Genomic DNA, 53,735 nt, shown 5'->3' on the forward strand with positions numbered 1-53,735 from the left:
GGCCGCAGGATCGGGGGCTCGGGGCGCGTGATCGGCGGCTCGGGCCGCAGGATCGGCGGGTCCGCCCGCATGATCGGAGGTTCAGCCCGCATGATCGGTGCCTCGACGCGTGGCATCGGCGGCTCGGGGCGGGCGATCGGTTCAGGTACCAGGCTGGCGAACGGATCGGCCGGACGGCGCTCCGGCATTGGCGGCGGCGCGCGACGCGGCTCCTCGGCCGCACCCGGGCGCAACGGTCGTGTCGGGATCGGCGGCAGTTCCGGCTCCGGCAGCTCGGCGGCGGTATCGGCCTCCCATTGGCCGGGCTCCGGCGCCGTCAGGCGCGGCTCGACACCGGCGCGGGTCGGCAACTGATCCCGCGACGGGGTGGCGCGGACGATGTTGGGCTCGATCACGATGTCGCTCGGCCCGCCGATCATCAGCAGATGTTCGACATTGTCGCGCCGGACCAGAACCAGACGGCGGCGGCCATCGACGGCGGCAGCGTCGATCACGGCGAGCCCCGGCATCCGGCCGCGGCTGGCATTGGTGCCGAGCCGATTGCCGGCAAAGCGGCGTACCAGCCAGGCGGCGGCGCCAATCAGCGCCAGAACGGCCAGAAATGCGAGAAAAAACATCAATGGCTGCGATGACATGCTGTATCCCCGGCAAACAACGCTGGCGCCCTGGCGCTTTCCGGAAGCGCCCATTCCGGAATGCGAACGCGACCAGTTCCGGTGACGCGCGGCGGCCCGCCTCGTCCCTTCTTAATAATCCCCGGCAAGAACTGCCATCCGTTTCTTCTTATAATCCACCAATCATGCCGCCCAAACCGCGTTTGGTGCCGTTTTCGCCGCAGTTACCACTGCGTCCGGCATGCAGCTCGGACCTCTTAACCAGTCGTTAACCATAGGGGCGGCAAATTCTGCCTACCCGGCGGAATCGCGTGGCGGCAAGACCGGGGCGGAGGCGGCTATGCCGATCAACGATCTCCCCGAGCTCAACGCGTTGCGCACCAAGATGCAGTGGCATCAGGAGCGCCAGAAGGTGCTTGCCGAAAATATCTCCAATTCCGACACGCCGAACTTCCGGCCGCGGGATCTGGTGGAGCCCAAATTCACCCCGGAAGGTCAGGCCGCCGGCGGTCCGGGCGGATCGCTGCCGCTGATGCGCACCAGCGCGTCGCATCTGACCCCGCCCGGCGGCTCGCCGAGCTTCTCCACCGATAACAAGGGCGGCTTCCAGACCCGTCCGGCCGGCAACGCCGTGAACCTCGAGGACGAGATGCTGAAGGTCTCGTCCAACCAGATGGACTACGCCGCCGTGACCTCGCTCTACAGCCGCAGTCTCGGCCTGCTCAAGACCGCAATCGGCAAGCGCTGAGAAGCGCCGGGAGGCTAAACCATGGCAGACGACGGCAACGACTTCGCCCGCTCGATGGGTATCGCCACTTCCGGCCTGCGCGCGCAGGCGGGCCGGATGCGGGTGATCTCGGAAAACGTCGCCAACGCCGACTCCACGGCGCAGAACGCGGGCGGCGACCCGTATCGCCGCAAGGTGCCGACCTTCACGTCGGCGCTCGACCGCACGCTCGACGCCCGCGTCGTGGCGCTCGGCCGCGTCAAGCCGGACACCTCGGCGTTCCGCGTCAAATACGAGCCGACCAATCCGGCCGCCGACGCCAACGGCAACGTCAAGTATCCGAACGTCAATCCGGTGATCGAAATGACCGACATGCGCGATGCGCAGCGGTCCTACGAGGCCAACCTCAACGTCATCAGCGCCACCCGCCGGATGATCCAGCGCACGCTCGACATTCTCAAAGCCTGATCCGCTTCCCCAGCATCGCACCAGGACACTGACCCATGGCCTCCCCGATTTCAGCAGCGAATGCCTATGCGAGCCTCGCCCGCCTGGCCAAGCCGGCCGGCGCAGACAAGGGGGGCGAAGACGCTCCGTCGTTCGGCAACCTGGTCAAGCAGGCGATGGGCAGCGTGCTCGACGCCGGCCGCAAGTCCGACGCGCAGTCGATGGCGATGGCGTCGGGCAAATCCAACGTGATGGATGTGGTGACCGCGGTCGCCGAAACCGACGTCGCGGTGTCGACGCTGGTGTCGGTCCGCGACCGGGTGATCCAGTCCTACGAAGAAATCATGCGGATGCCGATCTGACGGCGGCACCTTACCAATAGGCATCGTCATTGCGAGCGAAGCGAAGCAATCCAGGGCCGAGCGCACCGCGCTCCTGGATCGCTTCGTCGCTCCGCTCCTCGCGATGACGATGGCGAGACCGAACACCACCACTGCCACAATCGTCGACACAAGGATTCTCTCATGACCGGCCCCGAAACCCTCGACGTCGCCCGCGACGCGATCTGGACCATCGTCGTGGTGTCGGCGCCGCTGATGGTGGTCGGCCTGGTGGTCGGCGTAGCGGTGTCGCTGGTTCAGGCGCTGACCCAGATCCAGGAACAGACGCTGGTGTTCGTGCCGAAAATCCTGGCGATGTTCGTCACCTTGGTGCTGGCGCTGCCCTTCATGGCCGACGCGCTGCACTCGCAGATGATACGGATCTCATCGCGAATCATCGGCGGTTGACGCATGATCGGAGCCCGCGCCGCTTCGCTGGTCGCATCCGTCGCCGCCGCATCGCGCGGCTGTGGCGCACGACCTTCTGACGCGCGCTCCGAATCAGACAGTCGCGATGCGCATCGACCTGACCTTCCTGCCGGCGCTCGCCGCCACCTTCATGCTGGTGTTCGCACGCATCGGCTCGATGGTGATGCTGATGCCGGCGTTCGGCGAGAGCAACATCCCGACGCGGGTGAAGCTGTCGATCGCGCTCATGCTGACGCTGATCATGCTGCCGCTGCATCGCTCGGCCTATCAGATCGACATGTCGTCGTTGACGCCGCTGTTGGTGCTGATGCTGCAGGAGATCGCGGTCGGCATCGTGCTCGGCGCCACCGCGCGGGTGACGCTGTCGGCGCTGCAGGTCGCGGGCGCAGTGATCGCCCAGCAGCTCGGGCTCGGCTTCGTTTCGGCGGTCGATCCGACCCAGGGCCAGCAGGGCGTGGTGGTCGGCAACTTTCTGACGATGCTCGGTGTCACGCTGCTGTTCGCCACCGACATGCACTATCTGGTGATCCAGGCGCTGAGCGACAGCTACAAGGTGTTCGCGCCGGGCGAATTAATGCACACCGGCGACGTCGCAGCGCTGGCCACCAAGGCGTTCGCAGCTGCGTTCAAGCTCGGCCTGCAATTGTCGGCGCCGTTCCTGGTGTTCGGCCTGGTGTTCAACATCGGGCTCGGCGTGCTGGCGAGGCTGATGCCGCAGATGCAGGTGTATTTCGTCGGCGTTCCGCTTTCGATCGTGATCGGCTTCATCGTACTCGCGGTGGTGCTGACCACGATGATGAGCGCTTTCCTCGGCTATTTCGGCGGCGTGATGCACGATCTGATGCCACGCTGACGCTCGGCGTCGTTCGGAGCTGAACGATGTCCGAGGACAGTGACGAGAAAACAGAAGAGCCGACACAAAAACGTCTCGACGATGCACTCAAGCGCGGCGACGTCGTCAAGAGCCAGGAGGTCAACACCTGGTTCCTGATCGCCGGCGCCACGCTGGTGCTGTCCTCGTTCCACGAGTCGATCGGCGCCGGCATTCTCGCGCCGATGCGCAATCTGATCGAAAAATCCTGGATGCTGCGCGTCGACGGCGACGGGCTGATCGCGCTCGCCAAGAGCCTGTCCTACGCGACGCTGGCGGCGATCGGCATTCCGCTGTTGATGCTGGTGATCGTCGCGATCGCCAGCAACATGATCCAGCACCGGCTGGTGTTTTCCGCCGAGGCGCTGACGCCGAAATTCAGCAAGCTGTCGCCGCTCGAAGGCGCCAAGCGGCTGTTCGGCAAACAGGCGATGGCCAACTTCCTCAAGGGCCTGTTCAAGGTCGTGGCGCTCGGCATCGTGATGGTGGCGGTGCTGTATCCCGAGCACGACCGGCTCGACGCGCTGCTGAAGATGGACGTCTCCGCGCTGCTCGGCGTCACCGTGGCGCTGACGCTGAAGTTGCTCGGCGCGGTGGTGGCGATGCTCGCCTTCGTGGCCGTCGGCGATTACTTCTTCCAGTATCGGCAGTGGCACGAAAAGCAGAAGATGTCGCTGCAGGAGATCAAGGAAGAATTCAAACAGTCGGAAGGCGATCCGCACATCAAGGGCCGGTTGCGGCAGCTCCGCTATCAGCGGATGAAGAAGCGGATGATGGCCGAGGTGCCGAACGCGTCGGTGGTCATCACCAACCCGACCCACTTCTCGGTGGCGCTGAAATACGAGCGCGGCATGTCGGCGCCGATCTGCGTCGCCAAGGGTGTCGACGCGGTGGCGTTCAGGATCCGGGAAGTCGCGAAGGAACACGACGTGCCGATCGTCGAGAACGTGCCGCTGGCGCGCGCGTTGTACGCCACGGTGGAGATCGACGATGAGATCCCGGTCGAACACTACCAGGCGGTCGCCGAGGTGATCGGTTACGTCATGAACCTGAAGCGGGCGTGGTCCGGCCGCAGCAATTGAGCGGGGCGATGCATCAGCAGCGAGGAGCGGGGCGGGCGGCGCGCCGCCCTGGCGCGGGAAGCCGGAGCGGATTGTCCTTGATGGCCTGCGGACGGGCCGGAGGATGGTCTTGCGTTTCCGGCCGCGATTCAGGCAGTTGGAGCCGCGCCGCCGCGTGCCCGGCGGGCAAGGGACCGGTTCGGTGACCATGACCATCAACGATCAACAAGCTTCGCCCGAGCCGCGTCCGGCCTCGCCGGAGCCGGCCCGCCGCGGCGGCAGTATCGCGCTTGTGCTGCTGCTGGCCGGCGCCATCGTCGCCGCCGCCGTAGCGTTCATGACGCTCGGCCGAGCCGGCGCCCAGCCTTACATTCTCGGCCTGCTGGCGCTGCTGGCGATGGTCGGTCTGTTCATGCTGTTCGCGTTCGCGGCCGGTATCATCGGCTTCGCCGACCGCTCCGCCGACGATCCGATCCTGCGGGCGATTCCCGAAAACGCTTTCGATGGCATCGCGGTTACCGACGCCGGCGGCCACGTCGTTTATGCCAATTCGACCTATCTGGCACTGACGGGTGCGGCGACGATGCAGGACGTCCGCCCGGTGGAGCGGGTGTTCATCGGTAATCCCGATGTTTCCGAGGCAGTGTTCCGGCTGCTCAAGGCGGCGCGCGAGGGACGCCGGCTGCAGGAAGAAGTGCGGGTTGCCGGTGCCGACGGCACCGAGGGCCGCTGGATGCGTCTGCGGGTTCGCCCGCTCGGCACCAGCAAGCGCGAGGCGCGGCAGACGGTGTGGTCGATCGCCGACATCACCCGCGACCGCGAGCGCCAGGAGGACGTGTTCCAGACCCTGCAGCACGCAATCGAATATCTCGACCATGCGCCTTGCGGGTTCTTCTCGGTCAATCCGGCCGGCAACCTCGTCTATGTCAACGCCACGCTGGCGAACTGGCTCGATCATGACCTCGCCGAGATCGGCTCCGGTGGCCTGAAGCTGTCGGACGTGGTTTCGGGCGACGGCGCCGCGCTGCTGACCTCGATCGTGCCCGAGCCGGGCGAGGTGAAAACCGAAGTCTTCGACATCGACCTGAAGAAGCGCGGCGGCCAGACCGTGCCGGTGCGGCTCTATCACAAGCTTGCCTTCGGCGCCGACGGCACTCCGGGCCCGTCGCGCACGCTGGTGATCAGCCGCGCCCGCGATGATCGGCTCGATCCGCAGCGCGCCGCCGAAATCCGGTTCATGCGGTTCTTCGACCAGACCCCGATGGCGATCGCCACCGTCGACAAGACTGGTGCGGTGGTGCGGGCGAATGCGCGGCTTGCCAAGCTGGCGCAGAGCCTCGACCCGGCCGGCGCTTCGGCGTCCAAGTCGATCCTGGCGGCGGCGTCGGCGCGCGACCGTGCGGTGCTGGCAGGCGCGATCGAGCAGGCCGCCAAGGGGCAGGCCGATATCGCGCCGGTCGAAGTGATGCTTGCCAGCGCCAAGGAGCGCTGGGGCCAGTTCTTCGTGACCGCGGTCAGCGATGAGACCGATAACGAAGCGGCCATCGTCCACATGCTCGAAACCACCGAGCGCCGCGCGCTGGAAAACCAGGTCAACCAGGCGCAGAAGATGGACACTATCGGCCAGCTCGCCGGTGGCATCGCGCACGACTTCAACAACGTGCTGTCGGCCATCATGATGGCCAACGACTTCCTGCTGAACGCGCATAAGCCGACCGACCCGTCGTTCCAGGACATCATGCAGATCAAGCAGAACGCCACCCGCGCCGCGACGCTGGTGCGGCAGCTGCTGGCGTTCTCGCGCAAACAAACGCTGCGTCCGCAGGTGCTCGATCTCGGCGAGGCGCTGACCGACATCGACCGGCTGTTGAAGCGGCTGATCGGCGAGAAGATCTCGCTGGAAATGCAGCACGGCCGCGATCTGTGGCGGACCAAGGCCGACGTCTCGCAATTCGAGCAGGTGATCGTCAATCTCGCCGTCAACGCCCGCGACGCGATGCCCGACGGCGGCAAACTGACGATCCGCACCGCCAACGTCTCCGCCTCCGCCGCCTCGCAGCTCGGCCACAACGGCATGCCGGCTGCCGACTATGTCTGCGTCGAAGTCTCCGACACCGGCACCGGCATTCCGCCGGAAATTCTCGACAAGATCTTCGAGCCGTTCTTCTCGACCAAGGAAGTCGGCAAGGGCACCGGCCTCGGACTGTCGACGGTGTACGGCATCATCAAGCAGACCGGCGGCTTTGTGTACGTCGATTCGGAGATCGGCAAGGGCACCACCTTCCGCATCTATCTGCCGCGCCACGAGCAGGTCGCCGAGCCGCAGGTTGAGACGTCCGCGGCAAGCGGCACGGTACCCGAGCCGGCACCGGCGGCGCCCAAGCCGCGCGCCGACCTGACCGGGCAGGGCACCATCCTCTTGGTCGAAGATGAGGAAGGCCTGCGCTCGCTCAACGCCCGCGGCCTGCGCTCGCGCGGCTATGAGGTGATCGAAGCTTCCAACGGCGTCGAAGCGCTGGAAGAATTCGATGCCCATGGCGGCGAAGTCGATCTCGTCGTGTCCGACGTGGTGATGCCGGAGATGGACGGCCCGACGCTGCTGAAGGCGATGCGCGCTCGCAATCCGGAGCTGAAGATCATCTTCGTGTCGGGCTATGCCGAGGATGCGTTCGAGAAGAGCCTGCCGGAGAACGAGCAGTTCGCCTTCCTGGCCAAACCCTTCGCACTCAGCGCGCTGGTCGCAAAGGTGAAGGAGACGATGGCGCCGAACTGAGGCTTGCGGCGGACAGCGCTCGCTTCCGATGCGCGCCTTGCTCCTAGTCTCGTCGTGGCCAGGCTTGTCCCGGCCACGCGCGTTTTTGTCGTTGATATCGCCGCGTGTCGCGGATGCCCGGGACGAGGCGGCATGACGAGACTAATGGTGGTGCCAGTTCGCATTGCCGATCAGTTGCAATGCGACGGCGCATTTCTTAACGCCTCGTTAGCTTCATCGTACTCCCCGCGACCGAGGGCCGCAGGTGTGCGACGACGCGCCCGCTTCCTTTTTGGAGGCTGGTGCCCATTTTTAACGGAGCTTCCCCCTGCCGGGGATTGAGGGAGTAACATGAATTTCTTGCACCGCACCCGCGGCTTTATGACCGCTCTTGCTGTGGCGATGTCGCTCGCGATGCCGCTGTCGTTGACGCTGACGTCGGCGGCCGACGCGCGCATCGGCGGCGGCTCGAGCTCCGGTTCGCGCGGCTCGCGCAGCTTCTCGGCACCGCCCAGCACCAACACGGCGCCGGGTGCCGCTCAACCGTTCAACCGCACCTATAGCCAGCCGGGCAGCCCCGGCATGAGCGGCCCGGCGGCGGGCGCCGCCGCCAACAAGGGCGGCTTCTTCAACCGCCCGGGTATGGGCATGCTCGGCGGCCTTGCCGCTGGCTTCCTCGGCGCCGGCCTGCTCGGCATGCTGTTCGGCGGCGGCTTCCTGTCGGGTCTCGGCAGCTTCGCCTCGATCATCGGGCTGGTGCTGCAGGTGGCGCTGGTCGTGATCCTGGCGCGTCTGGCCTGGGGCTGGTGGCAGCGTCGCAACAACCCGCAGGCGGCCTATGCGCCCGGTCCGGTGGCCGGCCAGGGCCCGCGGCCCGATGGCGCCTATGCGATGAACCAATCGGCCAACCCGGCGGCGCAGCCGGCCTCGCGCGGCGGCTTCGGCTTCGGTGGCGGCGCCAGCGCCAGCAACGACCGGCCGCTGGAGATCAAGCCGGACGACTATGAGGCGTTCGAGCGTCTGCTCGGCGACATCCAGGCGGCGTGGTCGAATGAAGACATCGACCGGCTGCGCCAGCTCGCCACTCCGGAAATGGCGTCGTACTTCGCCAAGGACCTGGAGGAGAACAAGGCCAACAACGACATCAACAAGGTGTCGGATGTGAAGCTGCTACAGGGCGATCTCGCCGAAGCCTGGCGCGAGGGCGAAACCGACTACGCCACCGTGGCGATGCGGTTCTCGCTGGTCGACAAGACCCTGGAGCGCGGCACCAATCGTCTGGTCGCCGGCAGCGACACGCCGATCGAGGTCACCGAGATCTGGACCTTTACCCGGCGCCCCGGCGCGAGCTGGGAATTGGCCGCGATCCAGCAGACCAACTGACGCTCTGCTCCCGAGCGATCCAGCATCGAAGCGCCGCGGACCTTCCGCGGCGCTTTTTTGTTAGGCTCCGGAGCGGGGCGGCGCGGGCAGAGCCGCGGCGATCAGCACAGGAGCCGAACCGATGGCTTACGAACTGTACTACTGGCCGACCATTCAGGGCCGCGGCGAATTCGTGCGGCTGGCGCTGGAAGAGGCGGGCGCGGATTATGTCGATGCCGCGCGCCGCAACAAGGCCGGCATGTCCACGATGATGAAGCTGATGCAGGCGGAGCAGGGCACGCCGCCGTTTGCGCCGCCGTTTCTCAAAGCCGGCAAGCTGCTCATCGGCCAGACCGCCAACATCCTGCTGTATCTCGGCAGCCGTCATGGCCTTGCACCCGCGAGCGAAGCCGGCCGGCTGTGGGTGCATCAGCTGCAGCTCACGATCGCGGACCTGGTGCAGGAGGTGCACGACACGCACCATCCGATCGGCACGATGCTGTACTACGAAGACCAGCGGAAGCCGGCGAAGAAACGCACCGCCGAGTTCTGGGACAATCGCGCGCCGAAATTCCTCGGCTATTTCGAACGCCTGGTTGCCGGCGGCGGCGGCACCTATCTCACCGGGCGCAAGCTGACCTATGCCGACCTGTCGCTGTTTCAGATCGTCGAGGGCCTGCGCTACGCCTTTCCAAGGCACATGAAGACATTCGAGCGCGACATTCCGAAGCTGGTCGCACTGCACGACCGGATCGCCGAACGCCCGAACATCGCCGCCTACCTCGCCAGCGACCGCCGCATTCCGTTCAACAAAGAAGGCATCTTCCGGCACTACAAGGAGCTGGATAAGTAACAGCCGGACTTTTGGATAAACGACTCTCCCCAAGTCGTTCCGGGGCGCGCCGACAGGCGCGAACCCGGAATCTGACCCGAGCACAACAACTTCGAGATTCTGGATTCGCTCGCGGACGCGAGCGCCCCGGAATGACGGCGGAAGGCGTGGCCGCCGACTACCGATGCCGCCCGTCGATCGGCGTCATTTTCAGCTGCGACAGTTCGATGCCGTCGATGCAGGCCACGTTCAGCGCCACCACTTCGGTGCCATCGGGCTTGGCGCCACGGGCGAACACCTCGACGCCGCATTCGCCGCAGAGCTGGTGGCTGATGGCGCGCTTGTTGAACAGGTATTCCTTCAGGCTGTCCTGGCCGGCGCGCAGCTGAAAGCTCTTCGGCGGCAGAAAGGTGAAGTGCAGCCCCTTCTTGGTGCAGATCGAGCAATTGCACGCCGTCACCATCGCAAGGTCGGTGGTGCATTCGAACCGCACCAGGCCGCAATGGCAGCCGCCGGTCAGGACTTTGACGTCGCTCATCAGGAGGCACTCCGCTGGTCGTGCCGGCGGAGTCTAGCAGACGAAGGGTTGTGCCCGATAGCTGGCGCAGGGGGGGGGCGAACACCGTCCCTCAAAACGCCAAAGCCCCGCGCAAGGCGGGGCCGGTCGTCGCATCGGAACTTGCGTCGCTTAAGCGAGCTGGTCGACGCGGGTGCCCTGTCCGGGCGGCAGCGCCGCTTTCGGCGGCTGGATGCTGGTCGTGTCCTTGTCGTCCTTCGGCGGCGGAGGCGGCGGTGGAGGGCTCGCCTGCGTCGTCGGTTGGGAGACAGGAGTCGACGACACGTTCGAAATGCTGCTCATCAGTCTTTCCTCGTGTTGGCCAACGTCCCCCGATCAGATGGTGCGCCGGCGGCGGCTTGCCACCGACCGCGCCCGGGTAGGCATCGGATCAACCGTGATCATCGCGCTGCCCGGTGAACTTTGCGCGCACCCCTGCGCCGGCATTTGCTTCAAATGCCGGGCTTTGGATTGCGGGACATCACGAGGGGGATGGACGCCGCCGGAGCGGCCGCGCAGCTATTCGCTGCTGTCGCGGGTGATCGAGATCGACGCGTCAGTCTTGGTCCGGATGCAGCGCATGTCGAGCCGGCGGAAGCGGGTCTTGATGTCGTTGCCGCGCAGGATGCCGACCCGGCCGAAGCAGCGATTGACGCCGCGCAGCGTGTCCGGCTTCGGGATCGTGAACACGATCGCGGCGGCGCTGGCGATCAGGTCCTGAAATTCCGGCGACGGTTTTCGCGCCGGCGCCTGACCGTAAACCTCGTTCTTCACCGTGCGGCTCGGACACCCCAGCCGCAGCGCCTTCGCGGCCGGATGCGACAGGTAGATCATGTTGGCCGCGGTCTTGCCGATGCTGATCCCATCGATCTGCGCCTTGAGCTGCTTGGCAAGATCGTCGCAGCGATCCGCCCGAGCGGGGGAGGCGGCGAATGTCGAGGCGGTGATGGCGACGCCAACGAGCCAAGCGGCACGGCTTGGTATCCGGAACGAATGGTCGGCAGCGGCGATCATCAACCCCTCCGTGATCAGTTCGGGCGAAGTTCATAGCGGAGGGCGCGGGAAACGCAAATATCCCAAACAAACCTGTCTCAATCGGAAGTGGCGCAACCCAGGGCAAAGTAGTAGGCTTGTCCTATGACCGAACTCCTTCAACAGGCACTGCAGCAGGTCGCGAGGCTCTCGGAGTCCGAGCAGGATGCCGCCGCGGTCGCGCTGCTGGATTACGTCCAGCAGATGCACGATCTGCGCTTGACCGAAGCGCAGGTGGAGGAAGTTCGGCGTCGCCGGGCCGACCAGCAACGCAAGCTGGTATCTCACGAGGACGCTAAGCAGCGGATCGCTCGATTGGGCTCGCAGCCCCGGCCATGAGGCTTGTTTTCGACGATCGTGCGCTCGACGATCTCGAACAGATTTTTGATTGGATAGCCATCGACAGTCCGACCAACGCCGAGCGCGTGGTCGGCCGCCTTTTCAGCAGCGCCGAACTGCTGCTCTCATTTCCGCTGATGGGGCGGCTGGGGCAGGTTACGGGCACCTTCGAGTGGGTTGTCCCCCGGCTGCCCTACGTCCTTGTCTACGAAGTGGATGAGGACGAGCAACGGGTGATCGTCATCGCGGTCCTTCATGGCGCACGGGACCGCGAACTCTGAACCTCGCGCTCCGATCCGCCTGCCACCCTCCCGTTTTGAACCCTTCAAAATCCCGCCGAAACCGCCTAGACAGGGCCGCGAATTTACCCATTCGAGGCCTTGTCCATGAACGCTCCCACCCCCGTTCCGTCTGCCGCCACCCCGGTTCCGCCCTATAAGCACACCCCGCTGTTTCCGCTGGGGAAGGACGACACCGTCTATCGCAAGATCACGTCGGATGGCGTGCGGGTGGAGAAGGTGCTCGGGCGCGACATGCTGGTGGTGGAGCGCGAGGCACTGCGGGCGCTGTCGGAGGCGGCGTTTGGCGAGATCAACCATTATCTGCGGCCCGGCCACCTTAAGCAGCTCCGCAAGATCCTGGACGATCCGGAGGCGAGCCCGAACGACAAGTTCGTCGCGCTGGACTTCCTGAAGAACGCCAATATCGCCGCCGGCGGCGTGCTGCCGATGTGCCAGGACACCGGCACCGCGATCATCATGGGCAAGAAGGGCTCGAACGTCATCACCGGCGGCGACGATGAAGCCGCGTTGTCGGAAGGTGCGCGCGACGCTTACTTGCGCCGTAACCTGCGCTACTCGCAGGTCGCGCCGCTGTCGATGTTCGAGGAGAAGAACACCGCCAACAACATGCCGGCGCAGTGCGAGATCTACGCCGAGGGCGATGATGCCTACAAGTTCATGTTCATGGCCAAGGGCGGCGGCTCGGCCAACAAGAGCTTCCTGTTCCAGGCGACGCCGTCGCTGCTGACGCGCGACCGGCTGCTGGCGTTCCTGAAAGAGAAGATCATGACGCTCGGCACCGCGGCGTGCCCGCCTTATCACCTGGCGATCGTGATCGGCGGCACCTCGGTCGAGCCAACGATGAAGACGGTGAGGCGCGCCTCCGCGCGCTATCTCGATGCGCTGCCGACCCAAGGCTCCGAACTCGGCAACGCGTTCCGCGACGTCGAGATGGAGCAGGAAATTCACAAGATGACGCAGAGCCTCGGCGTCGGCGCGCAGTTCGGTGGCAAGTATTTTTGCCATGACGTCCGCGTCATCCGGCTGCCGCGCCACGGCGCTTCCTTGCCGATTGGCCTCGGCGTGTCGTGCTCGGCCGACCGGCAGATGCTCGGCAAGATCACCAAGGATGGCGTGTATCTGGAGGAACTGGAGCACAACCCGGCGCAGTATTTGCCGGAAGTGGAGCAGGCGCTCGGCGGCGAGGTGGTGAAGATCGACCTCAACCAGCCGATGAAGGACATCCTCGCCACGCTGAGCAAGCACCCGATCAAGACCCGGCTGTCGCTGACCGGCACCATGATCGTGGCGCGCGACGCTGCGCATGCCAAGCTGCGCGACCGGCTGGAGAAGGGCGAGCCGCTGCCCGATTACTTCAAGAACCATCCGGTGTACTACGCCGGCCCGGCCAAGACCCCGGACGGCTACGCCTCCGGCGCGTTCGGCCCGACCACCGCAGGGCGGATGGACTCGTTCGTCGATCAGTTCCAGGCGGCCGGCGGCTCGATGGTGATGGTCGCCAAGGGCAACCGCGCCCCGGCGGTGCGCGAGGCCTGCAAGAAGTACGGCGGCTTCTACCTCGGCTCGATCGGCGGCGCTGCGGCCAACCTCGCCGAGCACTGCATCAAGAAGGTCGAGGTGCTGGAATATCCCGAGCTCGGCATGGAGGCGATCTGGAAGATCGACGTCGTCGACTTCCCGGCCTTCATCATCGTCGACGACAAGGGCAACGACTTCTTCAAGGAACTGAACCTGGGCTGAGGCGAAGCTTCAGTCGCGAAACACCTCGCACCGTCATTCCGGGGCGCTCACGCAGTGAGCGAACCCGGAATCTCGAAGTTCAGGCCACCCCGAGCGGCTCAACGCAGAACACCTCGGGATTCCGGGTTCGCAGGCTTCGCCTGCGCCCCGGAATGACTGCCTTAGGGCCCGCGGGCTCGGGCTCCGGAATGACTGCCTGGGGCAGGGCTTCTGAGCCCTCCCGAAACAATCATAGCCGGGCTTCGACCCGGCCATCCATCTTCTTCAAGTGATGGATCACCGGGGCTCGGCGCTGCGCGCCGGCCCGGTGATGACATTGGTAACTGCGGCTGCGTCGGACGGCCGCGACGTCGAAGGCTTACGCCCGGGTTCCGGTGAACGGGAACGAGCCCATCGGGCCGATGCCCATTTCGCCGGAGATGCTGTCGCCGCTCACCTTGCCGGTGTAGCTCAGCGTCAGCGGCATCGGGTTGGTGATCGACAGCTTCCAGGCGACGTCGTCGCCGTTCACGGTGCCGTCGAAGATCTCGCCGGCATCGCCGTCGGCGGATTGCGAGCCGGTGAGCGTCGAGCCGTCGGCCTTCAGCGTCAGGTCGGCCTGCCGCTCGCCCATCGGCGTGCTCATGGTAAGTTTCCAGTTTCCGTCGACTGCCATGTGTTTCTCCCCTTGGTCCCGGTCCTCGTGAGTTCACCGGGCCGCCCCTCTTAGTATGGTGCGGGAGCGACAAACAAGCCCGAACGTGCCGCCCCGCTGCGGCCAGGGGCCGCGATAGTCCGTCATCGTGAATCGGGCGGTGTTCTGCTCTGCCGGCCGCGCATGCAGATACCTGTGGTGCAGTGCACGCGTCGTGCTATCCTATGTTAACTTCGGAGGACGTCTCGAGGTTTCCAACGCCTTCAAGGTGGAGACCCGACATGCGTTTGTCATACGTGAGTGCCGCGCTTGCCGTTGCGGCGCTGCTGACCGGACTGACCAGCCTCCCTGCCGCCGCGCAGGTTGAGGTGGTGTCCGAGACGACCGTCACCCGCCTGGATATCATCGCCGAGCCCAGTGTTCCCGGCAGGTTCGTGTTGAACGCAACCGTCCGCACCGGTTACGGCGCCGGCGTTCCTGACGGCCGGGTAGTGTTCTACGATCTGTCGACCAGCACCGTGCTGGGCTGGATCGATGCCGGCAAACCGAGCCTCATGGTCGACGGCCTCAAGCCGGGCCGGCATCTGCTGCGCGCCGATTACGCCGGCAGCGCCAGCCGGCTGCCGCTGATCGTACTGCCGAGCCAGTCGGCCGAGGTCGCGCTCGATGTGCTGGCTCAGCCGCGCCTGATGCTGTCGTCGTCCGATGCTGCTCCGGCACCCGGCGCGGTGGTGACGCTGACCGCCGCCGTGACCGGTCCGCACGGCCTGCCGACCGGCACGGTGAGCTTTCGCGACGGCGACCGGTTGATTGCCGCGCACGTGCCGCTCGATCGCACCGGGCTGGCGGCATTCACTACTTCGGCGCTGGACAATGGCGTCGGCGGCATCGTGGTCGTGTACGAAGGCGATCATCACTACGCGCGGGCCACTGCGCAGCTGGCACCGAACGAAGATCGCGCGCTGGCGCTCGCCGCCGCCCCGCGGATGTAGTCGCCGCTAAGATTCGGCCGTGATCGGCGTCGATGCGGCCGGTGCTGCAGTCGCGGCTGAGGCCCGCCGCCGGCTGCGGATCGCGAAGCGAAACACCAGATACTGCGCGGCGAACGCTGCGACTTTGAACGCCGGCGCGATCACCATCACGTAGAACGTCCACAGCTTGATATCGCCGGTCAGCGCCGCCGCGATTACCCCGGCGCCGAGCACCAGCATCAGCGCCGCCCAGGCGTAACCGGCGATCCGCACATAGTCCGGGATGGTGTCGCCGACGATCGGCGGCACGTAGCGCAGCATCCAGTCCCGGCGCAGCATCAGCAGCCCGACGGCGATGTGGCCGACGCTTGGCTTGATCAGCACGAAGCGCGGATCGTTGGTCAGCAGCGTGGCGCCGCCGAGCACCACCACCAGCGCGACGCTGGCATAGGCCATCACGTCGAGCCGCTGGCCCTTCACTTTGGCGTAGATGAACTGCCCGACCGCACCGAGCACGGCGACAATCGTCGCCAGCGCGACGTTGCCGGTCGAGAAATACAGCACCACGAAGACGATGGTGGAGAAGAAGTCGCTGCCGAGCTTGGCGAACACCGCCTTCATTGCACGTTTCTCCGCTGTCGCGCCGCCTGCGGAGAACCGCGGCGGAGCGACGTCGCCCCGCCCGATTGTGCGTGGCCCCTCGAGGGAAGTAAACCGCAGCCGCCCGCCGACAAGGGGCGCGTGCTGTTTTGGGGCCGGGGAAGCCTCAGTTCGGCCCAACCAGGGCGGTGGCGCGCCCCGGGCTGCCGAACGGCTTGGGCTTGTCCTTGCCGCAGGCAAAGCCGCGCGCCAGCTCGTCGGCCGCCTGCCGTGCCACCTCGTTGGCGTTGCGGTTGGCGGCGACGTCCACATAGGCGACGTGGCACACCGCGCCGGGCGGCAGCCGCGTCACCACCAGCATCTGCTTGGTGTTGGGCCGGCCGCCTTTGCCAAGATCGTCGTTGTCGGCGAGGTGCCAGCGCTGGATGATGGCGAACGGCTTGCCGGCGCCGTCGAGCCGCCATTCGACCGTATCGGTGGTGGAGTTGAACGGGCCGAACGAGGTTTTGGCCGCCGGCTGGGCGCTGGCATCCTTGTAATTGCGGCCGACGCTGACGCTCTGGCGCAGGTCCATCTCCGATACGACCACCACCAGCCCGTCCTGGCCAGGGCACAGCCACTCGCCGCTATCTTCCGGCGCGCCGCCCGGCCGCGCGACCCGGCACGCCTTGGGTGCAGTCGAACTATAGACGCTGCTGGCGCCGTCAGCCCGGGCCGGCGCCACGAACGCGGCCGAAATAGTGAGCGGGAGCAGCAGGGCGAGGGCAGGGAGCAGTCGCATTGGCAGGCCTTGCATCGCAGCGGAACCTTTGTCGGTCGGCGTCCGGCTGGGGAAGGTTCGAGCAATTTCCGCTCAGGTACTGCCCTTTGCGGCGGAATCGCTCTAGAACGGCGCCTTCGTGTGCCCGTCCTTTAGCCGTGTTCGAATCGAAGAACCATGCCGCTGTTGTCGAATGACCATTACCGCGTCGGCCGCTCCAAGACCGGGCTCGGCCTGTTCGCCGTCAAGCCGATCAAGAAGGGCGCCAAGATCATCCGGTATTTCGGGCCGCTGCTCGACGCGCACAACAAGAAGCACGACGGCATCGAAAACAAATACCTGTTCGAGCTGAACAAGCGCTGGACCATCGACGGCTCGGTGCGCAAGAACGTCGCGCGCTACATCAACCACGCCTGCAAGCCGAACGCTGAGTCCGACGTCAATCCGCGCAAGAAGCGCGTGATCATCCGCGCCATCAAGAACATCGAGCCGGGCGAAGAGATCAACTACGATTACGGCACCGATTACTTCAAAGCCTATCTGAAGCCGATCGGCTGCAAGTGCGTCTCCTGCGAGAAGAAGCGCAAGAAGAAGGCTGCCGAAGCCCGTGCCGAGAAAGCCAAGCTGAAGCTGAAGGCCGAGCGCAAGGCGCAAGCCGAAGCCGAGAAGGCCGCCCGCAAGGCCGCGAAGGCGGTCGGCAAGGCCAAGCCGGAAAAGCCGTCGAAGCCGGAGAAGGTCGCCAAGTCGAAGGCGCCGAAAGCGGTGAAGACAAAAGCGACGGCGACGACGAAGGGCGCCAGCAAGGTAGCGAAAACGAAGGTCGTGACGGCAAAGGCCGGCAAGACCAAAGCGGCGAAGCCGGCCAAGACCACGTCTCGCAAAACGACCACCGGCAAGTCCAAGGCAGCCTGATTGTAGTCGCAGCCTCTCCAATCGTCATTGCGAGCGAAGCGAAGCAATCCAGCTCCGTGCGCTGAGCTGCTGGATTGCTTCGTCGCTACGCTCCTCGCAATGACGGAGAAGCGGTGCTTATGCAGTGACCGCTGCGCCGCTCCGCTTCAACCCGATGAACTGCAGCTCGGCGAAGATCCCGACCGCCGTCGCCTGCATCAGCACGAAAGCAATGCCGAGGGCGTTCGGTGCGACTGCGCCGCTGAGCAGCAGTGCGACGCTCGCGAGCGTCCATAGTGCGTTCCCGCCGATCACGATCAGCACCAGCGCTCGTGGCAGCACGCTGCGGGTACCGAGCCAGCCGACCAGGGCGGCGTAACCGATCAGGAACAGTCCGGTCTCCAGCAGCAGCGGCTGCGGCAGGGCGAGAAGGCGCGAGAGCGTGCCGGCCGCCAAGCTCAGCAGCAACGCCATCGCGCCGCTGACGACAGCGTCGGCCTGCAGGGCGCGGCGGAGCAGCGTGGATGGATGGGTCATAGAGGATTGGATCATGGAACATCTCCTTGGGTTGCAGCGATGCCCCGAAGGATGCCGGGATGCGCGACCCAATTCGATTACCTGGCAGGTCAGAAACGCTTTACCTCGGAGGTCATGGATGCTGTGCGGTGTGCGTGCTAGCGTTCGCGCATGAACACCAACGTGTCTTCGATCAATGCCGCCGCCGGCGCGCAGCCGGTCCGGATCGGTGATTACTTGCGGCAGTGGCGGCAGCGCCGCCGGCTCAGTCAGCTCGATCTCGCGCTCGACGCGGAAATCTCCGCGCGGCATCTGTCGTTCGTCGAGACGGGACGCGCCGCGCCGTCGCGCGAGATGGTGCTGCGGCTCGCCGAGCGGCTCGACGTTCCGCTCCGTGAGCGCAACGTGCTGCTGGTCGCGGCGGGCTTCGCACCGGCGTTCCCGCAGCGCTCGCTGGATGATCCGGCGCTCGCTTCGGTGCGGGCTGCGGTCGATCAGGTGCTTGCCGCGCACGAGCCGAACCCGGCGCTGGCGGTCGATCGGCACTGGAACTTGGTGTCGGCCAACCGCATGGTCGCGCCGATGCTCGACGGCGTTGCGCCGCATCTGCTTGCGTCGCCGCTCAACGTGCTGCGGCTGTCGTTTCATCCCGAAGGTTTGGCGGCACGCACCGCCAATCTGGGCGAGTGGTGCGCGCATCTGCTGGAGCGACTACACCGGCAGTGCGAGACCAGCGCCGATCCGAAGCTGATCGCGCTGTACGACGAACTGAAGACCTATCCGGTGCCGGCGCGCGCCGCGCCGATCGCAGCGGATGCGGTCGCGGTGCCGTTTCGCCTGCAGCTCGGCGACGAGGTGCTGAGCTTCATCTCCACCACCATGGTGTTCGGCACGCCGATCGACGTCACCCTGTCGGAAATCGCGATCGAGACGTTCTTTCCGGCCGATGCGATCACGGGGACGCGATTGCGCGAGCTGGCTGCGCGGCTCTGATCCGCCTTGTCCGGCGTTGCCTGCGTCCCATCTGTGTGGGACTGTGCCGGCAACGACAACGAGGAGGCGCCGATGAGCACGCTGAAGCCGCTAACGATCGACGTGGTGTCCGATGTGGTCTGCCCCTGGTGCTACATCGGCAAGAAGCGGATCGAGCAGGCGATCGCGCTGGCGCCGGAGGTGCCGGTCGAGCTGATCTACCGGCCGTTCTTCCTCAATCCCTGGGTGCCGCGCGAGGGTATCAGCCGCGACGAGTATCTGACCAAGAAGTTCGGATCACCGGAGCGCTACAAGGAGATCGCCGGCCGCATCGCCGAGACCGCCGCGCAAGAGGGACTGGAATATCACCCCGAGCGCGTGCAGCGGCAGCCGAACACGATCGATTGCCATCGCCTGATTCACTGGGCGAGCGCCATTGGCCACGGGCCGGCGATGAAGCAGCGGCTGATGGAATTGTACTTCCGCGACGGTGGTGATCTCACCGATCCTGAGGTGCTGGTGCAGGCGGCGGCCGAATGCGGCCTCGATGCCGAAGACATCCGCGCCCGGCTCGCCACCGATCAGGACGTCGAGGAAGTCTCGGCGCAGGCGCAGGAAGCCGCCGACAAGGGAATTTCCGGCGTGCCGACTTATGTGTTCATGCACCAATACGCGGTGTCCGGCGCGCAGGAACCGGCGCTGATCGCCCGTGCCATCCGTAAGCTGTCGGCGGAGCTGAACGCGGAAGCCGCGGAGTAATCAGCGCTTCAACAGCCGCTTGGCAAAGTGCCGCAGCCGGTCGCGCGCCGACAGCGCGGCAACGATCGGCGCGAACAGCGGATCGCGTTTGCGCAGCGGCAACACCAGGTCGCCGACGGCGAACCGGCCGCGCCAGATCGGATCGATCATCGGATGCTGGGCGCTGGCGGTGGAGTCGGCAAAGCGGATGTCCGGATCGGCGCAGAGATGCCGGGTCAGCGCCAGTGTCAGCAGCACGCCGGGCGAACAGCGGGCGAAGCTCTCGTCGATGCCGAGCTTGAAGAAATAGGCGCGGTCGGCGTGGCGCAGCACGATGCCGGCTGCGATCGGCGTTGTGCCGGCAGACAGGGTGATCACCTCGCATTGGCCACGCGAGGCCAGCGCGATCGCGGCGCTGCGCAGCCGGGCCGCAAGCTCCGGCTGCCGCTTCAGCGAGCTGCCGCGGCGGCCTTTCCAGCCGCTGTCTTCCAGCGCCAGAAAAATGTCGAACGCCCGCGCTGCCTCGTCGGCAGTTTTGGCCACGGTAAAGCGTACCTCGCCGTGCTCGCCGAGACGACGCTCGAGACGGCGCAGGTTCTTCAGCTTCTTTGTATCGAGATCCTGGCGCAGCAGGGCTTCGCCATCGCGGCTGGCGTCGAGGCCGGCGCGGGTCCAGCCGTTGATCAGGCGCGGGCTGAGCCCTTCGGTGGCAAGCACGCGTGTGAACGCCGCCATCGCTTCGCCTTCGCGGGCGACGTCGCGTAGCACCAGGGCGCGGGCGCCGGCAGCGCGCGCCTGCGCCATCATCTTGGCGGCGGCGTCATCGGCTGCATCGCGGTCAAGCAGCGGCGTATCCAGCGAGCGGAACGGATCGGCTGATACCAGCGCCGGCAGCGGCAGACGGAACGCGCGCCAGCATGAGATCACCGGCAGGAGGCCGATCAGCCGGCCGGCGGAATCCTGCGCGGTCAGTGCGCGCGGGACCGCGTCGTCACCGTTAGCTGCAATCACCCATTCCGGCAGGTAGTAACCGTTCGGCTCGATCACCCGGGTCGCCAGATCGCACCAGGCTGCCTTGTCGATCGCGGCGACCTCGGGCAGCGCGCCGGGAGCGGCGGTCGTTGGCGCGACGGCGCGGCGATGCACGAACGGCGTGGTGGGGAACGTCTCGGCCAAAGCTCTCGGTCCTGAATTGTCGAAGCGCGCCCGAAGCAAGCCCCCGGCGCGACAGCTAGGAGACTAACCGCCGACTCCCAACATCACCTTGGTTCCACGAGGCAATTTGCCGACAATGTTAACCGCAGCTTTCCTCGCACGCGGCCTTTCGGCGTCGATTTGCCACGTCGCCTGAACCCGCTCTCGCCGGGCGGCGACCAAGAGCGGTCATTGGTCGGCAAGGAGACGCCATGCGACGCGCGATGCTGAGGGCCGCGGCGACCGCCGCCAGCCTGCTGTGCGGAGTGGCCGCTGCGGCCGCGGAAAGCCGGGTCGCGCTGGTGATCGGGCAATCGGCCTATCGGGCGGTGCCGGCGCTGCCCAATCCGGTGAACGACGCCAAGGCGATCGCCGCGCTGCTCGGCGAGGCCGGCTTCGAGGTCACCGAGGCGTCCGATCTTGGCCAGACCGAGCTTCGCGCCAAGGTCGGCGACTTCGCCGCCACGGTGGCGGCGAAAGGGCCGGAGACCGTCGCGCTGGTGTTCTATGCCGGTCACGGCATCCAGGTGGACGGCGAGAACTATCTGATCCCGGTCGACGTCGATCCGAAGCGCGAGGCCGACATTCCGCTGCAGGCGGTGCGGCTCGACGACTTGCTCAACACGCTGGGCTCGGTGCCGAGCAAGAGCCGGATCATCATGCTCGATGCCTGCCGCAACAATCCGTTTCCGAGCATCAATAAGACGACGGGGCAGGGGCTGGCGCTGGTCGATACCAAGTCCGGCGCGCCCGGCACGCTATTGTCGTACTCGACCTCGCCCGGCGCCGAGGCCGAGGACGGGGGCGGCGCCAACAGCCCTTACACCACTGCGCTGCTCAAAGCGGGGCGCGAGAGCGGGGTGAAGATCGAAGACACCCTCAAGCGGGTGCGGCTCGCGGTGCATCAGGCCACCGAAGGCCGCCAGACGCCGTGGGAGAGCTCGTCGCTGGTCGACGATTTCCAGTTCTTCGCCGCATCCGCCGCCGCGCCGACCGACACCGCTGCGCCGAAACCGCGCACGGTCGAGGAGTGGCGCGCCTTCTTGAAGGGCAAGCCGGTGGATCAGGCCAACACGTTGATCGTCTCCGACGGTTCGGCCGACGCCTATGAAGCTTTTGTCGGGCTCTACGCCGAGCCGCCGTTTGCGCCGGAGGCCAAGCGCTGGCTCGACCGCCATCGCCGGATGAAGGCCTGGAGCCGGGCGGTGCTCGTCAACACCGGATCGGCGTATTCGGCATTCCTGACCGAATATCCGGACAGCGACCTCACTGCGACCGCGCGCAAGCTCGCCGAGCGGCTGCGCAATCGCCCCGACAACGCGGTGGTGGTGCCGGCCGGGCTCGCGACGCCGGTGGTTGCCGCCGTGGCGCCGACCTGTCCGTGCGGGCCGAGCGCGCCGGTGCTGCAGCAGAAGGCTGAGCCCAAGAAGACCGATGTGAAGAAGACCAAGAGCCGGGCTGAGCGCGACGATCCGCCCAAGCGCGGCGGCAAGGCCTCACGGACGAGGGTCTATGTCGAGGACGATGACGACGTCGTGGTGCGGCGGCCGCCGATCTACGATCCGCCGCCGGGGCCGGTGTTTCAATTCGGCGGCGGTTTCCGCGGCGGCTACGGCGGTCCGTATCGCGGCGGCGGCCAGACCGGACCGAGCCGCGGCCGCTATTGAACGCGGCATCTGGACGGCTGTCCGAGCGGCACCCGTGAAGCCGCCGCCCGGCCCGCTCACAGCATCGCAAACGCGCTCGACACCATCGCCACCGGCTTGCCGTCGGAGGCACCGAGCAGCGTGACCCGCCCAAAGCTCATGGTGCGGCCGAGCCTGACCAGGCGGGCGTCGGCGATCACGTCGGTCGAGGCGACGGCTTTCAGGAAATGGGTGGTCTGATCGACCGTGGTCATCGGCCGGAAGCCGCGGTTGCCGGCGCAGACTGCAAACACCATCGCGGTGTCCGCCAGCGCCATCAGGGCCTGGCCGCAGACCACGCCACCGCTGCGGCACAGCCGCTCGGAGAATGCCATCCGCAAAGTCGCGCCGGGCTGCCAGTCGGCCGGGCCGCCGGACGGCGGATCGAGCTCGAGGGTTTCGATCGACAGGCCGAGCTCCAGCACCCACGGCGCGAACGCCTCCTGCAGCATCTGCCGCGCCTCCTGAAGGCCGAACTCCGCCACCTGCTGCTCTGCCATGCGTCTCTCCCTGAGTCGTTGATTATCCGCATGTTTCGCGGCGTTTCGCAGCATCCCATCCGATTCGGGACGGCTTGAAAACGACACGGTCGATCCCTTAAGTTCGGCGGCATCCGAAAGGGGACACGATGGTCAGACGAGTTGCGTTGGTGGTCGGCCTGGTGGTGACGGCGATCGTGCTGAACGGTTGCACCAAATGCGGTCCGATCTGGGAAGATTGGCAATCGCCGAAATCCTGCCGGTCGGATCATCTGTAGCGCTGCGGCCGGGCACGGCTCGCGCGAAAGGGAGTTTGCGATGAAGATTCTGCACGGCGTTGCCGTCCTGGCCCTGCTGACGGGGCCGGCTTTGGCCCAGGGTGAGGGCCCGCACGTCAATCTGGTGCCGGAGATCGAGCACAAGTCCCCGGAAGAGAAGGCCCAGGACGCGGTCCGGCAGAAGGCCTACCAGGAATCGCTGCGTAAGATTCCGGATGCGCAGGCGCCGAACGATCCGTGGGGTGGCGTCCGCGGCGCCGAGGCGACCCAGCCCAAGGCCAAGCGCAAGACTCACCAGAGCAATTAAGCTCGTCTAACGGCCACTGCTGCGGCGATAGGCAGGTGGTCAAAACGGCACAGATTTTTTCTGCGATTTGAGGATGATGCGCGGACGGAACCCCGGCGTACGCAACTCGTTGCGCGGCCGGATCCGACTCACTCATTCGTTTTCGTTCGCAGGATATCACGTGACGTCGCGCGAGGTGCCGTTCGATCCAAAGGTCTTTCTTCGCAGTGCAGGTACGGGACGCGCCGTTCTGCAATTTCGCGCCGGCCAGACCATTTTCACGCAGGACGAAGCCGCCGACTGCGTGATGTACATCCAGCAAGGCCGCATCAAGCTGTCGGTGATGTCGGAGCAGGGCAAGGGCGCGGTGGTCGCCATCCTGCAGCCCGGACAATTCTTCGGCGAAAGCGGTCTGCTCGATCATCGCCGCCGTGCGACCGCGATTGCGCTGGAAGACTGTACCCTCACCAGCATCACCAACGCGTCGATGATGGCGACGCTGCAGCGTGAGCCGGCGATGTGCGAGCTGTTCACCCGGCACCTGGTGGCGCGCAATTCACGCGTCGAAGACGACCTGATCGATCAGCTGTTCAACAACAGCGAGAAGCGCCTGGCGCGGTTGCTGCTGCTGCTTGCGGACCCGGCCGAGGCGTCGCGGCCGGTGCCGATCGAGATCAGCCAGGAGACGCTGGCGGAGATGATCGGGACGACCCGGTCGCGCGTCAGCTTCTTCATGAACAAGTTTCGCAAGGCCGGCTTCATCGACTACAACGGCCGGATCGAGGTGCATCCCACCTTGCGCAATGCGGTGCTGCCGGACCGGCCCCGCGCGGTCGAGCCCGCCCGAAAGCCCGAATAGCTATCGCCATTGATGGATGGAGTGCGGCGGACCTCGTCCGTCTGTGGCCGGCGGCGCTATCGCGGCGCCGGCTATTTCTTCTTGTCGCCGAGCAGGCTGCCGGTGCGGCGGTCGACGAAATGCATCTGCGCGCACGCCGGGCAATGCACCAGCTCGAACGTGGTCTGTGCCGAGCTTCCGGGGTCTTCCTGCAGCCAAGCCTGGACCTTCATCCCGGTCCGGGGACACTGATAGAGCACATGCGACATTGGAAGGCCGGTTCCGCCTTTAGTTCTAGGAGAACGACTTGCCGGGTGCGGCCGTCCATGCGCTTGATCTAGATCAATTAGCGTATGATTTTACCGTTAAATTGCGACTGAATCGCATGCAAGCTTAATCCGGTTAATACTGCCGGTAATCGATGCGGGCGTTCACAACCGAATCGTCAAGCCGCTGATCCTGAACGCAAAAGGCCGCCGGCGTCGGACGCCGGCGGCCTGTGCTGGTTTGCTCAACCCTCGCGCGATTACTTGCGGGCGCAGCTCACCTCGATGCGCACCGAGCTGGCGCCGCAGCGCGCGGTCATGATGCCGTTCTCGATGGTGATGTTGTCGCTGAACCGTGCCGAGCCGTTGCCGACGCACAGCGCCGAGACCAGCGCCTCGTCGGCACCGCAGGCGGTGGGACAGCCGTTGGCCGGGCAGCTGGTCGAGGTCAGGGTGCGGACGCTGGAGATCGAGGCGCCGTCCTTGCCGGCAGGGCCGGCCGGTCCCGCCGGGCCGGCAGGGCCTTGCGGACCGGCTTCGCCTTGCGGTCCGCGCGAACCTTCGCCGCAGCCCGCCAGGGCGATCGCCGCGCCCGTCAGCGCGATCAGCGTGCCGATCCGAAATCTGTCCATGGCCTGCCGGCGCATTCCTGTCTCCTTGTCGGTAAGAGCCGGTGCCGAAGCTGCACGCGGCGGTGACGAGCCTGATTGATGCAAGGTGGGGCGCTGTCCTGCGCACCCGCGGCGCGAAGCCTAGAGCATGTCGGGTTCCGAATGAAACGGAACCTGCGCGGCACTCGCAATGATCAGAGGAACGACGATAGGGAGGGGCGACGTGTCTGGCGCGGCGACGGGCCGAGCGCGGTCACCGACCCAGAAAAAACTGTACCCACAAAAAACAAGGAGCCCCGAACGAGGCCGTGTTCGGGGCTCCGGTCACGGTCGAAACTCCCCACCTCTAGAAAGCTCGGCAATGACGGCGGTAGGCTAGCGGCGGCTGCTCGGCATTGCCTATGCGTAAAATCAAATACCGTTGGCGTTACGAACCGCCATGCCCCTGATGGGCATGATGCTGGGTGAGCTGCGCGATCAATTGCTTCAGCACCCGGCGGCGGTCTTCGTCGGTCGTCTCCGACAGTAGTCGGCGATACAATTTCAGGTTTTCGTCGCGGAGAAATTTATCCAAGACGCTCTCCTGTTCGTTTGCTCCCATAGGACGCGGCGGCCATCGCAGCGCGCACGCCCGTCAGTCACGTCTCCTGTCGAAGCGGATGGCACCCTCAGGCTAGTACGAGCGAAAATGCCTGTCGATCCGAAATGCTGTCCGCCAGTTCCAGGGGGAGCGGTCGGCGCTGTCAGGAAAACCCTGATCTGCCGATACCGCTGCTGCGGCCGATTGCCCTCAGCCGAAGGAATGGATGGTGGAGCGGGGCGGCTGCGGTAAAGCTGGCGCGCGGTCATTGCACGGGACGATGGAAGATGAGTTTTTGGTACGTGGTCGACGCCGTCGCAGTCGGAATCATCCTGCCCTGGATCGTCGCGACCTATCGGCTGCTCGAAGCCTTCAAGCGCGGCACCGGCGCGGGCCTGACCAAATGGGCGATCTACGCCGCGGTCTGCGTGCCGGCGATGCTGCTGGTGATGTGGGGCATCCAGAACCTGCGCTGAGCCGGCCGGCGCAGCGTTCACAGCCGCTCAGTGCCGCCGCCATACACCGCCGCCGCGGCGCCGCCATTGCGGATCCGCCGCGCCTCGGTCATCGCCCGCTGCACTCCGAGATCGGCGGAGTCGCTGGAGAAGGTGATCAGCCGGTTGCAGTTCGGGCACTGGGTCTGAAACCCCTCCCGCATGTTCTTGATCTTCTCCCGGAACGGCTCGCGGCAGCGGCCGCACAGCACCCGCACTTTGTCCGGGATCTTCGGAGTGGCAAGAAGGCTATCCATCCTTTCAGTTGTGGCGAAGCCGGGTTGAGAAAGGATGAAGGCGCGGCGCGGGGACGGCGGTTCGTACGGCGGGACGCGAGCTGATTTGAGTAGGAAGCCCGACCAAGCTGCAAGCGCGAGCTAATCGCTTGCTGATGCTATTCGGCCCGCAGAAATGACGCCGCGACTTGCTGCTTAGCAGGCGGCTCGCCCGACCTGGTTAGTTTAGCGACTCTGTAGCTTGGCGTTCTGTTCGATGCCGTCGCGGAGGCCGGCTCGGCACTGCTATCGGCCCAGGGCGCCTTCCGACCGCACGTCGTCAGGACTGGCGGATGCATTCCAGCTTGAGCGGCCGCCGGAGTCCGAAATTGTGCTGCCGCCCCTCGTGAAAGCACCGGATTTCGACAAGAACATATTGCGAACGGAGAACAAATAGGGTACGTTGATTTTGTCGGCTGAGCCCGGCGCCTGTTTGTCCAGTTGGCGAATCCGTCCATAAGGAGCACGTTGATGGCTGCCCCCACCGCATTGCGTATCGTCGAAGGTTCTTCCATGGACAAATCCAAGGCGCTCTCCGCCGCGCTGTCCCAGATCGAACGTCAGTTCGGTAAGGGCTCGGTGATGAAGCTCGGCAAGAACGACCGCGCGATGGAAATCGAGACGATTTCCTCCGGGTCGCTCGGACTCGACATCGCGCTCGGCGTCGGCGGCCTGCCGAAGGGCCGGATCGTCGAAATCTACGGGCCGGAATCGTCGGGCAAGACCACGCTGGCGCTGCATTGCGTCGCCGAGGCCCAGAAGAAGGGCGGCATCTGCGCCTTCATCGACGCCGAACACGCGCTCGACCCGGTCTATGCCCGCAAGCTCGGCGTCAATGTCGACGACCTGTTGATCTCGCAGCCTGATCACGGCGAGCAGGCGCTGGAAATCGCCGACACGCTGGTGCGCTCCGGCGCGATCGACGTGCTGATCGTCGACTCGGTGGCGGCGCTGGTGCCGCGCGCCGAACTCGAAGGCGAAATGGGCGACGCGCTGCCCGGCCTGCAGGCCCGCCTGATGAGCCAGGCGCTGCGCAAGCTGACCGCGTCGATCAACAAGTCCAACACCATGGTGATCTTCATCAACCAGATCCGGATGAAGATCGGCGTGATGTACGGCTCGCCGGAAACCACCACCGGCGGCAACGCGCTGAAGTTCTACGCCTCGGTCCGCCTCGACATCCGCCGCATCGGTGCGATCAAGGAGCGCGACGAGGTGATCGGCAACCAGACCCGCGTCAAGGTGGTGAAGAACAAGCTGGCGCCGCCGTTCAAGCAGGTCGAATTCGACATCATGTACGGCGAGGGCGTCTCCAAGATGGGCGAGATCCTCGACCTCGGCGTCAAGGCCGGCATCGTCGAGAAGTCCGGCGCCTGGTTCTCGTATGACAGCCAGCGGCTCGGCCAGGGACGTGAGAACGCCAAGTCGTTCCTGCGCTCCAACCCGGACATGACCGCCAAGATCGAAGCGGCGATCCGTCAGAACTCCGGCCTGATCGCCGAACAGATCCTGGCCGGCTCGCCGGAGCGCGACGCCGACGGCGAAGAGCCGATCGAGGAGTGAGATGGCTCGCGGCCGGCTGATGCCTGTCGCATGATTTCAGGTCGGCGAGCGGTATGCCGGCCTGGAGCCGACGTTTTTTTAAGACGGCGAGTGTTGCGGTCCCCTGTTGCCGGGGATCCCGCGGCGCTCGCCGCATTCGTTCTGGGACGGCCTGATTGCTGCTCAGGAGTGAAGAGGCTGTGCCGAAGCGCTGTTCAAACAGACGTCATGCGCTGGCTTGACGGGCCCCCGCGGCCGTAGCCGCTCCGGCGTGGCGAAGGCCCGCGCATTCATCGCGCGCAGCGCGCTCAACCGAGGCAATTGCGAAGAGGATGGATCGCCGGGTCGCGCCCGGCGATGACGTTGTTCTTCGTGGCCGAGGCTGCCTGGGGCCGAGGCTGCCGGCCTCCCAATGCGGCGAGCCAGCGGCGGCAGCTACTCCGCAGCCCGCGCGTAGTCGGCCGCCAGCGCGTAGTCTTCGACCGGCGGGCAGGAGCAGATCAGGTTGCGGTCGCCGTAGACGTTGTCGACGCGGCCGACCGGGCTCCAATATTTGTCGGTGCGCGAGTTCGGCGCCGGGAAGCAGCCTTCGGTGCGCGGATAGGGCCGGGTCCATTCGGCGCTGGTGACATCGTGCGCGGTGTGCGGCGCGTGGCGCAGCGGCGACTGTTCGATCTTGTAGCGGCCGTCCTCAACCTGCGCGATCTCGCGGCGGATCGCGATCATGGCGTCGCAGAACCGGTCGATCTCAGCCTTCGATTCCGACTCGGTCGGCTCGATCATCAGCGTGCCCGGCACCGGGAAGCTCATGGTCGGGGCGTGGAAGCCGTAGTCGATCAACCGCTTGGCGATGTCGTCGACGGTGACGCCGGTGGTGGTCTTCAGCGCACGCGGATCGACGATGCACTCGTGCGCGACCCGGCCGCGCGCGTTCCGATACAACACCGGGAAATGCGGCTGCAGCTTTGCAGCGATGTAATTGGCGTTGAGGATCGCGATCTCGGTGGCCCGCTTCAGGCCGGCCGCCCCCATCATCAGGATGTAGATGTAGGAGATCGTCAGGATCGAGGCGGAGCCCCACGGCGCCGCCGACACCGTGCCGCCGCCATGCAGGCCGCCGTTGAGCGGCTCGCCTTCGGCCGGATGGCCAGGCAGGAACGGCGCCAGATGCGCGCGGACGCCGATCGGGCCCATGCCCGGACCGCCGCCGCCATGCGGGATGCAGAAGGTCTTGTGCAGATTGAGATGGCTGACGTCGGCGCCGTAATCGCCCGGGCGGGCGAGGCCGACCTGCGCGTTGAGATTGGCGCCGTCCAGATAGACCTGACCGCCATGGGCGTGGACGATGTCGCAGATGTCGCGGATATGCTCTTCGAACACGCCGTGGGTCGACGGATAGGTGATCATCACCGCGGCGAGGTTCGCCGAATGCGCCTCGGCCTTGGCGCGAAGGTCATCGACATCAACGTCGCCATGGGCGTCGCAGCCGACCACCACCACGTCCATGCCGGCCATCGCGGCGGAGGCCGGGTTGGTGCCGTGCGCCGACGACGGGATCAGGCAGACTTTGCGGTGCGGCTCGCCGCGCGACAGATGATAGCCGCGGATCGCCAGCAGGCCGGCATATTCGCCCTGCGCGCCGGAATTCGGCTGCAGCGACACCGCATCGTAGCCGGTGATCTCGGCGAGCCAGGTTTCCAGCCTGGCGAACAGCACGTGATAGCCGGCGGCCTGCGCCTTCGGCACGAACGGATGCAGGCTGCCGAATTCAGGCCAGGTCAGCGGCATCATTTCGGTGGTGGCGTTCAGCTTCATGGTGCAGGAGCCGAGCGGAATCATCGCGCGGTCGAGCGCGAGATCTCGGTCGGACAGCTTGCGCATGTAGCGCAGTAGTTCGGTTTCCGAACGATAGTCCTGGAACGCCGGCTGGGTCAGGTAATCGCTGGTCCGCTTCAGCGCCGCCGGCAATGCGGTGCCGAGCGCGTCGCCGGCGTCGCGTTCCACAGTGGCGTAGTCGAGCGATCCACCGAAGGCGCGCCACAACGCTTCCACGATCGCAGGCGTGGTGGTCTCGTCGAGCGAGATGCCGAGCGAAGACGCATTGATCCGCAGATTGATCTTCTCGGCTTCCGCGCGCGCCACGATGGCGTCACGGCGATCGCCGACTTCGATCGTCAGCGTGTCGAAGTAGGTGCCGTGGGTCGGCGTCAGGCCGAGCTGCTGCAGGCCGGCCGCCAGCACGGCTGTGCGCCGGTGGACGCGGCGCGCGATCGCGGCGAGGCCGTCGGGGCCGTGATACACCGCGTACATCGCATTGATCACCGCCAGCAGCACCTGCGCGGTGCAGATGTTCGAGGTCGCCTTTTCGCGGCGGATGTGCTGCTCGCGGGTCTGCAGCGCCAGCCGATAGGCCGGCTGGCCATGGCTATCGATCGACAGCCCGACGATGCGGCCGGGCAGGCTGCGCTTCAGGCTGTCGCGCACCGCCATGAACGCGGCGTGCGGTCCGCCATATCCCATCGGCACGCCGAAGCGCTGCGCCGAGCCGATTGCGATATCGGCGCCGAGTTCGCCCGGCGGGGTGATCAGCGTCAGCGCAAGCAGGTCGGCGGAGACCACGGCCAGCGCGCCCTTCTTGCGTAGCGCCGCGATCACCGCGCGCGGATCGCGCAAGGCGCCCGACGATCCGGGATATTGCAGCAGAGCGCCGAACACGTCGGCGCCTTCCAGCTCGGTCTCCGGATCGCCGACGATGATGCGCCAGCCGAGCGGCTCGGCGCGGGTGCGTAGCACCGCGATGGTCTGCGGATGGGTATCGGCATCGACGAAGAATGCCTTGGCGTTCTTGGCCGCGGCGCGCTCGGCCAGCGCCATCGCTTCCGCCGCCGCGGTGCCTTCGTCGAGCAGCGACGCGTTGGCGACGTCGAGCCCGGTGAGGTCGCAGATCATGGTCTGGAAGTTGAACAGCGCTTCCAACCGGCCCTGGCTGATCTCGGGCTGATACGGCGTATAGGCCGTGTACCAAGCCGGATTTTCCAGAATATTGCGCTGGATCACGGTCGGCAGGATCGTGCCGTAATAGCCTTGACCGATCAGCGAGGTGAAGACTTGGTTCTGCGCGGCGAGTTCGCTCATATGCGCCAGCGCTTCACTCTCGGTGAGCGGAGCGCCGAGCTTCAGCGGCTCGCGATGCCGGATCGCATAAGGCAGCGTCTCGGCGACGAGTTGCTCCAGGCTGCCGGCGCCGGCGGTCGCCAGCATCGCCGCGATGTCCTGCGGCGAGGGCCCGATATGCCGACGCACGAAGTCGTTGGCGGCGTCGATCGGTCGGCGATGCGGCATGCTCTGGTCCTCGTCAAATGCAACGGCCCCGAGGGCTGGTTGCTCGGAAATCTCAGGCGTCTAAATCTCAGCGTCGTCATTGCGAGGAGCGAAGCGACGAAGCAATCCAGAGACACAGTGCGTTGGAATTGGATTGCTTCGCTTCGCTCGCAATGACGAATTCAGGCGAACGGACGGTCCGTCAGGCCGTGTGGGCCTTGTAGGCCGCTTCGTCCATCAGGCCGTCGAGTTCACTCTTGTCGGCGATCTTCAGCTTGAAGAACCACGCGGCGCCGCCGGCGTCGGAATTCACCAGGCCGGGCTCGGTGCCGAGCGTCTCGTTGACTTCGAGTACTTCGCCGGTGATCGGCGCGTAGACGTCGGAGGCGGCCTTCACCGATTCGACCACGGCGGCGGCTTCAGCCTTCTTCACGGCGCGGCCGACTTTCGGCAGCTCGACAAACACCACGTCGCCGAGCTGTTCCTGGGCGTAGTCGGTGATGCCGATCGTGGCGACGTCGCCCTCGATCTTCAGCCATTCATGATCGGGGGTGTAGAGCGTGGTCATGACAAGTCCTCAGCGCTTGTAGGTATTCGGAACGAACGGCATGGCCGCGACGCGCAGCGGCAGACGCTGGCCGCGCACTTCGGCGAAAACGACGGTGTCGCGCACAGCCAGCGCGGCCGGCAGATAGCCCATTGCCACCGGCGCATTCAGGCTCGGCCCGAAGCCGCCGGAGGTGACCGTGCCGACCGCCTCGGTCGAATCGGCGCTGGCGAACATCGGTGCATTCTCGCGCACTGGGGCGCGGCCCTCGGGTCGCAATCCAACGCGTAGCCGCTCGGTGCTGCCATCGAGCTGGCTGAGAATCGCCGAGGCGCCGGGGAAGCCGCCAGAACGGACGCCCCCGCTGCGGCGGCTCTTCTGGATCGACCAGCTCAGCGCGGCTTCGACCGGCGTGGTGGTGGTGTCGATGTCGTGGCCGTAGAGGCAGAGGCCTGCTTCCAGCCGCAGGCTGTCGCGGGCGCCGAGCCCGATCGGCAGCACGTCGGGGTTGTCGAGCAGCGCGGTCGCAAGCCGTTCGGCGCCGTCCGCCGGCACCGAGATCTCGAAGCCGTCTTCGCCGGTGTAGCCGGAGCGCGAGACGATGCAGGCAAGGCCGTCGAGGCTGAGCTCGGCGACATCCATGAACTTCATCGTGGTGACGTCTGCACAGAATTTCGCCAGCGCGGCTTCGGCCTTCGGGCCCTGCAGCGCGATCAGCGCGCGATCGGTGAGGGCAGTGATGTCGCAGGCATCCGACAGATGCGCGCGCAGGTGCGCCTCATCCTCGGCCTTGCAGGCGGCGTTGACCACCAGAAACAGCCGGTCGCCGAGATTGGTGATCATCAGGTCGTCGAGAATCCCACCGGATTCATTGGTGAACTGCGCGTAGCGCTGGCGGCCGGGCGGCAGCGCTACGATGTCCTGCGGGATCAGCGCTTCGAGCGCGCGGGCGGCGTCTTCGAGCTTGCCGGACTTTGCCCGCAGCTCGATCTGGCCCATATGCGAAACGTCGAAAAGCCCTGCGGCACTGCGGGTGTGCAGATGTTCTTTCAGCACGCCAAGCGGGTATTGCACCGGCATGTCGTAGCCGGCGAAGGGCACCATCTTGCCGCCGCGGGCCAGGTGCAGCGCGTAGAGCGGCGTGCGTTTCAAGGATTGGGTGTCGTCACCCGCCAGCATATCCAGGCTCCCAAGGTTCCCGAGACCGATTTCTCGTCACCGTTCGAGCCCCATCTGTCGCTGTGCCTGAGAGCATTATCCCGTCGGCGGACCCGTCCCGGGATCGCCCGGCAGGGTCTCTTTCCAGATGTCAGTCGGCCGCGCGGTCCGTTTGCCTGAGAGTTTCCGGGGCGGTTGCTCCTTCGGCGCCGGCCCCCTTCACCGAAGGATTGGGCCGATCTCTCCCGACGCGACTTAGTCTTAGGTAGGTAGGACACAAACACGGCTTCAACAAGGCTGTCAACGCGGCTCGGCGAGCTATCAACGGGTCTTCGTAAACGCCCGTGGAAGTGGGTCTCCCGGCTGGCAAACAACTGGATCTATGCCCACTTTCTAGACAGCGCGCGCCCCCGCGTCTAAAAGGCATGACACCGGAAGAGGTGGGTTCGGCGGGCGTTTCGCGGGCATTCCGGGTGATTGGACGAACATGAGCGGCGTTAACGAAATTCGGTCTACGTTTCTGAACTACTTCGCCAAGAACGGCCACGAGATCGTGTCGTCGTCGCCGCTGGTGCCGCGCAACGACCCGACCTTGATGTTCACCAATGCCGGCATGGTGCAGTTCAAGAACGTGTTCACCGGGCTGGAGAAGCGCTCCTATCAGCGCGCCACCACCTCGCAGAAATGCGTGCGCGCCGGCGGCAAGCACAACGACCTCGACAACGTCGGCTACACCGCGCGGCATCTCACCTTCTTCGAAATGCTCGGCAATTTCTCGTTCGGCGATTACTTCAAGGAACGCGCGATCGAGCTCGCCTGGAATCTGATCACCCGCGACTTCGGCCTGAAGAAGGACAAGTTGCTGGTCACCGTCTATCACACCGACGACGAGGCGGCCGGCTACTGGAAGAAGATCGCCGGCTTCTCCGACGATCGCATCATCCGGATTCCGACCAGCGACAACTTCTGGGCGATGGGCGACACCGGTCCGTGCGGCCCGTGCTCGGAAATCTTCATCGACCGCGGCGAGCACATATTCGGCGGCCCGCCCGGCTCGCCGGACGAGGACGGCGACCGATTCCTGGAGTTCTGGAATCTGGTGTTCATGCAATACGACCAGGTGACGAAGGACGAGCGCGTGGCGTTGCCGCGTCCGTCGATCGACACCGGCATGGGCCTGGAGCGGATGGCCTCCATCCTCCAGGGCGTCGACAGCGTGTTCGACACCGATCTGTTCCGCAGCCTGATCGACGCCACCTCGTCGGCGCTCGGCCGCGGCCCGACCGAACAGGACGCCGCGTCGTTCCGCGTCATCGCCGATCACCTGCGTTCGTCGTCGTTCCTGATCGCCGACGGCGTACTGCCGTCGAACGAAGGCCGCGGCTACGTGCTGCGCCGGATCATGCGCCGCGCGATGCGCCACGCGCAGCTGCTCGGTGCCAGCGAGCCGCTGATGTGGCGGCTGGTGTGGGCGCTGGTGCGCGAGATGGGTCAGGCCTATCCGGAGCTGGTGCGCGCCGAGGCGATGATCGAAGAGACGATGCGGCTGGAGGAGACCCGCTTCCGCAAGACGCTCGATCGCGGCCTCGCGATCCTCGACGAAAAGAGCGCTGGCCTGAAGAAGGGCGACATGTTCGACGGCGAGACCGCGTTCACGCTGTACGACACCTATGGCTTCCCGCTCGACCTGACGCAGGACGCGCTGCGCAACCGCGGCATCAATGTCGATATCGCCTCGTTCACCGACGCGATGGATCGGCAGCGCGCCAAGGCCCGCGCCTCGTGGGCGGGCTCGGGCGAAGCTGCAACTGAAGCCGTGTGGTTCTCGCTGCGTGAGAAGCTCGGCGCCACTGAGTTCCTCGGTTACGACACCGAGACCGCCGAAGGTGTGGTCACTGCGCTGGTCAAGGACGGCGCTGAAGTCGACGCGCTGGAGGCCGGGGAGAGCGGTGCGATCATCGTCAACCAGACGCCATTCTACGCCGAGTCCGGCGGTCAGGTCGGTGACACCGGCGTACTCACCGCCGATGGCGTGCGCTTCATCGTCACCGACACGATGAAGAAGGCCGGGGATCTGTTCGTGCATCTCGGCACGGTCGAGCAGGGCAGCATCAAGCTCGGCGACGCGCTGGCGCTCGACGTCGATCATGCCAGGCGTTCGGCGATCCGCGCCAATCACTCGGCGACGCATCTGCTGCACGAGGCGCTGCGCCAGGTGCTCGGCGACCACATCGCGCAGAAGGGCTCGCTGGTCGCGCCCGACCGGCTGCGTTTCGACTTCGTGCATCAGAAGCCGATCACACAGGACGAGCTGCGCAAGGTCGAGGACATCGCCAACGACATCGTGCTGGAAAACGACGAGGTCGTGACCCGGCTGATGGCGGTCGACGACGCCCGCGAAGCCGGCGCCCGCGCGCTGTTCGGCGAGAAGTACGGCGACGAAGTCCGCGTCGTCTCGATGGGCAAAGCTGCGCGCGATCACGGCTCCAACGTGTTCGGCTGGTCGGTCGAACTGTGCGGCGGCACCCACGTGAAGCGCACCGGTGATATCGGCCTGGTGTCGATCACTGCCGAGAGCGCGGTCGCGGCCGGCGTCCGTCGCATCGAGGCGCTGACCGGGCGCGCGGCGCGGCACAACGCCAATGCGGCGATCGCCACCGCGAAGCTCGCTGCCTCCGAACTGCGGACCACGCTGGACGACATGCCGGCGCGTATCACCGCGCTGATGGACGAGCGCAAGAAGCTCGAGCGCGAGCTCTCCGAGGCGCGCAAGAAGCTGGCGATGGGCGGCAGCGCCGCCGGCGACGGTGCCGCCTCCGACGTCCGTGACATCGGCGGTATCAAGCTGATGGCGCGTGCGGTCGAAGGCATCGAGATCAAGGACCTCAAGGGCCTGGTCGACCAGGGCAAGAAGCAGATCGGCTCCGGCGTGATCGCGCTGGTGGCGACCAGCGAAGACGGCAAGGGCTCGATCGTGGTCGGCGTCACGCCCGACCTGGTGTCGCGGTTCTCGGCGGTCGATCTGGTCCGCAAGGCGTCCGAAGTGCTCGGCGGCAAGGGCGGCGGCGGCAAGCCCGACATGGCGCAGGCCGGCGGTCCCGACGGCTCCAAGGCCGGCGCCGCACTGGAAGCGATCGCGGCCGCCATCGGCGGCTGAGGTGGATCACGCATTGGCGTGGCAGGTCGAACAGGCCTGCCACAACGCGTGGCCGTCGTTGCGGTGCGCGCTGATCGGCGACTGGCTGCTGCGGTTCGGCGACGGCGTGTCGCGCCGGATCAATTCGGCCAATCCGCTGCATCCGGGCATCACCACGATCGCGCCGCAGCTCGAGGCGTTCGATCGGCTCTATCGCGCGCAAGCGCTGCCGCTGATCGTGCGGCTGGTCTCGCTGTTGCCGCCGCAGGTGGAGCGTGAGCTCGACACCCGAGGCTTCACGGCCGAAGGTGAAGCCTGCACGCTGTATCGCGATCTGGCGCGCGAGAACTTTCCCGCGGTGGCGCCGGATGTCACTATCACCCCGCGCGCCGATGCCGAGTGGCTGGCGGCCATCGCACGGCTGCAGGCGCAATCACCATCGCATGCCTCCGTCTATGCCCGCGTCGTCGATGCAATCGCGCTGCCGACCGGTTTCTTCGCGCTCCGCCACGACGGCCGCATCGTCGCGACCGCCTGCGGCGTGCTGCACGGCGGTCTGGTGGTGATCGAGTCGGTGGTGGTCGACGAGGCGCTGCGCGGGCAGGGCCTCGGCAAGCGCCTGATGACCGCGCTGCTCGCCTGGGCTGCCGCCCAAGGTGCCAACGGCGCCTGTCTGCAGGTCGTTACCGACAACATCGCCGGCCGCGCGCTCTATGCCGGCCTCGGCTTCGACCGTGAGCTCTACCGCTACCACTTCCGCCGCGCGCCGACGAAGTAACAGCTTCGTCCCGTCATTCCGGGTTCGCTCACTTCGCGAGCGCCCCGGAATGAGAAACGAACGTTTGCGGCGAAGACCGATCAGTCCGCCGGCACGCCGGCGCGGACCCGCTTCTTCCTGGTGTCGCGTTCGTCGTGGATCACGGCGATGACTTTGCCGACCGGCATGCCGAGCGCCTGCAGAACGGTGGAGGCGATCTCGAAGCTGGCTTCGAGGACTTCGCGGATCACCTCGGTAGCGCCGAGGGTGAACAACCGGGCGGCGTGATCGGCATCACGGGCGCGGACGATCACCGGCAGATCCGCGCGCTCGGCGCGAGCCGCGGCGACGACATGCTCGGCGGCCGCGGCGTCGTGCATCGTCACCACCACGGCGGGCGCATCGCCGAGTCCGCATTTGCGCAGGAAGGCGCGCTGGGTGGCGTCGCCATACACCACATTGGCCCCGGCCTTGCGGGCGCGGGCGACCGCCTCGGGATCGACATCGATGCCGATGAACGGCTTGCCCTGCTTGTTGAGGATGTCGCCGACGATGCGACCGACGCGGCCGTAGCCGACCAGGATGATGCGCGGCGTGTCGCCCGGCGTCGGGTCGGTGTGGCCGGCCGCCACCGCCACCGCCTTGCGGGCACGCGCGCTGGCCTTGCGGCTGAGCCGCGCCAGATACGGCGTCAGCATCATGGTGCCCGACGACACCAGCAGCATGAACTGCTCGACTTCGCGGGTGACGAGGCCGCTGGAGCTGGCCAGCCCGAGCACCAGGAAGGCGAATTCGCCGCCGCCGGCGAGCAGCAGGCTGGCCTCGGCGATCACCGGCCGCGACAGCCGGAACAGCCAGGTGAGGCCGGCGATCACCACCGCCTTCAGCGCCGTCATGCCGATCACCGAGGTGGCGACCATCGCCGGATAGCGCGCGACCTCCGCAAGATCGATCCGCATCCCGACCGAGATGAAGAACAGCCCGAGCAGCATGCCCTTGAACGGTTCGATATCGACTTCGACCTGGCGGCGGAATTCGGTCTCCGCGAGCACCAGACCCGCCAGGAAGGCGCCGAGCGCCATCGACAGTCCGGCGACGTGGGTGACCAGCGAAGTGCCGACCACCACGAACAGGATCGTCGCCATGAACAGTTCGCGGTTGTGGGTCGACGCCACCAGGCGGAACAGCCGGCGCAGCACCAGGCGGCCGAAGCCGATGATCAGTAGGATCGCGGCCGCCGCCTGGACCAGCGCCATGCCGAGACCGAGCCACACTGCGCCGGTGCTGACCGCGCCGCCGCTCGCCGCGTCACCGGCGGCTTTGCCGAACACCACGATCAGAAACAGGATCGGCACCACGGCGAGATCCTGCGCCAGCAGCACCGCGAAGATGCTGCGGCCGGCGACGGTGGCGAGCCGCTTCTGCTCGGCGAGAAGCTGCAGCACGATCGCGGTCGACGAAAGCGCCAGACAGGCGCCGATCACTAGGCTCGATTCCACGGTGTTGCCGAAGATCAGCGCGATGCCGCTGATCGCTGCGGTCGTCAGCACCACCTGCGACATGCCGAGGCCGAATACGAGCCGCCGCATCGTCCAGAGCCGGTCGAACGACAATTCGAGGCCGATGGTGAACAGCAGGAAGGCGACGCCGAGTTCGGCGAGCCGGTCGACCGCATCCTGCGAGGTGATGGTGACGTAACTGAGCCAGGGCAGGTCGGCGCCGATCCGGCCGAGGCTGTGTGGGCCGAGCACCAGCCCGGCGACCAGAAAGCCGAGCACCGGGCTGACGCGAAATCGCGTCATCACCGGGATCAATACGCCTGCGGTCCCGAGAAACACCAAGGCTTCCCGGTAAACTCCGACATCGTTTTCGACTGACATCGTTCCTTCAATCACGTGAGGTAGCGGAGGGCGACGACATCGATCAAATCGTCGCAGGGCTGCGGCAATAGATCGCGATTCTGCACCTCCGCCCAAGCCGGTTCCCTGGCGCCAGCGTGCACTGCGGCGATCGGTAGCCGCCGCTCGGGTGGACGGTCGCGGCGTCATGCCGCACAACGGAACGATGGAGCACAACACCCCACTGATTTCCACCATCGTGGCCGGCTTGGTGCTGGCATTTGCCTTCGGTGTCGCGGCCCAGCGGCTGAAAATCTCGCCGCTGGTCGGTTATCTGCTCGCCGGCGTTGTGATCGGCCCCTTCACCCCCGGCTATGTGGCCGATCAGAGCCTGGCCAACGAGCTCGCCGAAATCGGCGTGATCCTGCTGATGTTCGGCGTCGGCCTGCACTTCTCATTGAAGGATCTGCTCGAAGTCCGGGCGATCGCGATACCCGGCGCGGTGGTGCAGATCGGCGCCGCAACCGTGCTGGGCGCCGGGCTCGGCCATGCGCTGGGCTGGCCGTTCGGCGCCGGTCTGGTGTTCGGTCTGGCGCTGTCGGTCGCAAGTACCGTGGTGCTGCTCCGCGCGTTGCAGGAGCGCCGGCTGGTCGACAGCGAGCGCGGCCGGATCGCGGTCGGCTGGCTGATCGTCGAAGACATCGCGATGGTGCTGACGCTGGTGCTGCTGCCCGCGGTCGCCGGCCTGCTCAAGGGCGAGGCGACCACCGCCAATTGGCAGACGGTGCTGTGGCCGGTGGCGCTGACGCTCGGCAAGGTGTTCGCCTTCATGGTGTTCATGCTGGTGGTCGGCCGCCGCATCATTCCGTGGATGCTGCACTATGTGGCGCACACCGGCTCGCGCGAGCTGTTTCGTCTCGCGGTGCTGGCGATCTCGCTCGGCGTCGCGTTCGGCGCGGCGGTGCTGTTCGACGTGTCGCTGGCGCTGGGCGCATTCTTCGCCGGCATGATCCTGTCGGAGTCCGAACTCAGCCATCGCGCCGCCAACGAGACGCTGCCGCTGCGCGACGCGTTCGCGGTGCTGTTCTTCGTTTCGGTCGGCATGCTGGTCGATCCCGGCATCGTGGCGCGCGAGCCGCTGCCGCTCTTGGTCACCGTGCTGATCATCGTGTTCGGCAAATCGATCGCCGCGTTCTTCATCGTGCGGCTGTTCGGCCATCCCAACATGACGGCGCTGACGATCTCCGCCTCGCTGGCGCAGATCGGCGAGTTCTCGTTCATTCTCGCCGGGCTCGGCGTCGCGCTCGGGCTGATGCCGGAGCGTGGCCGCGATCTGGTGCTGGCCGGCGCGATCATTTCGATCATGCTCAATCCCGTGATGTTCGTGCTGCTCGACCGCTTCAGCGCCAAAGTCGCGGCGGCGGCGGAAGCCGCCAAGCAGGCCGCGAAGGACGCTGCGGCCGCTGCAATGCCAGCCCAGCCGCGTGGCCATATCGTGCTGGTCGGGCACGGCCGCGTCGGCTCCAATGTCAGCGCCGCGCTCCGCCGTTCCGGTGCTGACATGGTGGTGATCGAGAACGACGACGAGCGGGTGGCGCGGCTGCAGCGTGAAGGCTTCACGGCGATCAACGGCAATGCCGCCGCGCAGGAGATCCTCGACGAGGCCGAGATCGCGCAGGCGCACGGTCTCCTCGTGGCAATTCCCAATGCGTTCGAAGGCGGTCAGATCGTCGCCAAGGCGCGCGCGGTCAATCCCGGCCTGCTGATCATCGCCCGCGCGCATTCGGCCGAGGAGGTCATCCATCTGCGCAGCAACGGCGCCAATTTGGTGATCATGGGCGAAGACGAAATCGCCCGCGCCATGATCGCCCGCCTCGGCGTCGATGCCATCAGCAGCGATGCAGCCGTCAGCCCGATCACCAGCGCTGCGGCACCGGCTTCAGCCGGCGCAGCGGCCTGATTAGTTCACGCCGGCAGCGAGCGTGGTCCGAACAGGATCACGCTCATGCCGACGAGGCAGATCGCGGCGCCGATTACGTCCCAATGGTCGGGGCGATTACCTTCCATCGCCCAACCCCAGGCCAGCGCGCTGGCGATATAGATGCCGCCATAGGCCGCGTAGGCACGGCCAGCCAGCGGGCTGTCGGCCAGCGTCAGCAAGTAAGCGAACAGCGCCAGCGCGAGCATGCCGGGGATCAGCCACAGCGGCGACTTGTCGAGACGCAGCCAGGCCCAGAACGCGAAACACCCGGCGATCTCCATCAGCGCAGCGGCGCAGAAGGTCAGCAGTGACGTCATGAGCGTGGCCGTGGCTCTCTGTGAGTCTGCGAGAGATTGATGCGGTGAACTCTAAACCGATCGGGCTAGCAAATAAAAAGGCGCGGGAAGCGATCCCGCGCCTTTTCGTTGGTTCGGTCGGCGCGCTGATTAGGCGGCCTTAGCGTCCATCGCCTTGTGCAGGTTCTGCGCGACCTTGTCGAGGAAGCCCTCGGTCGACAGCCAGCGCTGATCGGCGCCGACCAGGAGCGCGAGGTCCTTGGTCATGAAGCCGGCTTCGACGGTTTGCACGCAGACCTTCTCCAGCGTGTCGGCGAAGCGGGCGAGTTCTTCGTTGGAGTCGAGCTTGGCGCGATGCGCGAGGCCGCGGGTCCAGGCGAAGATCGAGGCGATCGAATTGGTCGAAGTCGCCTTGCCCTTCTGGTGTTCGCGATAGTGCCGGGTGACGGTGCCGTGCGCGGCTTCGGCTTCCACCGTCTTGCCATCCGGCGTCATCAGCACCGAGGTCATCAGGCCGAGCGAGCCGTAGCCCTGCGCCACGGTGTCGGACTGCACGTCGCCGTCGTAGTTCTTACAGGCCCAGACATAGCCGCCCGACCACTTCAGCGCCGACGCGACCATGTCGTCGATCAGGCGGTGCTCGTAGGTCAGGCCCTTGGCGTCGTACTCGGCCTTGAACTCGTTGTCGAAGATCTCCTGGAAGATGTCTTTGAAGCGACCGTCGTACACCTTCATGATGGTGTTCTTGGTCGACAGGTAGACCGGATAGTTGCGGATCAGGCCGTAGTTCAGCGAGGCGCGGGCGAAATCCTTGATCGACTCGTCGAGGTTGTACATCGACATCGCGACGCCGGCGCCGGGTGCCTTGAAGACTTCCCGTTCGATCACCGAGCCGTCTTCGCCGACGAACTTCATCGTCAGTGTGCCCGGGCCCGGGAACTTGATGTCAGTCGCGCGATACTGATCGCCGTAGGCGTGACGGCCGATCACGATCGGCTTGGTCCAGCCCGGCACCAGGCGCGGCACGTTGTTGCAGATGATCGGCTCGCGGAAGATCACGCCGCCGAGGATGTTGCGGATGGTGCCGTTCGGCGACTTCCACATGCTCTTGAGGCCGAATTCCTTCACCCGCGCTTCGTCCGGAGTGATGGTGGCGCACTTCACGCCGACGCCGACCTGCTTGATCGCATTCGCCGCATCGATGGTGACCTGGTCGTCGGTCGCGTCGCGGTGCTCCATCCCGAGGTCGAAATACATCAGTTCCACGTCGAGGAACGGCGTGATCAGCTTGTCCTTGATCATCTGCCATATGATGCGGGTCATCTCATCGCCGTCGAGTTCGACGACTGGGTTGGTCACCTTGATTTTCGCCATGCGGGATCGGGCCTTCTTGTGATTCTGCGCTTAAAGGGGCGGGAATTGGACTAAAGCCGCGCCCGCTATAGCACCGCGCCGGACGGGCCGAAAGGCGATTGCGGAAGCAATTTGGACGGATTCGCAGCGCCGCTCCGCATGGCTCGGCAACGCCGCGATCGCAAGGCGTGCCGCGACCGGAAGCGGGTAGGGCGCGCGCTGTGTCAAGCGTACTTCACAGCGGTTCAAACCGGCCGGCAAATCCACTATTTGCTTGAGAAATCGCCGCCGCCTTGGCAACGGAAAGGCGCGGCGGCCGCCGGCGTCCGGCCCGCCCCGCCGCGGCTTCCCCCGATCCTCCCGCGCCGCCTCGGATCACTCCGAGGGCGCCCGTTTTTGAAAGACCTGCCCATGTCCGGCTCCGGCACCGACCGATCCAAGCCCCCGGCCGCGCTCGACGGCCCGGTGGTGATTCTGGTCGAGCCCCAATTGGGCGAAAACATCGGGATGTGCGCCCGTGCGATGGGCAATTTCGGGCTGACCCGGCTGCGGCTGGTGAAGCCACGCGACGGCTGGCCGAACATCGCCGCCCAGCGCTCGGCCGCCGGTGCCGACCACATCCTGAACGCGGTCGAGCTGTTCGACAGCGTCGCCGACGCGGTGAAGGACTGTACGCTGCTGTTCGCCACCACCGCGCGCGCCCACGATCAGGCCAAGCCGGTGCGCGGACCGGAAGCCGCCGCGCAGGAGATCGTCGCCGAGACCGCGTCGGGCGGCACCACCGGCATCATGTTCGGCCGCGAGCGCCATGGCCTGGAGAACGACGAGGTCGCGCTCGCCAACCGCATCGTGACCTTCCCGGTCAATCCGGCGTTCGCTTCGCTGAACCTTGCGCAAGCGGTGCTGCTGATGGGCTACGAGTGGTTCAAGCACGCCACCCAGAATGCGCTGCCTTACGAGATGCCGGAGCGCAGCCCGCGCGCCTCGCAGCATCAGATCGACGCGTTCTTTTCCAATCTGGTCGCCGAGCTCGACCGCGTCGAATTCCTCCGCCCGCCGGAAAAGCGCGACACCATGCTGGTGAACCTGCGCAACATCTTCACCCGGATGGAGCCGAGCAAGCAGGACATGCACACGCTGCACGGCGTGGTGATGGCGATCGCCGACGGCCGCAAGGGCCCGGCCAAAGGCGGCGTGCTCGATGGCGAGCAGGCCACGCGGCTGCGCGCGCTACTCGCCGAGCGCGCCGCCGGCGGAGCCGAGGCCGATGGCGGCTCGCTGCGCGGGCTGGCGCGGCTGCTGCGCCGCAATCCCACCGACGCCGAGCGGCTCTTATGGGAGAAGCTGCGCACCGACCGCCGCTTCGCCGGCAACTTCAAGCGCCAGACCCCGGTCGGCCGCTACATCCCGGATTTCGTCTCCTTCACCCGCCGCATCGCGATCGAGCTGATCAACGACGGCGAGAACGAGGCGGTCGCCGCCGACCGCGCCGCGCGGAAGGGCTGGCTCGAAGAGCGCGACTACCGCGTGGTGTGGGTCGAGGCCGCCGAGGTGACCGCCGACACCGCCGCGGTGCTGGAGCGGCTGGAGGCGGCGCTGGCGCAGTAGGTGCCCTTGCAGCGGCATCTCGCCGGACATATGCTTTTGGCATATGTTTGAAGGAGGCTGCCCATGACCGATCGGCGCCACGTCCGTCTGTTCCGTAACGGCCGCAATCAGGCCGTTCGTATTCCGGTGGAATTCGAGATGCCCGGCAACGAGGCGATCATGCACCGCGAGGGAGATCGGTTGGTGATCGAGCCGGTCCGCAAACGCGGACTGATCGCTTTGTTGCAATCGATGACGCCGCTCGACGAGCCGTTCCCCGCCATCGACGATCCCGCGCCGGCCCCGGAGAAGGTGCTGTGACGCGCTATATGCTCGATACCAACATTCTCTCCGATCTGATCCGCAATCCGCATGGCGCTGCTGTTCGCCGCATCGCCGAGGTCGGGGAGGGCAACGTCTGCACGAGTATCATCGTCGCCGCCGAACTCCGCTACGGTTGCGCCAAGAGCGGGTCGGTCAGATTGACCAAGGCCGTCGCCGATCTGCTCGAAGAAATCGACGTGCTGCCGTTCGAGCCCCCCGCCGACGAAGCCTATGGGGCGATCCGCGCATCGCTTGAAGCAGCAGGTACGCCGATCGGCAGCAACGATCTCCTCATCGCAGCTCATGCCAAGTCGCTCGGTGCGACCATCGTCACCGCGAACACGCAGGAGTTTGGTCGCGTGCAGGGTTTGGCAGTTGAGAACTGGCTGGCGTGATCTTTCCGGCAAGCGAGTTGTTTGCGTTCGGCAGGCCCGTTGACTTGCGACGCGGCGCACGTTCAGCTCGTACCAAGCGGCGGCTCGCCGCAGCACAAGCAATCGGGAGGGGATATGACAACGACATCGACGATGCGCCGCGCGGGATGGCTCACCGGCCTCGGCCTGCTCGCCGCAGCGTTGGCCACCACAGGCGCGCGCGCCGACGACGTCGGCGGCACCTGGCTGCGCGAGACCGGCGCCTCCAAGGTCAAGTTCGCGCCCTGCGGCGGCGCGGTGTGCGGCACGCTGGTGTGGCTCAAGCCGGGCGTCGAGACCCCCGCCAAGGTCGGCCAGAAGATATTCTTCGATATGAAGCCGACCGGCCCGGGCGCCTGGGCCGGCAGTGCCTTCAATCCGGAGGACGGCAAGACCTACACCGGCAAGATGAACCTCTCCGGCGGCACGCTGACCACCCAGGGCTGCGCGATGGGCGGCATGATCTGCAAATCCGCCACCTGGACGCGGGCGAACTGAGTGGAGGAGGCGCGCCAGCAAGGTCAGGCGAGCTTGCCCAAGGTCATCTTGCCTGACGTTCTGCAGCGCGGCCTCCGAGTCGTGTTCTGCGGCACCGCCGCCGGCCGTGCGTCGGAGAAGGCGCAAAGCTATTATGCGCACGGCCGGAACAAGTTCTGGAGCGTCCTCAGCGAAACGGGCCTCACCGACCGAAAGCTGGCACCGCACGAGTTTCGCGAGGTGACGACATTCGGCATCGGCCTGACGGACCTGTGCAAGGATGTCGCCGGAAGCGACCATGAGGTTCGGCCGCGGCCGGAACACCGGGTGGTTCTCAGACGGAAGATCGAAGAGAACCGGCCCGACTTTCTCGCCTTCACCAGTCTGGAAGCTGCGAAGCGGTTCGTCGGCCGCAGGGTCGGCCTCGGGCGTTATGAGGAGAGCATCGGAGCGACGTCGATCTATGTGCTGCCATCGACCTCGCCGATGGCGGATTGGAATTGGATGGCGAACAAGATCCACTGGTGGGAGTTTGCCGAACGGGTCCGCGCCTCTTGATCGGGGAGCGCCGTATCGTTGCGTCAGGTCGCCGTCGGGCGATCGTCAATGGAGTTCAACTTGAGCGTTGCTTTCACCAAGGAAGATAGTGCCGAGACCGCCTCGGAGACCGTGCTGCCGGATCGGCCGATCTCGCCGCATCCGAACCTCGTCACCGCAGCCGGCTTGGCCGCGCTGGAGGCGCAGTTGGCCGAGGCGCGCGCTGCGCTCGAAGCAGCCGGTACGATCGAGGACGTCAACGAGCGCCGCCGCGCCGAAGCGATCCCGCTGCGCGACGCCCGTTACTACGCGGCGCGCGTTCGCACCGCGCAAGTGGTGCCGGATCCTGCCTCGACCGACGAGATCGCGTTCGGCTCCACCGTCACTTTCCGCCGCGCCGACGGCCGCGTCCAAACCTATCGCATCGTCGGCGAAGACGAAGCCGATCCGAAGCAGGGCACGATCTCGTTCGTATCGCCGGTGGCGCGCTTGCTGATGGGCAAGAGCGTCGGCGACGTGGTGGGGAAGGGGGCGCAGGAATTGGAGGTAGTTGGGATCGGGTAGGAGAATGGGCTTTCAAATGGCAAGGGACGAGCGATCAATTATTACCATTCTACGGCAAGCTGGTCATCGTAAGGGATCCCTGGAAACCCGCTCCAAACATAATGGTCCGGCAAAAGCCGAGTTGGGCGGCGTAAATCCATCCGAAATCCCGGATAAGCATCGCTGATCACGTGTTCAAAGAAAGCTCTTTTGTCTGCTGAGAGACATTTAGTTACTTCATGCAAGAAGGTGTGAAGCTGTTCGTAATCTTCAAGCAGTTTATGGCGATCTGCGTGTTTTTCCATAAAGGCGAATAGCATTTCGATGCTGTTGCCTGGATTAACGAAAAGCGGACGTCGTCCTTCAAAGTAGATCGTTTCGATCTGCTCTTGCAGTGGGCTCACGTTGCCGTGCAAGGCGAAGTTCCTTTGATTGAAGATATTCATGAAATTGGAGTAGCCGGGTATGTCTTTGTCGATGGTCTTTTCAAAGCCATCACAGTTTTCACTCAGCAATCTCAAACGTTGAGGAATTTTCGCGCGTAAGAAACGATTGTATCGCTCCTTGTCGTCGAGAATTTCTCGACGGCAGAACGTTAGGATGAGCATGTTGATGTACGACTCGGCCATGATCGGCATTAAAAGTCTGAGGGTTAGGCAGTCGTTGAAAACTGCTGCGACTTGGGATGACCTTCTGTTCATTTCCTTTTTGAATTCTTCCGAATCGTCAAATTTGTAATCGACAGAATTTGATGTTGCTGCTTCGGATATTCTCGCGTGCAGGTCGGCGCACAGATCTGACAAAGCGAGGTACTTGTTCTGAAAAACAACGTACTTTTCGAAGGAGTGTGTGATCTTGGACTTTGCTTTCGCGACACGATGATAGTCTGATTTGATGGCCTTAATCAAAGTTTGCCATTCGAGGTCAGTCAGAGCCTCTGAGAGTGCGATGTGTATTTCGCGTAGGTGGCCGCATATGTACACGTCTTCTGTTCCAGCCTTGAGTTGAAAATCCCAGTGGATGAGATTGTCGCTGTCGTCTCTCCTTAGAAAATTCTGAAAACCGTTTGGCTCCCCGAAGCGGGCTCGAAGATACGAGTAGACGTCGACTGGTCTGAGGTGTTGACGTACGGCCAGAAAATTCGTTTTTCCTTCTTCCGCTTTGCTGCGCTTTTTGACGGCGAACTTGAGGACTTCGTCTCTAGTGCTCTTGCACCATTCTTCTACATTTAGACAGGCGGTCATTTCTCGTGGCTCGCATGATGCAGCTAGGCTACGAACTCGCTGCTTTGAGCGAGCATCGTGAGGCTGGGCGAAGCGGTGCACGCTCCGGGGATCGCCGATTGTCTTCCTGAATGTAGCTTCGCTCAAGCAGCAAGCGTTGCCCGGGTGAGCGCAGCGACACCCGGGATCATCGACAATGCTCCTGCATGTCGCTTCGCTCATGCAGGCTACGCTGAACTACTGCCTCACGTCGCCGGCTTCACTACGCGCCATTTCATTGTCCCGGACGCTGTCGAACCGGTCTCCGCGTCAGCGGTTCGGCGCGGTCGGCTCACGCCCGCCGTGCCTTGCTCACCTTCAGCTCTAGCCCCGCGCGATCCTGCAGATAGCCGATCACGCTGAACAGGTTTTTCGCCTGCGGGTTGCCGTTGGGGCCGAACATCCGGATCAGGCTTTTGGGCGGCAGTTCGGTCGCGGCGCCGAGTTGTTCGAAGCCGACGGTGGCCTTGATGTAGTCGCGCAGGACGGCTTTTCCGGTCTCGATATCGCCCTTGAGCATCACCTCGATCGCTTCCCGCAGGAGGGCATCGGCGAATGCCGGGTCTTTCGCAACGCGGTTCTGGATCAACTCTTTGAAGCTCTTCGTATTAGCCATTGCTCAGTCCTGACCGCCGCTTCTTGTTCTGCTTGTAGTCGTGCCAATACACGATGGCTCGCGCGATATCGCTGCGTTGTCGCTTCTTGGTGCCACCGCAAAGCAGAATGACCAACGTGTCGCCGTCACGGCCGAAATAGATCCGATAGCCGGGCCCGAAATCGATCTTGGTTTCGAGGACGCCTTCGCCGACCGACTTAACGTTGGAAAAATTGCCCATGGACAGCCGAGTCACGGCCGTCGTGACCTTGGCGGCCGCCATGACGTCGAGCCCGTCGAGCCAATCCGCGAATGGGCTTTGCCGTTCAGCCGAATAGTAGCGAATATCCAGCATGACCAACGGTAACATATGTGTTACCGTTGGTCCAGTGCACGCTCTATTCGATTGCGATCCGAGGTGGCCTGTACGGCCGCACCTTGGTCGGTTCTTCAGACCAGCGGGCGTACTTGGTGATGTCCCGCCGTTAACGTTCTTCGCCTTCGCCGCCTTCGTCCAGCGCTCACGCAGGTCCATCCCTGGTGTGCTGGCGCTCGCCTCCGCGCGAGATGCAGGCCGCTTCCTCCCCTGCGGCCTGATTCGCTGTGATTCGTCACCGCTTTGTTCCGGCTGCGTTCGGAACGTTAAGGCGCACGGTGGCGGTTGTCGCAGGGTGGGACACTTCGGCTGTCATCGGCAGCTTCGACGCCGCGACTGGCGCCGTGCTAGCGTCCCGGCAACAACAGCAGACATCACAGGGAGATCGCCGATGATCAGCACCGCCGCCAAGCGGGCCACGTTTCGCAAGCTGCACGAGACCGGCTGCTTCGTACTGCCGAATCCGTGGGATGTCGGCTCGGCGCGGGCGCTGGCGTCGCTCGGGTTTCAGGCGCTGGCCTCGACCAGTGCCGGCTTTGCGTGGTCGGCGGGGCGGGCGGACAATCAGGTCAGCTGCGACGACGTGCTGGCGCATCTGACCACGCTGTGCGCGGCGGTGGATCTGCCGATCAATGCCGATTTCGAGAACGGCTTTGCCGACAGCCCGGACGGCGTCGCCGCCAATGTCACGCGCGCGATCGCCACCGGCATTGCCGGGCTGTCGATCGAGAATACGACCACCGATCCGGCGCAGCCGTTTTACGACGACGCGCTCGCCGCCGAGCGCATCAAGGCGGCGCGGGCGGCGATCGATGCGTCGGGTGAGGACGTGGTGCTGGTGGCGCGCTGCGAGGGCTTCTTCAAGGGCGAGCGCGATCTCGCCAAGACCACCGCGCGGCTGGTGGCGTTCGCCGAGGCCGGCGCCGATTGCCTGTACGCGCCGGGCATCACTACCGAGGCCGAGATTATCACGCTGGTGAAGGCGGTGGCGCCGAAGCCGCTCAATGTGCTGATCGCGCAGCCGAGCATGACGGTGCCGATGCTCGCCGACCTCGGCGTCCGCCGCATCAGCGTCGGCGGCTCGCTGGCGCGCTGCGCCTGGGCCGGCTTCCTCGGCGCCGCGCACGAGATCGCCGAGCAGGGCACATTCACGGCATTCGCCGGTGCGACGCAGGGCGCGGAGTTGAACGGGATGTTTGCGGGGAAGTGATGGCTGCGATCAGCACACGATTCATGTATTATGGTGGCCGGCCCTGACTACGTGCGCTGAAGGTCAGATCATGGTTCTTCAGGTCCAGGATCGTGTGACCGGACGATGAGGTTGACCATGGCTACTAGAGGTTCGGCAGCCGATATCACCCGCGGCATCGGCAATGTGTTTGCGGACCTAGGCATGGCCGACGCGGAGGAGAGGCAGACCAAGCTCAGGCTCGCCTACGCTCTGAACGCGGTGATCGACCGGGCTCGCCTGAGCCAAGCCGCCGCCGCCGAGCGGCTCGGGATCAACCAGCCCAAGGTCTCGGCCTTGCGAAACTACAAACTGGAAGGCTTTTCGGTCGAACGGCTGATGACGCTGCTCACCGCGCTCGATCAGGATATCGAAATCGTCATCCGCAAAAAGCCACGCTCGCGCGCGGCGGCGCGGATCAGCGTAGTCGCGGCGTGAACGCGTAGGGCTCAATAGCGAAGCGTATTGCGCCCCGGAATGAACTGGAAGGGCGAATGGTGGTGTGGGTAGCGCGCAGTCGCAGCGCCTATTGCACCTCCAACCGGTCAGCGAGCTTAGCCCGCATGAGCGAAGCGAGATGCGGGTTTTCTTGTCGATGGGCTCCCGCATGTCGCTGCGCTCATGCGGGCTTCTCGCTAGGTCTTCTCGAAGCAGGGCCAGGCGCAAATCCAACACGCGCTGCGACTCGCGGCACCCCCACCCCGCCCGGCTTCGCCGGTCGACCCTCCCCGCACGGGGGAGGGTGGTGCTGTGGCGACTGCGAGTTTTCAACGGCGAAGCCGCCGCGGATTGCTCCGCCTACTTCCTCCTCCTCGGCCCGCGCCGCACCACTTCGCGCTTCGGAGGGGTGTAGGCGTCGTCGAGCAGCGCCATGGCTTCGGCAGGGATGCAGGTGGTGAAGACGCCGCCCTGGCGCATGTCGGTAAGGGCTTTGCGGATCGCGGGCTCGCGGTCGAGCCAGTCCTGTTCGGTGCGGGGCGCCGGGCCGGGTTTGCCGGGGCGGCCGCGACCTTTCTGAGTGAGCCGCGCCATTTTCAGCACCTCCATCGCCTCAATCAGCCGGTTGAGATCGACCGACGGCGCCTGCCACAGCTCGTCGACATAGCGTTCGGCAAGCTGCTGCAGTTTGCTGCTGAGCATCCGCAGCTTCAGCCGGCGGCCGGCGCGCTCGGTCGGCACGGTGTCGCTGGCGCGCGGCGCCAATGGGTGACGCGTCCAATTGAACTCACGCTTCCAGCGCCCGACGGTGCCGGCGCTGACGCCGGTCTTCGCCTCGATCTGCTTGTAGGTCAGCGAGGTCTCCTCGATCAGCCGGCGCACATGGGCGACCTTGGCATTGGTATGCAGCCGCTTGCAGCCCTTCGGACGGCCGCCAGGGACCGGCGGCGGTCCGTCGTCGAGCGTGGCCAGCACCAGCCGGTCGAGGGAGGAGTCGAGCACACGAATGGGAGAGCGAAAAACCGGGAAGGGCATGTTGGGCTCCGGTGAAAGCAGGGCATCAATCCGAAATAAGAATATATACCTAGATAATGACGGAGCAAGGGCGACGTCGCCGCGAGCGCTTCCGGAGGAGCCACGCCCCGGCCCTGACGGGGATCATTTGGGGCAGGCCGCCGTCGCGGCCATCGCCCGCGCCGCGTTCAGATCGTTCGAGCGGGAATGTTAACTCTTCCGCGCCGTTCACCGACCCAGGGCAAGGGGGCGACCTCCAGCCTTGGTGTGATCGGGAAGGCGGACGCACAACTTGCAGCGTTCGCCGCGGCGGCAAGCCCGATTCGCAGCGATTCGTCGCCGCTTTGTTCCGCCTGCGTGCCGAACGTTAACCCGAGCCAGGCGGGCTGTCGCAGAGCGGGACACCATCGGCCGTGCTTGGCCCCGGTGCCCGGCGCTAAAAACACGAATGCCCGGGACAGGGCCCGGGCATTTGAAATTCGATCTAGCAATGAGGCGACCGCCGCGGCGGCCGGCGGGAACCCGTCAGGTTCCGGCCTTCACCTCTTGGACCGCCTGGGCATAGAACTCGGCCATCTTGGCGCGCAGTTCGGTCTCCGGCAGGTTGATGCCCTTGTCGGTGAGGTCCTTGGTGACCTTGCGCACCACGTCGTCGTCGCCGGCCTCTTCCAGGTCGGCGATCACCACCTCTTTGGCGTAGGCGGCGGCGGCGTCGCCGGACAGGCCGAGCTTCTCGGCGATCCAGAGGCCCAGCAGCTTGTCGCGGCGCGCCTCGGCCTTGAACTTCTGCTCTTCGTCGAGCGCGAACTTCCTCTCGAAGCCTTCTTCGCGCTTGTCGAACGTGGTCATGTCTGTTGTTCCGATCTTGAGCCGGCAGAAGGGCCGGTTTGCGGTGGGCAGGTTCGATGCCTAGATATCCAGAGCCGCCCGTTAAGACAACTGCCACAATGGCGCACAGCGAGGGGTAAAACTCCCGGGCCACCCGGCCGGATCGATTGTATCGGGGGGGCCAATCAGCTAGGTTGCAGCGAGGCTGGGTTCTCGTTCTGTTTCCTATTCCTGGCCTTTCGGCAGCTCCGCCGTGGGCCGCTTTCGTCAGACGGAGCCCACCACCCGATGGATTTCAACAAAACACGGTACATCCCCATGAGCCGGCGACGTCGCATTTACGAAGGCAAGGCCAAGGTGCTGTATGAAGGTCCGGAACCCGGAACGCTGATTCAGCACTTCAAGGACGACGCCACCGCGTTCAATGCCAAGAAGCACCAGGTGATCGAGGGCAAGGGCGTCCTCAACAACCGGATCTCCGAGTACCTGTTTCAGCACCTCAACGACATCGGGGTGCCGACCCATTTCATCCGCCGCCTCAACATGCGCGAGCAGCTGATCCGCGAAGTCGAGATCGTGCCGCTCGAGGTGGTGGTGCGCAACGTCGCCGCCGGCAGCCTGTCGCAGCGTCTCGGGATCGAAGAGGGCACCCAGCTGCCGCGCTCGATCATCGAGTTCTACTACAAGAACGACCAGCTCAACGACCCGATGGTCTCGGAAGAGCACATCACCGCGTTCGGCTGGGCGACGCCGCAGGAGATCGACGACATCATGGCGCTGGCGATCCGCGTCAATGATTTCCTCACCGGTCTCTTCCTCGGCATCGGCATCCGCCTGGTCGACTTCAAGATGGAGTGCGGCCGGCTGTTCGAAAGCGAGATGATGCGGATCATCGTCGCCGACGAGATTTCGCCGGACAGCTGCCGGCTGTGGGACATCAAGTCGAACGAGAAGCTCGACAAGGACCGCTTCCGCCGCGATCTCGGCGGCCTCTTGGAGGCCTACACTGAAGTCGCCAAGCGCCTCGGCATCTTGATGGAAAACGAGCGCCCGGTCGGCTCCGGCCCGGTGCTGGTGAAGGGCTGAGGCTCAGGGCGGCGGGCGCTAAGCGTCCAACGATGTCATTCCGGGGCGCCGCGCAGCGGCGAGCCCGGAATCCAGAAGTTGTTACCAAGAGACATTTTCCGGGTTCGCTCGCTGTGCGCGAGCGCCCCGGAATGACGGATGGGGCGGAGGCTCTGCCCGGCATGACGAGGGGATCATCGAGGCGACCATGAAGGCACGAGTCACTGTTACCTTGAAGAACGGGATTCTGGATCCGCAAGGCAAGGCGATCGAGGGCGCGCTGAAGTCGCTCGGCGTCGCCGGCATCGCCAGCGTGCGCCAGGGCAAGGTGTTCGACATCGAGCTCGACGGCGCCGCCGACAAGGCCAAGGCCGAAGCCGCCCTCAAGGACGCCGCCGACAAGCTGCTGGCGAACACCGTGATCGAGAATTATGCTATCGAGGTGAAGGGTTAGTCTCCGGAGACTAGGCCATGGCTGACGTGAGCAACGAGTTGATTTTTGAAGTGCTCAAGCAGGTTCAGCAGAGATTGGACAAGGTCGACCACAAGGTCGACGAGCTGAAATCTGAAATGAACGCCATGCGTGGCTACCTGATCTCCATGCAGC

Annotated in this window: 61 protein-coding genes and 1 riboswitch (1 of these 62 running past the window's edge); of the genes, 36 read left to right on the forward strand and 25 right to left on the reverse strand. The window is 65.5% G+C overall.

Features of this window, described 5'->3' with window-relative positions; translation table 11 throughout:
• Nucleotides 1-635 (reverse strand): flagellar biosynthetic protein FliO (locus tag DY467_RS20325; protein ID WP_205502593.1); only part of this gene is annotated, 635 nt, incomplete at its 3' end.
• Between the two features lie 319 nt (nt 636-954).
• Here DY467_RS20325 and flgB point away from each other — a divergent pair.
• The 9 genes from flgB to DY467_RS20370 all read left to right on the forward strand — a co-directional run bounded on the left by flgB (nt 955) and on the right by DY467_RS20370 (nt 9,496).
• Nucleotides 955-1,362 carry a flagellar basal body rod protein FlgB gene (gene flgB, locus DY467_RS20330; protein ID WP_107345597.1) on the forward strand — a complete coding sequence of 136 codons (408 nt, stop codon included), beginning with the start codon at nt 955-957 and terminating at the stop codon, nt 1,360-1,362.
• Between the two features lie 21 nt (nt 1,363-1,383).
• Nucleotides 1,384-1,809: a flagellar basal body rod protein FlgC gene (gene flgC, locus DY467_RS20335; protein ID WP_107345596.1), complete on the forward strand. Its 426-nt coding sequence runs from the start codon at nt 1,384-1,386 to the stop codon at nt 1,807-1,809.
• 35 nt (nt 1,810-1,844) lie between these two features.
• Nucleotides 1,845-2,150 carry a flagellar hook-basal body complex protein FliE gene (gene fliE, locus DY467_RS20340; protein WP_011159422.1) on the forward strand — a complete coding sequence of 102 codons (306 nt, stop codon included), beginning with the start codon at nt 1,845-1,847 and terminating at the stop codon, nt 2,148-2,150.
• A gap of 162 nt (nt 2,151-2,312) precedes the next feature.
• Entirely contained in the window at nt 2,313-2,576 is a 264-nt protein-coding gene (fliQ, locus tag DY467_RS20345) for a flagellar biosynthesis protein FliQ (RefSeq protein WP_164638586.1), read from the forward strand.
• A 106-nt stretch (nt 2,577-2,682) separates the two neighbouring features.
• Nucleotides 2,683-3,450: a flagellar biosynthetic protein FliR gene (gene fliR / locus DY467_RS20350; protein WP_164638588.1), complete on the forward strand. Its 768-nt coding sequence runs from the start codon at nt 2,683-2,685 to the stop codon at nt 3,448-3,450.
• 26 nt (nt 3,451-3,476) lie between these two features.
• Nucleotides 3,477-4,550 carry a flagellar biosynthesis protein FlhB gene (flhB, locus tag DY467_RS20355; RefSeq protein WP_107345594.1) on the forward strand — a complete coding sequence of 358 codons (1,074 nt, stop codon included), beginning with the start codon at nt 3,477-3,479 and terminating at the stop codon, nt 4,548-4,550.
• A gap of 187 nt (nt 4,551-4,737) precedes the next feature.
• Nucleotides 4,738-7,302: a cell cycle histidine kinase CckA gene (gene cckA / locus DY467_RS20360; protein WP_502706449.1), complete on the forward strand. Its 2,565-nt coding sequence runs from the start codon at nt 4,738-4,740 to the stop codon at nt 7,300-7,302.
• 330 nt (nt 7,303-7,632) lie between these two features.
• Complete coding sequence (locus tag DY467_RS20365) at nt 7,633-8,664, forward strand: Tim44 domain-containing protein (protein ID WP_164638590.1); 1,032 nt, start codon at nt 7,633-7,635, stop codon at nt 8,662-8,664.
• 121 nt (nt 8,665-8,785) lie between these two features.
• Nucleotides 8,786-9,496 (forward strand): glutathione S-transferase, encoded by a 711-nt coding sequence (locus tag DY467_RS20370; RefSeq protein ID WP_164638591.1) that lies wholly within the window; start codon nt 8,786-8,788, stop codon nt 9,494-9,496.
• Between the two features lie 157 nt (nt 9,497-9,653).
• On the opposite strand, the gene DY467_RS20375 is transcribed toward DY467_RS20370, so the two are convergent.
• The 3 genes from DY467_RS20375 to DY467_RS20380 all read right to left on the reverse strand — a co-directional run bounded on the left by DY467_RS20375 (nt 9,654) and on the right by DY467_RS20380 (nt 11,045).
• Complete coding sequence (locus DY467_RS20375; protein WP_107345590.1) at nt 9,654-10,013, reverse strand: GFA family protein; 360 nt, start codon at nt 10,011-10,013, stop codon at nt 9,654-9,656.
• 150 nt (nt 10,014-10,163) lie between these two features.
• Nucleotides 10,164-10,334, reverse strand: coding sequence for a hypothetical protein (locus DY467_RS26255; RefSeq protein WP_199851760.1), 171 nt, complete (start codon nt 10,332-10,334; stop codon nt 10,164-10,166).
• A 216-nt stretch (nt 10,335-10,550) separates the two neighbouring features.
• Nucleotides 10,551-11,045: a hypothetical protein gene (locus DY467_RS20380; protein WP_199851759.1), complete on the reverse strand. Its 495-nt coding sequence runs from the start codon at nt 11,043-11,045 to the stop codon at nt 10,551-10,553.
• Between the two features lie 123 nt (nt 11,046-11,168).
• On the opposite strand from DY467_RS20380, the gene DY467_RS20385 reads away from it, so the two are divergent.
• From DY467_RS20385 to DY467_RS20395, 3 genes are all read left to right on the forward strand, one after another.
• Complete coding sequence (locus tag DY467_RS20385; protein WP_164638592.1) at nt 11,169-11,402, forward strand: hypothetical protein; 234 nt, start codon at nt 11,169-11,171, stop codon at nt 11,400-11,402.
• Nucleotides 11,399-11,683, forward strand: coding sequence for a type II toxin-antitoxin system RelE/ParE family toxin (locus tag DY467_RS20390; protein WP_107356591.1), 285 nt, complete (start codon nt 11,399-11,401; stop codon nt 11,681-11,683). Before DY467_RS20385 ends, DY467_RS20390 begins: the two co-directional genes overlap by 4 nt.
• Before the next feature lie 105 nt (nt 11,684-11,788).
• Nucleotides 11,789-13,444: a fumarate hydratase gene (locus DY467_RS20395; protein ID WP_164638593.1), complete on the forward strand. Its 1,656-nt coding sequence runs from the start codon at nt 11,789-11,791 to the stop codon at nt 13,442-13,444.
• A gap of 358 nt (nt 13,445-13,802) precedes the next feature.
• Here the strand turns inward: DY467_RS20395 and DY467_RS20400 are convergent, their stop codons facing one another.
• Nucleotides 13,803-14,099, reverse strand: a complete 297-nt coding sequence (locus DY467_RS20400) for a hypothetical protein (protein WP_011159411.1) — start codon at nt 14,097-14,099, stop codon at nt 13,803-13,805.
• A gap of 260 nt (nt 14,100-14,359) precedes the next feature.
• Here DY467_RS20400 and DY467_RS20405 point away from each other — a divergent pair, with 260 nt between their 5' ends.
• Nucleotides 14,360-15,070, forward strand: coding sequence for an Ig-like domain-containing protein (locus tag DY467_RS20405; RefSeq protein WP_164638594.1), 711 nt, complete (start codon nt 14,360-14,362; stop codon nt 15,068-15,070).
• A 6-nt stretch (nt 15,071-15,076) separates the two neighbouring features.
• On the opposite strand, the gene DY467_RS20410 is transcribed toward DY467_RS20405, so the two are convergent.
• The gene (locus DY467_RS20410) at nt 15,077-15,670 is read right to left on the reverse strand and encodes an inner membrane-spanning protein YciB (RefSeq protein ID WP_164638595.1); all 594 of its coding nucleotides are present in this window, start codon (nt 15,668-15,670) and stop codon (nt 15,077-15,079) included.
• Between the two features lie 145 nt (nt 15,671-15,815).
• Complete coding sequence (locus tag DY467_RS20415; RefSeq protein ID WP_164638597.1) at nt 15,816-16,445, reverse strand: hypothetical protein; 630 nt, start codon at nt 16,443-16,445, stop codon at nt 15,816-15,818.
• A 141-nt stretch (nt 16,446-16,586) separates the two neighbouring features.
• On the opposite strand from DY467_RS20415, the gene DY467_RS20420 reads away from it, so the two are divergent.
• Nucleotides 16,587-17,321: an SET domain-containing protein gene (locus DY467_RS20420; protein WP_164638599.1), complete on the forward strand. Its 735-nt coding sequence runs from the start codon at nt 16,587-16,589 to the stop codon at nt 17,319-17,321.
• A gap of 117 nt (nt 17,322-17,438) precedes the next feature.
• Here DY467_RS20420 and DY467_RS20425 read toward each other — a convergent pair whose 3' ends face one another.
• The gene (locus tag DY467_RS20425; protein ID WP_246701593.1) at nt 17,439-17,852 is read right to left on the reverse strand and encodes a hypothetical protein; all 414 of its coding nucleotides are present in this window, start codon (nt 17,850-17,852) and stop codon (nt 17,439-17,441) included.
• 135 nt (nt 17,853-17,987) lie between these two features.
• Between DY467_RS20425 and DY467_RS20430 the strand changes: the two genes are divergently transcribed.
• Both DY467_RS20430 and DY467_RS20435 read left to right on the forward strand, forming a co-directional pair.
• Nucleotides 17,988-18,809, forward strand: coding sequence for a helix-turn-helix domain-containing protein (locus DY467_RS20430; protein ID WP_164638601.1), 822 nt, complete (start codon nt 17,988-17,990; stop codon nt 18,807-18,809).
• A gap of 72 nt (nt 18,810-18,881) precedes the next feature.
• Nucleotides 18,882-19,547 (forward strand): DsbA family oxidoreductase, encoded by a 666-nt coding sequence (locus tag DY467_RS20435; RefSeq protein WP_164638603.1) that lies wholly within the window; start codon nt 18,882-18,884, stop codon nt 19,545-19,547.
• Here DY467_RS20435 and DY467_RS20440 read toward each other — a convergent pair whose 3' ends face one another.
• The gene (locus DY467_RS20440) at nt 19,548-20,702 is read right to left on the reverse strand and encodes a GNAT family N-acetyltransferase (protein ID WP_164638605.1); all 1,155 of its coding nucleotides are present in this window, start codon (nt 20,700-20,702) and stop codon (nt 19,548-19,550) included.
• A 230-nt stretch (nt 20,703-20,932) separates the two neighbouring features.
• Between DY467_RS20440 and DY467_RS20445 the strand changes: the two genes are divergently transcribed.
• A complete protein-coding gene (locus DY467_RS20445) occupies nt 20,933-22,387 on the forward strand; it encodes a caspase family protein (protein ID WP_164638607.1) in 1,455 nt (484 codons plus the stop codon).
• A gap of 56 nt (nt 22,388-22,443) precedes the next feature.
• Here DY467_RS20445 and DY467_RS20450 read toward each other — a convergent pair whose 3' ends face one another.
• Nucleotides 22,444-22,905, reverse strand: a complete 462-nt coding sequence (locus DY467_RS20450; RefSeq protein ID WP_164638609.1) for a PaaI family thioesterase — start codon at nt 22,903-22,905, stop codon at nt 22,444-22,446.
• A gap of 128 nt (nt 22,906-23,033) precedes the next feature.
• Here DY467_RS20450 and DY467_RS20455 point away from each other — a divergent pair, with 128 nt between their 5' ends.
• From DY467_RS20455 to DY467_RS20465, 3 genes are all read left to right on the forward strand, one after another.
• Nucleotides 23,034-23,162 (forward strand): peptidylprolyl isomerase, encoded by a 129-nt coding sequence (locus DY467_RS20455; RefSeq protein ID WP_107345578.1) that lies wholly within the window; start codon nt 23,034-23,036, stop codon nt 23,160-23,162.
• Nucleotides 23,163-23,202: 40 nt separating this feature from the next.
• Nucleotides 23,203-23,469 carry a hypothetical protein gene (locus DY467_RS20460; protein WP_107345577.1) on the forward strand — a complete coding sequence of 89 codons (267 nt, stop codon included), beginning with the start codon at nt 23,203-23,205 and terminating at the stop codon, nt 23,467-23,469.
• A 160-nt stretch (nt 23,470-23,629) separates the two neighbouring features.
• Nucleotides 23,630-24,307 (forward strand): Crp/Fnr family transcriptional regulator, encoded by a 678-nt coding sequence (locus DY467_RS20465; RefSeq protein ID WP_107345576.1) that lies wholly within the window; start codon nt 23,630-23,632, stop codon nt 24,305-24,307.
• A 71-nt stretch (nt 24,308-24,378) separates the two neighbouring features.
• Here DY467_RS20465 and DY467_RS20470 read toward each other — a convergent pair whose 3' ends face one another.
• The 3 genes from DY467_RS20470 to DY467_RS20480 all read right to left on the reverse strand — a co-directional run bounded on the left by DY467_RS20470 (nt 24,379) and on the right by DY467_RS20480 (nt 25,737).
• Complete coding sequence (locus DY467_RS20470; RefSeq protein ID WP_164571537.1) at nt 24,379-24,519, reverse strand: hypothetical protein; 141 nt, start codon at nt 24,517-24,519, stop codon at nt 24,379-24,381.
• Between the two features lie 293 nt (nt 24,520-24,812).
• The gene (locus DY467_RS20475; RefSeq protein WP_107345575.1) at nt 24,813-25,199 is read right to left on the reverse strand and encodes a hypothetical protein; all 387 of its coding nucleotides are present in this window, start codon (nt 25,197-25,199) and stop codon (nt 24,813-24,815) included.
• 391 nt (nt 25,200-25,590) lie between these two features.
• Nucleotides 25,591-25,737 (reverse strand): ferritin family protein, encoded by a 147-nt coding sequence (locus tag DY467_RS20480; RefSeq protein WP_164571538.1) that lies wholly within the window; start codon nt 25,735-25,737, stop codon nt 25,591-25,593.
• A 293-nt stretch (nt 25,738-26,030) separates the two neighbouring features.
• On the opposite strand from DY467_RS20480, the gene DY467_RS20485 reads away from it, so the two are divergent.
• A complete protein-coding gene (locus tag DY467_RS20485; protein WP_107345574.1) occupies nt 26,031-26,219 on the forward strand; it encodes a hypothetical protein in 189 nt (62 codons plus the stop codon).
• A gap of 17 nt (nt 26,220-26,236) precedes the next feature.
• Here the strand turns inward: DY467_RS20485 and DY467_RS20490 are convergent, their stop codons facing one another.
• A complete protein-coding gene (locus DY467_RS20490) occupies nt 26,237-26,494 on the reverse strand; it encodes a hypothetical protein (RefSeq protein ID WP_164638611.1) in 258 nt (85 codons plus the stop codon).
• A gap of 489 nt (nt 26,495-26,983) precedes the next feature.
• On the opposite strand from DY467_RS20490, the gene recA reads away from it, so the two are divergent.
• Nucleotides 26,984-28,075 carry a recombinase RecA gene (gene recA / locus DY467_RS20495; RefSeq protein ID WP_107345572.1) on the forward strand — a complete coding sequence of 364 codons (1,092 nt, stop codon included), beginning with the start codon at nt 26,984-26,986 and terminating at the stop codon, nt 28,073-28,075.
• Nucleotides 28,076-28,489: 414 nt separating this feature from the next.
• Here the strand turns inward: recA and gcvP are convergent, their stop codons facing one another.
• The 3 genes from gcvP to gcvT form a co-directional block, all read right to left on the reverse strand.
• On the reverse strand, nt 28,490-31,396 hold the full coding sequence (gcvP, locus tag DY467_RS20500; protein WP_164638613.1) for an aminomethyl-transferring glycine dehydrogenase: 2,907 nt from the start codon (nt 31,394-31,396) through the stop codon (nt 28,490-28,492).
• Between the two features lie 181 nt (nt 31,397-31,577).
• On the reverse strand, nt 31,578-31,943 hold the full coding sequence (gcvH, locus tag DY467_RS20505; RefSeq protein WP_013501273.1) for a glycine cleavage system protein GcvH: 366 nt from the start codon (nt 31,941-31,943) through the stop codon (nt 31,578-31,580).
• Between the two features lie 9 nt (nt 31,944-31,952).
• Entirely contained in the window at nt 31,953-33,101 is a 1,149-nt protein-coding gene (gene gcvT / locus DY467_RS20510) for a glycine cleavage system aminomethyltransferase GcvT (protein ID WP_164638615.1), read from the reverse strand.
• 133 nt (nt 33,102-33,234) lie between these two features.
• A riboswitch (glycine riboswitch) is annotated at nt 33,235-33,339 on the reverse strand.
• A gap of 228 nt (nt 33,340-33,567) precedes the next feature.
• Between gcvT and alaS the strand changes: the two genes are divergently transcribed.
• Nucleotides 33,568-36,237, forward strand: a complete 2,670-nt coding sequence (alaS, locus tag DY467_RS20515; protein WP_164638617.1) for an alanine--tRNA ligase — start codon at nt 33,568-33,570, stop codon at nt 36,235-36,237.
• A 1-nt stretch (nt 36,238) separates the two neighbouring features.
• Nucleotides 36,239-36,994, forward strand: coding sequence for a GNAT family N-acetyltransferase (locus tag DY467_RS20520; protein WP_164638619.1), 756 nt, complete (start codon nt 36,239-36,241; stop codon nt 36,992-36,994).
• Between the two features lie 80 nt (nt 36,995-37,074).
• Here DY467_RS20520 and DY467_RS20525 read toward each other — a convergent pair whose 3' ends face one another.
• Nucleotides 37,075-38,853 (reverse strand): cation:proton antiporter domain-containing protein, encoded by a 1,779-nt coding sequence (locus tag DY467_RS20525; RefSeq protein ID WP_107345567.1) that lies wholly within the window; start codon nt 38,851-38,853, stop codon nt 37,075-37,077.
• 184 nt (nt 38,854-39,037) lie between these two features.
• Between DY467_RS20525 and ybaL the strand changes: the two genes are divergently transcribed.
• On the forward strand, nt 39,038-40,771 hold the full coding sequence (gene ybaL / locus DY467_RS20530; RefSeq protein WP_164638649.1) for a YbaL family putative K(+) efflux transporter: 1,734 nt from the start codon (nt 39,038-39,040) through the stop codon (nt 40,769-40,771).
• A gap of 5 nt (nt 40,772-40,776) precedes the next feature.
• Here the strand turns inward: ybaL and DY467_RS20535 are convergent, their stop codons facing one another.
• Nucleotides 40,777-41,109, reverse strand: coding sequence for a YnfA family protein (locus DY467_RS20535; protein ID WP_107345566.1), 333 nt, complete (start codon nt 41,107-41,109; stop codon nt 40,777-40,779).
• A gap of 129 nt (nt 41,110-41,238) precedes the next feature.
• Nucleotides 41,239-42,462 carry an NADP-dependent isocitrate dehydrogenase gene (locus DY467_RS20540; protein WP_107345565.1) on the reverse strand — a complete coding sequence of 408 codons (1,224 nt, stop codon included), beginning with the start codon at nt 42,460-42,462 and terminating at the stop codon, nt 41,239-41,241.
• Between the two features lie 390 nt (nt 42,463-42,852).
• Here DY467_RS20540 and DY467_RS20545 point away from each other — a divergent pair, with 390 nt between their 5' ends.
• The 6 genes from DY467_RS20545 (at nt 42,853) to greA (ending at nt 46,343) form a co-directional block, all read left to right on the forward strand.
• Nucleotides 42,853-44,049, forward strand: coding sequence for a TrmJ/YjtD family RNA methyltransferase (locus DY467_RS20545; RefSeq protein ID WP_164638622.1), 1,197 nt, complete (start codon nt 42,853-42,855; stop codon nt 44,047-44,049).
• A gap of 63 nt (nt 44,050-44,112) precedes the next feature.
• Nucleotides 44,113-44,349, forward strand: a complete 237-nt coding sequence (locus DY467_RS20550) for an antitoxin (protein WP_164638624.1) — start codon at nt 44,113-44,115, stop codon at nt 44,347-44,349.
• Between the two features lie 8 nt (nt 44,350-44,357).
• Entirely contained in the window at nt 44,358-44,747 is a 390-nt protein-coding gene (locus DY467_RS20555) for a type II toxin-antitoxin system VapC family toxin (RefSeq protein ID WP_205502599.1), read from the forward strand.
• Nucleotides 44,748-44,861: 114 nt separating this feature from the next.
• Nucleotides 44,862-45,263: a DUF2147 domain-containing protein gene (locus DY467_RS20560; RefSeq protein WP_164638627.1), complete on the forward strand. Its 402-nt coding sequence runs from the start codon at nt 44,862-44,864 to the stop codon at nt 45,261-45,263.
• Nucleotides 45,264-45,296: 33 nt separating this feature from the next.
• A complete protein-coding gene (locus DY467_RS20565; protein WP_164638629.1) occupies nt 45,297-45,800 on the forward strand; it encodes a mismatch-specific DNA-glycosylase in 504 nt (167 codons plus the stop codon).
• Between the two features lie 60 nt (nt 45,801-45,860).
• Nucleotides 45,861-46,343, forward strand: coding sequence for a transcription elongation factor GreA (gene greA, locus DY467_RS20570; protein WP_164638631.1), 483 nt, complete (start codon nt 45,861-45,863; stop codon nt 46,341-46,343).
• A gap of 41 nt (nt 46,344-46,384) precedes the next feature.
• Here greA and DY467_RS20575 read toward each other — a convergent pair whose 3' ends face one another.
• The 3 genes from DY467_RS20575 to DY467_RS20585 all read right to left on the reverse strand — a co-directional run bounded on the left by DY467_RS20575 (nt 46,385) and on the right by DY467_RS20585 (nt 48,534).
• A complete protein-coding gene (locus DY467_RS20575; RefSeq protein WP_164638633.1) occupies nt 46,385-47,566 on the reverse strand; it encodes a hypothetical protein in 1,182 nt (393 codons plus the stop codon).
• 310 nt (nt 47,567-47,876) lie between these two features.
• Nucleotides 47,877-48,200, reverse strand: a complete 324-nt coding sequence (locus tag DY467_RS20580; RefSeq protein ID WP_164638635.1) for a transcriptional regulator — start codon at nt 48,198-48,200, stop codon at nt 47,877-47,879.
• The gene (locus DY467_RS20585) at nt 48,193-48,534 is read right to left on the reverse strand and encodes a type II toxin-antitoxin system RelE/ParE family toxin (protein ID WP_164638637.1); all 342 of its coding nucleotides are present in this window, start codon (nt 48,532-48,534) and stop codon (nt 48,193-48,195) included. The genes DY467_RS20580 and DY467_RS20585 overlap by 8 nt, the downstream gene beginning before the upstream one ends.
• A gap of 412 nt (nt 48,535-48,946) precedes the next feature.
• Between DY467_RS20585 and DY467_RS20590 the strand changes: the two genes are divergently transcribed.
• Together DY467_RS20590 and DY467_RS20595 are read left to right on the forward strand one after the other, a co-directional pair.
• A complete protein-coding gene (locus DY467_RS20590) occupies nt 48,947-49,765 on the forward strand; it encodes an isocitrate lyase/PEP mutase family protein (protein WP_164638639.1) in 819 nt (272 codons plus the stop codon).
• Nucleotides 49,766-49,882: 117 nt separating this feature from the next.
• Nucleotides 49,883-50,221 carry a helix-turn-helix domain-containing protein gene (locus DY467_RS20595; RefSeq protein ID WP_283811811.1) on the forward strand — a complete coding sequence of 113 codons (339 nt, stop codon included), beginning with the start codon at nt 49,883-49,885 and terminating at the stop codon, nt 50,219-50,221.
• Between the two features lie 360 nt (nt 50,222-50,581).
• On the opposite strand, the gene DY467_RS20600 is transcribed toward DY467_RS20595, so the two are convergent.
• Both DY467_RS20600 and DY467_RS20605 read right to left on the reverse strand, forming a co-directional pair.
• Complete coding sequence (locus DY467_RS20600) at nt 50,582-51,256, reverse strand: helix-turn-helix domain-containing protein (protein WP_164638643.1); 675 nt, start codon at nt 51,254-51,256, stop codon at nt 50,582-50,584.
• Nucleotides 51,257-51,760: 504 nt separating this feature from the next.
• Entirely contained in the window at nt 51,761-52,084 is a 324-nt protein-coding gene (locus DY467_RS20605) for a DUF1476 domain-containing protein (protein ID WP_107345553.1), read from the reverse strand.
• A gap of 297 nt (nt 52,085-52,381) precedes the next feature.
• Here DY467_RS20605 and purC point away from each other — a divergent pair, with 297 nt between their 5' ends.
• The 3 genes from purC to DY467_RS20620 form a co-directional block, all read left to right on the forward strand.
• Nucleotides 52,382-53,149, forward strand: a complete 768-nt coding sequence (gene purC / locus DY467_RS20610) for a phosphoribosylaminoimidazolesuccinocarboxamide synthase (RefSeq protein WP_199851757.1) — start codon at nt 52,382-52,384, stop codon at nt 53,147-53,149.
• Between the two features lie 187 nt (nt 53,150-53,336).
• On the forward strand, nt 53,337-53,582 hold the full coding sequence (gene purS, locus DY467_RS20615; RefSeq protein ID WP_107345551.1) for a phosphoribosylformylglycinamidine synthase subunit PurS: 246 nt from the start codon (nt 53,337-53,339) through the stop codon (nt 53,580-53,582).
• A 17-nt stretch (nt 53,583-53,599) separates the two neighbouring features.
• A protein-coding gene (locus DY467_RS20620) for a coiled-coil domain-containing protein (protein ID WP_164638645.1) crosses the window boundary here: on the forward strand, nt 53,600-53,735 show its 5' portion. The gene runs 104 nt beyond the window's last position; the window shows 136 of its 240 coding nt (coding positions 1-136); the start codon lies at nt 53,600-53,602; its stop codon lies beyond the right edge, outside the window.

This window comes from Rhodopseudomonas sp. BR0G17 (assembly GCF_010907025.1).
In the GTDB taxonomy this organism is placed as follows: domain Bacteria; phylum Pseudomonadota; class Alphaproteobacteria; order Rhizobiales; family Xanthobacteraceae; genus Rhodopseudomonas; species Rhodopseudomonas palustris_H.

What these genes read in the sequence shown, in the direction of transcription:
- DY467_RS26255 (WP_199851760.1), bottom strand. Translation starts at nt 10,334, where the DNA reads ATGAGCAGCATTTCGAACGTGTCGTCGACTCCTGTCTCCCAACCGACG.
- DY467_RS20485 (WP_107345574.1), top strand. Translation starts at nt 26,031, where the DNA reads ATGAGTTTTTGGTACGTGGTCGACGCCGTCGCAGTCGGAATCATCCTG.
- DY467_RS20535 (WP_107345566.1), bottom strand. Translation starts at nt 41,109, where the DNA reads ATGACGTCACTGCTGACCTTCTGCGCCGCTGCGCTGATGGAGATCGCC.
- DY467_RS20450 (WP_164638609.1), bottom strand. Translation starts at nt 22,905, where the DNA reads ATGGCAGAGCAGCAGGTGGCGGAGTTCGGCCTTCAGGAGGCGCGGCAG.
- DY467_RS20380 (WP_199851759.1), bottom strand. Translation starts at nt 11,045, where the DNA reads ATGATCGCCGCTGCCGACCATTCGTTCCGGATACCAAGCCGTGCCGCT.
- gcvP (WP_164638613.1), bottom strand. Translation starts at nt 31,396, where the DNA reads ATGCCGCATCGCCGACCGATCGACGCCGCCAACGACTTCGTGCGTCGG.
- DY467_RS20590 (WP_164638639.1), top strand. Translation starts at nt 48,947, where the DNA reads ATGATCAGCACCGCCGCCAAGCGGGCCACGTTTCGCAAGCTGCACGAG.
- recA (WP_107345572.1), top strand. Translation starts at nt 26,984, where the DNA reads ATGGCTGCCCCCACCGCATTGCGTATCGTCGAAGGTTCTTCCATGGAC.
- DY467_RS20490 (WP_164638611.1), bottom strand. Translation starts at nt 26,494, where the DNA reads ATGGATAGCCTTCTTGCCACTCCGAAGATCCCGGACAAAGTGCGGGTG.
- DY467_RS20595 (WP_283811811.1), top strand. Translation starts at nt 49,883, where the DNA reads ATGGCTACTAGAGGTTCGGCAGCCGATATCACCCGCGGCATCGGCAAT.
- DY467_RS20430 (WP_164638601.1), top strand. Translation starts at nt 17,988, where the DNA reads ATGAACACCAACGTGTCTTCGATCAATGCCGCCGCCGGCGCGCAGCCG.
- DY467_RS20525 (WP_107345567.1), bottom strand. Translation starts at nt 38,853, where the DNA reads ATGTCAGTCGAAAACGATGTCGGAGTTTACCGGGAAGCCTTGGTGTTT.
- DY467_RS20445 (WP_164638607.1), top strand. Translation starts at nt 20,933, where the DNA reads ATGCGACGCGCGATGCTGAGGGCCGCGGCGACCGCCGCCAGCCTGCTG.
- DY467_RS20540 (WP_107345565.1), bottom strand. Translation starts at nt 42,462, where the DNA reads ATGGCGAAAATCAAGGTGACCAACCCAGTCGTCGAACTCGACGGCGAT.
- DY467_RS20560 (WP_164638627.1), top strand. Translation starts at nt 44,862, where the DNA reads ATGACAACGACATCGACGATGCGCCGCGCGGGATGGCTCACCGGCCTC.
- alaS (WP_164638617.1), top strand. Translation starts at nt 33,568, where the DNA reads ATGAGCGGCGTTAACGAAATTCGGTCTACGTTTCTGAACTACTTCGCC.
- purC (WP_199851757.1), top strand. Translation starts at nt 52,382, where the DNA reads ATGAGCCGGCGACGTCGCATTTACGAAGGCAAGGCCAAGGTGCTGTAT.
- DY467_RS20425 (WP_246701593.1), bottom strand. Translation starts at nt 17,852, where the DNA reads ATGATCCAATCCTCTATGACCCATCCATCCACGCTGCTCCGCCGCGCC.
- DY467_RS20420 (WP_164638599.1), top strand. Translation starts at nt 16,587, where the DNA reads ATGCCGCTGTTGTCGAATGACCATTACCGCGTCGGCCGCTCCAAGACC.
- fliQ (WP_164638586.1), top strand. Translation starts at nt 2,313, where the DNA reads ATGACCGGCCCCGAAACCCTCGACGTCGCCCGCGACGCGATCTGGACC.
- gcvH (WP_013501273.1), bottom strand. Translation starts at nt 31,943, where the DNA reads ATGACCACGCTCTACACCCCCGATCATGAATGGCTGAAGATCGAGGGC.
- DY467_RS20365 (WP_164638590.1), top strand. Translation starts at nt 7,633, where the DNA reads ATGAATTTCTTGCACCGCACCCGCGGCTTTATGACCGCTCTTGCTGTG.
- DY467_RS20395 (WP_164638593.1), top strand. Translation starts at nt 11,789, where the DNA reads ATGAACGCTCCCACCCCCGTTCCGTCTGCCGCCACCCCGGTTCCGCCC.
- DY467_RS20600 (WP_164638643.1), bottom strand. Translation starts at nt 51,256, where the DNA reads ATGCCCTTCCCGGTTTTTCGCTCTCCCATTCGTGTGCTCGACTCCTCC.
- DY467_RS20400 (WP_011159411.1), bottom strand. Translation starts at nt 14,099, where the DNA reads ATGGCAGTCGACGGAAACTGGAAACTTACCATGAGCACGCCGATGGGC.
- DY467_RS20580 (WP_164638635.1), bottom strand. Translation starts at nt 48,200, where the DNA reads ATGGCTAATACGAAGAGCTTCAAAGAGTTGATCCAGAACCGCGTTGCG.
- DY467_RS20545 (WP_164638622.1), top strand. Translation starts at nt 42,853, where the DNA reads ATGTCCGGCTCCGGCACCGACCGATCCAAGCCCCCGGCCGCGCTCGAC.
- flgB (WP_107345597.1), top strand. Translation starts at nt 955, where the DNA reads ATGCCGATCAACGATCTCCCCGAGCTCAACGCGTTGCGCACCAAGATG.
- flgC (WP_107345596.1), top strand. Translation starts at nt 1,384, where the DNA reads ATGGCAGACGACGGCAACGACTTCGCCCGCTCGATGGGTATCGCCACT.
- purS (WP_107345551.1), top strand. Translation starts at nt 53,337, where the DNA reads ATGAAGGCACGAGTCACTGTTACCTTGAAGAACGGGATTCTGGATCCG.
- ybaL (WP_164638649.1), top strand. Translation starts at nt 39,038, where the DNA reads ATGGAGCACAACACCCCACTGATTTCCACCATCGTGGCCGGCTTGGTG.
- DY467_RS20435 (WP_164638603.1), top strand. Translation starts at nt 18,882, where the DNA reads ATGAGCACGCTGAAGCCGCTAACGATCGACGTGGTGTCCGATGTGGTC.
- DY467_RS20405 (WP_164638594.1), top strand. Translation starts at nt 14,360, where the DNA reads ATGCGTTTGTCATACGTGAGTGCCGCGCTTGCCGTTGCGGCGCTGCTG.
- DY467_RS20550 (WP_164638624.1), top strand. Translation starts at nt 44,113, where the DNA reads ATGACCGATCGGCGCCACGTCCGTCTGTTCCGTAACGGCCGCAATCAG.
- gcvT (WP_164638615.1), bottom strand. Translation starts at nt 33,101, where the DNA reads ATGCTGGCGGGTGACGACACCCAATCCTTGAAACGCACGCCGCTCTAC.
- DY467_RS20575 (WP_164638633.1), bottom strand. Translation starts at nt 47,566, where the DNA reads ATGACCGCCTGTCTAAATGTAGAAGAATGGTGCAAGAGCACTAGAGAC.
- DY467_RS20460 (WP_107345577.1), top strand. Translation starts at nt 23,203, where the DNA reads ATGAAGATTCTGCACGGCGTTGCCGTCCTGGCCCTGCTGACGGGGCCG.
- DY467_RS20415 (WP_164638597.1), bottom strand. Translation starts at nt 16,445, where the DNA reads ATGCAAGGCCTGCCAATGCGACTGCTCCCTGCCCTCGCCCTGCTGCTC.
- DY467_RS20385 (WP_164638592.1), top strand. Translation starts at nt 11,169, where the DNA reads ATGACCGAACTCCTTCAACAGGCACTGCAGCAGGTCGCGAGGCTCTCG.
- DY467_RS20585 (WP_164638637.1), bottom strand. Translation starts at nt 48,534, where the DNA reads ATGCTGGATATTCGCTACTATTCGGCTGAACGGCAAAGCCCATTCGCG.
- flhB (WP_107345594.1), top strand. Translation starts at nt 3,477, where the DNA reads ATGTCCGAGGACAGTGACGAGAAAACAGAAGAGCCGACACAAAAACGT.
- DY467_RS20455 (WP_107345578.1), top strand. Translation starts at nt 23,034, where the DNA reads ATGGTCAGACGAGTTGCGTTGGTGGTCGGCCTGGTGGTGACGGCGATC.
- DY467_RS20475 (WP_107345575.1), bottom strand. Translation starts at nt 25,199, where the DNA reads ATGCGCCGGCAGGCCATGGACAGATTTCGGATCGGCACGCTGATCGCG.
- DY467_RS20470 (WP_164571537.1), bottom strand. Translation starts at nt 24,519, where the DNA reads ATGAAGGTCCAGGCTTGGCTGCAGGAAGACCCCGGAAGCTCGGCACAG.
- DY467_RS20410 (WP_164638595.1), bottom strand. Translation starts at nt 15,670, where the DNA reads ATGAAGGCGGTGTTCGCCAAGCTCGGCAGCGACTTCTTCTCCACCATC.
- DY467_RS20375 (WP_107345590.1), bottom strand. Translation starts at nt 10,013, where the DNA reads ATGAGCGACGTCAAAGTCCTGACCGGCGGCTGCCATTGCGGCCTGGTG.
- DY467_RS20390 (WP_107356591.1), top strand. Translation starts at nt 11,399, where the DNA reads ATGAGGCTTGTTTTCGACGATCGTGCGCTCGACGATCTCGAACAGATT.
- cckA (WP_502706449.1), top strand. Translation starts at nt 4,738, where the DNA reads ATGACCATCAACGATCAACAAGCTTCGCCCGAGCCGCGTCCGGCCTCG.
- DY467_RS20370 (WP_164638591.1), top strand. Translation starts at nt 8,786, where the DNA reads ATGGCTTACGAACTGTACTACTGGCCGACCATTCAGGGCCGCGGCGAA.
- fliR (WP_164638588.1), top strand. Translation starts at nt 2,683, where the DNA reads ATGCGCATCGACCTGACCTTCCTGCCGGCGCTCGCCGCCACCTTCATG.
- fliE (WP_011159422.1), top strand. Translation starts at nt 1,845, where the DNA reads ATGGCCTCCCCGATTTCAGCAGCGAATGCCTATGCGAGCCTCGCCCGC.
- DY467_RS20555 (WP_205502599.1), top strand. Translation starts at nt 44,358, where the DNA reads ATGCTCGATACCAACATTCTCTCCGATCTGATCCGCAATCCGCATGGC.
- DY467_RS20605 (WP_107345553.1), bottom strand. Translation starts at nt 52,084, where the DNA reads ATGACCACGTTCGACAAGCGCGAAGAAGGCTTCGAGAGGAAGTTCGCG.